This window comes from Tumebacillus permanentifrigoris (assembly GCF_003148565.1).
Taxonomy (GTDB): Bacteria; Bacillota; Bacilli; order Tumebacillales; family Tumebacillaceae; genus Tumebacillus; species Tumebacillus permanentifrigoris.
In genome coordinates, this window is sequence record NZ_QGGL01000012.1 from 54291 (window position 1) to 111961 (window position 57671).

Below are 57671 nucleotides of genomic sequence, written 5' to 3' on the forward strand. Positions count from 1 at the left end.
CGAGCTGGAGGACATGGTGATCGAACAGGGCGGGCACTTTGAATTGGTCGCGCACAAGCCGTTGCGCTTTTTGATCTACAGCCAGCCCGATCTCGTGGAGCAGCTCGCCACCCGCTTGGTGGAGATGGGCTGCAATCGGTTGCACGCAACGAATTTGGTCGTAAAGCCAGCGCCCAAGGACGGGGTGGTACCAGACGACTTCCACTCGACCTCAAACTATCCAACGTTTGTGTTTCTGGATGGCCGTTGGCAGGCGGTAGAGCGCTTGCGCATGGACGGGTGTGTGATGATCAAGGACGGGCGTCCCCTCTGTACGCTGATGCGCCATGTGCAGGCGGGCGACCTCATCGTCTGTGGCGAATCGGGCGTGCGGATCTCCGTGCTCGCCCTGCCGAACAATGAGGAAAAGGAATTCGCGTTCATGACCAGCGAGGTCTCCTCTGAGCGGCAGGTGCCGGTGTTGATCCGCAAGATCGCCAAGGAGATGAAGGACATCCGCGATGCGGGTGGACGGATCGTGATCGTGGCGGGCCCCGGCATCGTACACACTGGCGGGATGAGCGCCTTTTGCGGATTGATTGAAAAAGGCTACGTGTCAGCACTGCTGTCTGGCAATGCGCTGGCAACGCATGACATTGAAAATGCGTTTTTTGGCACATCGCTTGGCGTCAACACGCGGACGGCGGTCGGAGTGCCCGGCGGGCATCGGCATCATCTGGTCGCGATCAACAAGATCCGCTACCACGGATCGATTGCCAAAGCGGTGGAAGCGGGCGCGTTGACGACAGGGATTATGTACACCATAATTCGGCACAACGTGCCGTTCGTATTGGCCGGATCGATCCGCGACGACGGGCCGTTGCCAGATACAGAGATGGACTTGGTGATCGCACAGAACGCCTACGCCGAGTTGGTGCAAGGAGCGAACATGGTGATCATGATCTCGACGATGTTGCACGCGATCGGCACGGGGAACATGATTCCAGCCACCTGCAAGACGATCTGTGTAGACATTAACCCGGCTGTCGTCTCCAAACTGGTCGATCGCGGCTCCACGCAAGCGACCGGTGTCGTCACCGACGCTGGCCTCTTCGTCGAAGGTCTCAACCGTGAGCTGGACCTGATGGAAGCGACTTGAGCACAGCGGTGTGGCATGAAAAAACCCGGCGCTCTGGCGCACGGGTTTTTACTTCTGATAGGTCTCGAACGTTTTCGTGATGCGCTCCATCGTGTCCTGTTGCTTGGTGATCCCGCCCCCATAGAGGATCACGTTGCCGTGTTGGAACAAGGGCAGCGGTGCGCTCTCCAAGGAACGGCCTTGGAGTTGTGACATCTTGCGGTCGTAGCGAAGTTGTTCGTCAAACTCTTGGCGCACTTTCAGCGCCTCTTGGTACGCCGATTCCGCGTCAGGGTAGAGATAGACCTCCGTCCACCCCTCTGGGACCTCATATTGATCAATGTAGTCGATCTGCAACAGATAATGAGTGCCCGTCGCGTTGCGCAACAATTGCCCAGTGCCTTGATCGATCGGGTAATGTGCCGTGACCCCGTACCCCTTCAAGGTCTCGATCAAAGACTCTTGGGTATACTGTGGGCCTTCCACGCTCAAGGTGCAACCGCTCAGCACCAACGGCAACAACCCCAGTAAGCAAGATAGGAACATCTGTTTGAATTTCCCTTTATTCAATCTCAAATGCCCCCTTTCCCCCTCTGATATCATATGTGATTAGCTTACACAAAAGACAGACAATTCACAAGACACAATTTATTAGTACAAGTTTAAATCAGATTCAATACACAACTCGACAGGTCCGATTGCCGTCCCTATCTGTTCCTTCCATTTTACGCTATACTGTAGGGGAAGACAGAAAAAGGAGGAACTTACCGCGTGTTATCCTTACTTCGGGCCTTGCTGTTCCGCCCTCATGCCATCCTCGAACACCTCTTGAAGAACCCGAGTCCGGAGGCCTCCTCACGTCTTGGCTTCCTCATCATCGTGCTCACGATGATCGATACCGCGATCATGGTCGGCATGTCTCCCAAACTCGACACATATGTCAGTCCGATGATCAAGTGGCTGCTCGTTTTGATCCTGCCGCCGATTGAATACTTGATTCAACGCTTCTTCTTCGTGCTGACCTCCCGCCTCGGGTTGCTGATGTTCGCTTCCGACAAGATGCCGCGCACCCCCGAGGAACGCCAGGAGAAGACTCGCCAACTGAAGCTGGTCTTCCCGTACATCATCTACCCGATGGCGTTCTTCTCGTTGCTAGCAGCTCCGTTTTACGGGATTGTGTTCGTACAGGACTGGTTTTTTATTCTAGGTATGGTATATTATTTCCTCCTTTCGGTGTTTGCCTTGCGCACGATGTACGGAGTTTCCTCCAATGTGGCGTTCTGGAGTCCAATACTCGTCCAATTCATCGTGTTCATCGTCATCGCCGTGCTCCTGACGATCCTCGTGATGATCGGCCTGCTCGCAGGGGTGATCCCCGAACTGCCCAACCCGATGTAACAAACCTGATCGATAGCAAAAAGGTAGTCGACCCGCAGGTGCGGCCGACTACCTTTTTTGTTGCGGTTTTACATGTTGCGGCGGTATTGGCCACCGACTTGGTAAAGCGAATGGGTGATCTGACCCAGCGAGCAGTAGCGAACGGTTTCCATCAGTTCGTTAAAGATGTTGCCGCCGCTGATCGCGACTTGCTTCAGTTGTTCCAGCTTGCTTGCCGCCAGCTCCGCATGGCGAGACTGGAAGTCGCGCAAGTTGTGGATCTGCAGTTCCTTTTCCTCTCGGGTTGCGCGCGCCAGTTCGATTTTCGGTGCTTCGTAATCGTCTGCGAGCGTCGCCGGGTTGAGGTAGGTGTTCACCCCGATGATCGGGAGCGTACCGTTGTGTTTGAGGGTCTCGTAGTACATCGACTCCTCTTGGATACGGCCGCGTTGGTACTGTGTCTCCATCGCGCCCAACACGCCACCACGATCGTTGATGCGGGAGAACTCATTGAGCACCGCTTCTTCGACGAGGTCGGTCAGTTCTTCGATGATGAACGCGCCTTGGTAGGCGTTCTCGTTTTTCATCAAGCCAAATTCCTTGGTGATGATCATCTGAATCGCCATCGCGCGGCGCACCGATTCCTCGGTCGGCGTGGTGATCGCTTCGTCGTAAGCGTTGGTGTGCAGCGAGTTGCAGTTGTCATGCAGCGCGATCAACGCTTGCAAGGTCGTGCGGATGTCGTTGAAGTCGATCTCCTGCGCATGCAGGGAACGGCCTGACGTTTGCACATGGTACTTGAGTTTCTGCGAACGGTCGTTGCCGCCGTACTTGTTGCGGATCGCCGTCGCCCAGATCCGGCGGGCAACACGACCGATGACGGTGTACTCCGGGTCCATGCCGTTGGAGAAGAAGAACGACAGGTTCGGAGCGAAATCGTTGATGTCCATACCCCGGCTCAGGTAGTACTCCACATAGGTGAACGCATTCGCCAGCGTGAACGCCAACTGCGAGATCGGGTTCGCCCCTGCTTCCGCGATGTGGTAGCCGGAGATCGAGACCGAGTAGTAGTTGCGGACTTTGTAGTCGATGAAGTACTGCTGGATGTCGCCCATCATACGCAGCGCGAATTCAGTGGAGAAGATGCAGGTGTTTTGACCTTGGTCTTCCTTGAGGATATCCGCTTGTACGGTGCCGCGCACGGTCGAGAGCGTGTACTGTTGGATCTGCTTGTACTCGTCTTCATTGGGCTGACGGCCGTTTTTCGCAACGAACGCTTCCAACTGCTGGTCGATCGCGGTGTTCATGTACATCGCGAGGATGATCGGGGCTGGGCCGTTGATCGTCATCGAGACCGATGTGGACGGCGCGCAGAGATCGAACCCGGAGTAGAGTTTTTTCATGTCGTCGAGCGTACAGATCGAGACGCCAGATTCACCGATTTTCCCATAGATGTCCGGGCGGTAATCCGGGTCTTCGCCGTACAGGGTGACGGAGTCGAACGCGGTGGAGAGACGTTTCGCGTCGTCGTTTTTGGACAGGTAGTGGAAGCGACGGTTGGTACGTTCCGGCGTCCCTTCGCCTGCGAACTGACGCTTCGGATCTTCGCCTTCGCGCTTGAACGGGAACACGCCTGCGGTGTACGGGAACTCACCGGGCACGTTCTCGGTCATCAGCCAGCGGAGCAGGTCGCCCCAGTCTTCGTACTTCGGCAGCGAGATCTTCGGGATGCGCGTGCCGGACAGCGATTCGGTGAACAGCGCGGTGCGGATTTCCTTGTCGCGGACTTTGGTGATGAACTCGTCGGCGGTGTACTGTTCCTTGAGCTTCGGCCAGTTGTCCAGCAATTGCTTGGATTGCGGGTGCAGGTTGAGTTCCTGTGCCGCGATCTGTGCGTCGATCGCCGCTTGGGTTTCCGGTTGGCCCTCGAACAGCGGGCGGACACCCTTGAGCTGGAACAATTTGCGCGAGACGTCGACTTGCTGGTTGACGAAGCGCTTGTAGTCGCGAACGGTCGAAGCGATTTCGCCAAGGTACTGGATGCGCTCCGTCGGGATGATGTAGTTTTTCTTGGACACCGAGTCGGTCACGACGAGTGAGGACTGCCAGGACAGGTCTTTTTTGTCGTTGATGATGTCGATCAAGGCGCGGTACAGCACATTGGTACCTGGATCGTTAAACTGGCTGGCGATCGTGCCGTAGATCGGCATCTCGTTGGTATCTTGCTCCCACAGGTTGTGGTTGCGTTGGAATTGCTTTTTGACATCGCGCAGTGCATCTGCGGAGCCTTTGCGTTCGAACTTGTTGATCGCGACGAGGTCGGCGAAGTCGAGCATGTCGATTTTTTCCAACTGCGACGGTGCGCCGAACTCGGAGGTCATCACGTACAGCGAGAGGTCGACGACTTTGGTGATCTCCGCGTCGCCTTGGCCGATCCCGGAGGTCTCGACGATGACGAGGTCGTAGCCCGCCGTTTTCACAACGTCGATCGCTTCCTTGATCGCCGCCGAGAGTTCGGAGCGGGAGTCACGCGTTGCCAGCGAGCGCATGTAGACGCGCGGGTTGTGGATGGCGTTCATGCGGATGCGGTCGCCAAGCAGTGCTCCGCCTGTTTTTTGCTTCGACGGGTCGACGGAGAGGATCGCAATCGTCTTGTCGCTGAAGTCGTTCAGGAAACGGCGCACCAGTTCGTCGGTCAGCGACGATTTGCCTGCGCCGCCGGTTCCGGTGATGCCGAGCACGGGCACGTTCTGTGCTTTCTCGCTCAATTCAGCGAGCAGTTGCTTTTGACGCTCGTCGGTGGAGGTGACCGATTCCTCTGCGAGGGTGATCAACTTGGAGATCGCGAGGATGTTTTTCTCCTGTACTTGTCCGACCAGCGCTTCGAGTTGCTTCGGCGTTGCAAAGTCAGCATTTTCCAGCATGTGGTTGATCTGTCCTTGCAGACCCATGCGACGCCCGTCGTCCGGGGAGTAGATCTTCGTGATGCCGTAGGCTTCCAGTTCGCGGATCTCATCAGGGACGATGACACCGCCGCCGCCGCCGAACAGCTTGATGTGGCCGGCACCGCGTTCCTTGAGCATGTCGTACATGTATTTGAAGTACTCGACGTGACCGCCTTGGTAGGACGAGACAGCGATTGCTTGTGCGTCCTCTTGAATCGCGGCGTTGATGACTTCCTCCGCCGAACGGTTATGTCCGAGGTGAATGACTTCCGCTCCTGATGCTTGCAGGATGCGGCGCATGATGTTGATCGAAGCGTCATGGCCATCGAACAGCGCGGAGGCGGTGACGAAGCGAATTTTATGTTTGGGTTTATACGCGGTGGTTTCCATAAGACAGATCCCCTTTCCTTAGTGGGAATGAATTTCGCGCAGCAACAGAGCGACTTGACGCTCCGTGTAGTCTTCGAGCGTGTAGTGGCGGTGCAAGGCCCAGCGGCGGAATGTCCACATCTGGCCGAGCACGATGATGTTATGTGCTGTTAGTTTGACGTGCTGTGGCTCCAATTGCAGAGAACCGTCACGACGTCCAATCTCCAAGATATCGGTGAACAAATGCGTGATTTCTTCTTCCTTCTGCAACACGAGCTTCAAGGTCTCCGGTGGGAGCGACTTGGTCTCTTGGTAGATCAGAAGCACGTAGTCTTGCAGTTCATCGACACAGGCGAAAAACCGCTTGATCGATTTCACGAGCAGGTCGCGCCCATTCTCCGCTTCCAGCCGGGCTTCGGTCAAGCGCTTCTCCACTTCTTGGTGGATGTAGGCGCAGACCAAGTAGAGCACATCTTCCTTGGACTGTAGGTATTCGTAGAGCGTCCCGATGCCAATTCCGCTCGCCTTGGCGATTTCGCGCGTGGTGGTTTTGTGAAAGCCTTTTTCCACAAAAAGATCCACCGCCGCCTGCACGATCTGCAGTCGCCGTGCCTCGACCAACTGCGGGTCTAACACGCGTGAGGGAATTGGTTTGGCTTCCTTCGACATCGTCGTCACCTCCCGACCGAGCGCTCGTTCGGTTTTCCGAACAATTTCAGTGTATTCGGTAGGATAGGGGTTCGTCAAGAACAAGAAGAGCGCAGACCGATTGGGTCTGCGCTCCGTAAGTGGGTAATCGTATGATTACGTGTTATTTCGTGAGAGTGCCTTCCTTGGAAACCACTTTGTAGGTGTTGCCGGACTTCTCAAGGGTGTAGGTCAGGCCTTTGTAGGTGACCGTGTATTTGCTGTCTTTGGATTCAACTTTCACATCCGCGTATTGAGCTTTCGCGCCTGCGATGTTGTTTTTGCCGAGTTTCGCCGGGTCAGCAACAGCGGTGAGCGGGGTGAATTTGGTTTTCTTGGATTCATCCTTCGCAGCCGCGTTGTTTTTGTTGACCAGAGCTTCAGCTTCCTTGTTCACTTTTGCCAGCAGAGTTGCATCGCCGAGGGCAGCCGTGTACTCCTTGGTTGCTGCATCCTTGCCCCAGTACGGATCGAGGAAAGTCAACGACTCCTCTTGCTTTTTCGACGGAGCGGTGTAGGCGGTGTCCTTGCCAGCATCGTCGATCCCTTTTACTGCTTTGCTGAATTGGGAAGTCATTTTCTCATCCGCGATCAGCGCTGCAGCGAAGACTGCACGGTTGATTTTTTCCGGATCTTCCTTCTTCGTTTCGGTAGCGGTGTTCGTTTTGGTGTCATCGGTTTTGGAGCAGCCGACGCCAACTACAGCAGTCATAACGAGCATCGCTGCGAGTGCGAGTTTCGTGAATTTTTTCATTTTAATAATTCCCCCTATTCACGCTAGAGTGTATCATAGCCCGCTAAGAAAAGGAATTAGGGAGGGAATTTTCATAATAGTTAGAATTATTATCACTATACATCAATTGCATAAAAATTCATAGTTTATGCAATCGAAAAAAGCTGGTTTTCCTCTTTACCGCGTTGTTCAGGTAAAACCAGCCTTGATGTATTCAATGTTCGGCGTGATAGGGTGATGAAGAGATCGGAGAATCGGGAATTTCAATCTTGAATATTTCTTGATTGTGAGATGAACAAATATTTTTTCAATTCTCGTCCGTATCAAGTTCGCGGTATGCGCGGCGAAGGGCTATTTTCAAATCGCGGAACTCCTCGTCGTCAACCGTCTTGTTTTCATACAGATCGTCCAGTTCGAGGTCCATCAGCACGATGTCGTCGAGGGGGTCGCCGGTATAGACCAAGGTGTTGAAGCGTTTCAACACCTCGCGCACGCGCATGACGCCACGGTGCGCCTCCAAACTAAGCAGTTTCACAGTCTCCGTCCTCCTTGGATCAAAATTTCCAATTCCTTATAGAAGTCAGCGCCGTAGCGCGAGGTCAGCAACTCCTGCCCTTCCACGTAGGCGGGTCGGTAGCGTTCGAGGGCAAACACATCGGCCGGCAGGTTGCGACGGATGTTCGGACTCTGGTCAGTCTCATCGTCTGTGGCGCGCAAGTCTTGGTTGGCGCAGATGAAGTCGAGGCGATAGTCAGCCCCCCAACGAGAGAACGCGGCGGTCTGTTCGGTGAGGGCGGTGAGCAACGTCCGTCCATCCGCCTCCGACTCGATCAGTTCAAGCGGGTAGAGCAAGCAGGACAACGGCTTGACCGATTCGGGCGCGAGGCCCGCTTGCACCGCATAGCGATGTGCCATGCAGGCGGGACCCTGCTCCTCGACGTGGCAAAACGTACAATCCCCGGCAAACGTCCCGATCGTCTGGTGGCCGGCCGTCTCCAAGTGGCGTTCGTACAGACCCTTTTGCAGCAAGTGGCGGACCCGCTCTGGTGTGAGGTAGGCGGCGATGCCATCGAGGTGCTCGTCCAGCATCGGCAACAACTCCTTGGCGGGTGGAAACGGAAAGCCTCCTTCGCAACAGGACGCGACGTGTGCCAGATGACAGTGCGCGCAGTCGAGTTGCACCAGCGTTTGGAGCGCTGCGACGTCCACATCTACCTCAAACGCGGCAAGCGGCAGGATCGCTCGCGCCTGCCGCCCCTTTTTCCAGTATTTGCGCAGATGGTACGCTTCCCCTTCGGTCAGATCCAGCGGCGTGCCGATGAAGCGGTAGCCGTGCGGATTCATTCCGGTTGTGGAACCGGGAACAGGGTTTGGCCAAGTTCGCGGATCGCGAGCATCTCTTCGACCGACTTGTTGGTATCCATGATGATCGTGCGGAACACGATACAATTGCTGCCTTGCAGTTCAATCGCATACAGATCCATGCAACGTCCGATCAGCATCGTGGATTCGTCGCCGATGTAGACCGAATTGATCAGTTCAAGGATCGTCTCGATGATCTGCTCAGGTCCTGCGTCGCGCAGTTCCGGGGTCAATTCGTCGAGACGACACAGCAGGTCCACGATGCCGAGACGCTGGCCTTTGTAGGCAAATTCGTACAAGTCTTGGACCGGATACGGCACCAAGCGCGTCTGCTCCCACATCGCCACCATCAGCGATTGGCCAAACTGCACCTGTCCATTTTCCATTGTGACTTCCACCGTCACTTGTTTCTGTTGGTTGTCGCTCATGCAGGTTCACTCCGTTTTCGGCAAGGTGTTCCTATTATAGCATATCGAAAAGCCCCGAACCGCAAGCGGCCGGGGCGTTTTTTGCAAGACTTAGTCCTTGTGTTTCGCGAAGTTGCCTGCCATCTTGGCGACTAACTTGCGCGGCAGGAGGCGCGGCAGTTGGGTGGTGAAAGCGTTCTGCGCGCCATCGACCACGAAGCTGCGGTTCTGTTCCAAGCCTTTCAATGCGGAGGACACCACTTGCTGTGGCGTGCGCAGCTTGCCAAATGCCGGGGCCCCGGAAGCGTCGAAGAAGTTCGTCGCCGTCGCACCTGGACACAGGCCGAGCACTTTCACACCGTACTTTTGGTTCTCCTCCCACAGCGCTTCGGACAGCGAGAGCACGAACGCTTTGGTCGCCCCGTAAACGGCCATGTTCGGCACTGGTTGGAACGCGACCAAGGACGCGACGTTGACGATCGCGCCGCTTTGCTTGGCGACCATCGCCGGCAAGTACGCATGGATCATGTCGACCACCGTCGTCACGTTGACCATCACTTGCTCATGCTCTTGGTCCGCGTCGTTGTGTACGAACTCCCCGCTCGACCCGAAGCCTGCGTTGTTGATCAGATAGTCGATGTGCAAGCCCAACGCCTGCGTCTGACGGTACACTTCCTTCGCCGCATGTTCCGCACTCAAATCGGCGAGCACGACATGTGCCTTGACCCCGTGCTTTTGGCTTAGTGTCGCCGCCATCTCCTCCAACTTCGCCTGCGAGCGTGCCACCAAAACCAAATCCATGCCCATCCCAGCCAAACGGCGGGCGAACTCTTCCCCGATCCCAGATGAGGCTCCGGTGATCAATGCAGTCTGTTTTGCCATTGCTCCTACACTCCCTTACATGCACTTCATTAAATTCAATGTAATGTTTGTTCAATTTTCTGTCAATCCTTGCTCATCAAAAAAAACACCCCACTCCGCGCACGGGAGGGGTGTTTTTGACTCAAACCACGAGGTCGAGCAGCAGAATCAGCACCAACGCCACGAGGGAGAGGATCGTCTCCATCTCCGTCCACGTGAGCAACGTCTCCTTCACGGTCATGCCGAAGTATTCCTTGATCATCCAGAATCCCGAGTCGTTGACGTGCGAGAGGATCAGCGAGCCTGCACCTGTCGCCAACACGAGCAGTTCGATGTTCACGCCCGTCATCGTGGCCGCTATCGGGGCGACGATCCCGGCAGCGGTCAGCATCGCGACGGTTGCCGAGCCGGTGGCGACGCGGATCAACGCGGCGATCATCCACGCCAACAACAGCGGCGAGAGGCTGGAGTTCGACGCGAGTTCCGCGATGTACTTGCCGACCCCAGAGTTTTGCAAAACTTTGTTGAACGCCCCGCCCGCCGTAGAGCGGCCCTGAGATGATCGCCGTCGGGATGCCGACGATCAGCGAGTAGATGATCGTTCGCCCCACGTTCGCTTGGTACAAGCCGATCGCCGTCATCGGCGCAGGGTGCGGCGGAACCAGACCGTGTACGGTGGAGAGCCCCGCCACCAACGGGATGCCGATTTTGACCAGCGAGATGCCTGTCTCCTTCGCAATCGTAAACACCAACGGCACCAACAGAACGAACCCGACTTGGAAAAACACTGGAATCCCGACCAGAAACGCGACAACCATCATCGCCCAATGCACGTTTTTCTGACCGAAGCGCTGGATTAACGTATTGGCGATGCGTTCCGCTCCGCCAGACTCTGCCATCATCTTGCCCAGCATCGTCCCCAGCGGCAAGACGAGCGCCAGCAAACTGAGCGTTCCGCCCATCCCGTCCTTGATCGAGAGCACGATGTCGGTCGGTCGCATCCCGCTGGCGATCCCAACTCCGACGGCGGCGATGATCAACGCCACGAAAGGATTGAGTTTCCACCACGTGATCATCAAGAGCAACAAGATAACAGCAACTACGACGATGACTAACGGCATGATCAGTTCCTCCTATCCATATCGAAGCGGCCGTGCCGTTGGAATTCGGCGATGATGTCGAACTCCTCCGCCACTTTTTCATAGAGGCGTTCGTAGAGGTAGTACAGTTGCAGGTACGTCTCCGTGTTCTGTGGGTTCGGCTCGTGGCGGTGGCGGATGTGAATCCAGTCCTTCACGGCGCTGAGGTCATCCATCTCCCCAAGCCCAACCAACGCCAGCATCGCCGCACCGAGCGCTGACGCTTCGTGGCTCTCCGGCACCAGCACTTCCCGCCCCAGCACATCACAGAGGATCTGCCGCCACTGTGGCGAGCGGGCGAATCCACCCGAGGCGCGGATGTCTGTCGCCGGACCTGCCAGGTCGCGCAGAGCAACGCCGACGGAGAACACGCTGAGGATCACGCCTTCGAGCACTGCCCGGATGAAGTGCTCGCGCTTGTGGTGCAACGACAGCCCAAAAAACATACCGCGTGCGTTGGCGTTCCAATACGGCGCACGCTCTCCAGACAGGAACGGGAGAAAAAGCAATCCCTCCGCGCCTGCTGGAACTCCCTCCGCGTACTTGATCATCAAGTCATACGTGTCCATACCCAACCGCTTGGACACCTCGATCTCAGGGGCGGCAAACTCATCGCGCAACCAGCGCAGCATGATCCCCCCGTTGTTGGTCGGCCCGCCGATCACCCAATGCTTGTCCGTCAGCGCATAACAGAACGTTCGCCCGCGTTCGTCGGTCAGCGGGCGCTCCACCACCGTGCGGATCGCCCCGCTGGTGCCGATCGTCACCGCGACTTCACCCGCTTCAATCGCCCCGACGCCGAGGTTGGCGAGCACACCGTCACTAGCGCCGATGATCAAGGGCAGATCAGCCCGCACCCCCATCTGTGTGGCGAGCTCCGGTTTGATCCCTGTCAACACGTGCGTCGTCGGCACCGGCGTGGAGAGCTGTTCGGGCGAGATGCCCAACAGCCGCAGTGCTTCCTCATCCCATTGCAGCCGTTCGAGGTTGAACAGCCCGGTTGCCGAGGCGATCGAGTAATCGACGACAAATTGCCCGAACAGACGATACAGCACATACTCCTTGATCGAGAGGTACTTGGCGGCCCGTCGGTACAAGTCCGGGGCTTCCTCGCGCATCCACATGATCTTCGCCAGCGGCGACATCGGGTACATCGGGTGCATCGGGTGCATCGGGGTGCCGGTGCGCTGGTAGATCGCATGACCGCCAAGGTCTTTTTTCAAACGATCCACTTGATCGACGCTGCGGTTGTCCGCCCAGATGATGCTGCGGGTGAGGAGATTGCCCGCGGCGTCGAGCACGATCAACGAGTGCATGGCACTGCTGAACCCGATGCCCAGCACATCTTGGCTGCTTGCGTTGGCTTGCAACAGCGCATGTTTCACGCTGTCGAGCACGGCGTGCAGAATCTGATCGGGTTCCTGTTCTGCCCATGACGGTTGCGGTTGCAACAACGGGTAGTCCACTGCATGTGTTGCGACGATGCGTCCGCGTGGGCCAAATACGACCGCTTTGGTTGAGGTGGTGCCGATATCCAAACCGATCACCACTTGATTGTCCAACATGTCATTCCCACCTTTTTGTTCCACTTCTGATCTAGTGTTGCGCCCCCACCCATGATTTATGAAAAAAAAGCTCCCCCGCATGCGGAGAGAGCTTTTTTCAAAAAACTGAGCACGGCTTAGCCGCCCAAGTATGCTTTTTTGATTTCTTCGGAGCTTGCCAATTCCTCTGCCGCACCGGTGAGCACGATCTTGCCGGTCTCGATGACATACGCACGGTGTGCAATCGAGAGCGCCATGTTCGCATTTTGCTCAACCAACAACACGGTGGTGCCCGTCTGGTTGATCTCTTGGATGATGTTGAAGATCTCGCGGACGAGTAGCGGTGCGAGACCCATCGACGGTTCATCGAGCAGGAGCAGCTTCGGGCGCGCCATCAGCGCACGGCCCATCGCCAGCATCTGTTGCTCACCGCCGGAGAGTGTCCCTGCAAGCTGCTTGGAACGCTCCAGCATCCGCGGGAAGCGTTTGTAGACGCTTGCCATGTCGTCAGCGATGCCCTTTTTGTCCTTGCGCAGGAAGGCACCCAGTTCGAGGTTTTCCTCGACCGACATGTTCGCGAACACGCGGCGGCCTTCCGGACAATGCACCAAGCCGCGCTTGACGATGTCCTGTGCCACTTTGCCATGAATCGGTTTGTCCAAGAATTCGATGGAACCGGACTGCGGCTTCAAGAGGCCGGAGAGGGTTTTCAGGATCGTCGACTTGCCCGCGCCGTTGGCGCCGATCATCGTGACGATCTCGCCCTCCTTGACGTCGAGGGAGACCCCTTTGAGCGCATGGATCGCGCCGTAAAACACATTGATATCCTTGACTGCTAACATCGGGCTACACCTCCTGGCCCAGATAGGCTTCGATGACTTTCTGGTTGGCACGAATCTGTTCCGGGGTTCCGGAGGCGATCATCTGACCGCGGTCGAGCACGTAGATGCGCTCACACACACCCATGACCAAGCCCATGTCGTGTTCGATCAGGAGGATCGTGATCTTGAATTCATCGCGAATCCAGCGGATCAAGTTCATCAGATCGGTCGTCTCCTGCGGGTTCATCCCCGCCGCTGGCTCGTCGAGCAGGAGCAACTTCGGCTTGGCAGCCAGTGCGCGAGCGATCTCCAGACGGCGCTGCTCGCCATACGGGAGGTTTTTTGCCACCTCGTCGGCTTTGCCTTCCAGTTTGAAGATCTTCAGGAATTCCAACGCCTTCACCTTCATATCCGCTTCGCCTTTGAAATGGGTCGGCAAGCGCAGGATCGAGGAGAACAGGCCGTGCGTAGCGTGCATGTGGTAGGCGACCATGACGTTTTCGAGGACGGTCATGTCGCTGAACAGCCGGATGTTCTGGAAGGTACGCGCCGCACCGCGCTTGGTGATCTGGTACGGCTTCAAACCGTTGACACGCGTTCCGTTGAAGGCGATATTGCCTTCCGACGGTTCGTACACACCGGTCAGGAGGTTGAACAGCGTCGTCTTGCCGGCACCGTTTGGCCCGATCAGTCCGACCAGTTCTCCATCTGCGATCTCCAAGTTCACATCGGAGACCGCCTTCAAGCCCCCAAACACGCGGGACACGTTCTCGACTTTAAGGAGTTGTTGTTGTGCCGCCATCTTTGGACGCTCCCCCTTTCTTCGTGAAGAACTTCGATACGTCGACGCTGCCGAGCAGACCTTTCGGGCGGAAGATCATCGTCAAGATCAAGATCAAGGAGTAGATGATCATCCGGACTTCCGGGAAGTCTTGCAGGTACGTGAACAGCAAGGTCAGCAGGATCGTACCGACGATGACGCCGGTGGTGCTGCCGAGACCGCCGAGCACGACGAAGACGAGGATCTCAAAGGACTTCATGAAGTTGAAGCTGTTCGGCGCGATCCCGTAGAAGTAATGCGCGGAGATCGCACCCGCCATGCCCGCGAAGAACGCACCGACGACGAAGGCGATGACTTTGTAACGGGTCACGTTGACGCCCATCGATTCCGCTGCGATCTCGTTTTCACGAATCGCGATCAGAGCGCGGCCATGCGAGGACTTGACGATGTTTTGAATCACGACGACTGTGATCAGGACGAGGAAGAACGTCCACGTCCAGTCGGTGACGCGCTCGATGCCATTGAGGCCAGATGCGCCGCCGACGTAGTCGTTGTTCAGCCACACGATGCGGATGATCTCACCGAAGCCGAGCGTCGCAATCGCGAGGTAGTCACCTTTGAGGCGCAGGGTCGGGAGGCCGATGATCAGACCGGCGACCGCTGCAGCCAGACAGCCACAGAGCAAAGCGAGCGGGAACGAATAGCCTTCGTTGGTAGTCAGAATCGCCGAGACATACGCCCCGATCGACATGAAACCAGCATGTCCAATCGAAAACTGACCGGTAAAACCGTTGATCAGGTTCAACGAAACCGCCAAGATGATGTTAACCCCCATGATCACGAGGGTGTCGACATACGAGTCATTGAGGACTTCGCCCGTGATCAGTGCTTGGATCACCCCATAGAACACAAGGCTGATTGCAACTCCGAGGAAAAACCGCTTGTTCATGAGTCTCCACCTACACTTTCTCGCGGACGTTTTTGCCGAACAGACCGGTCGGCTTGAAGATGAGGATCAGGATCAGGATGCCGAATGCCACGCCATCACGCCACAGGGACATGCCCGGGATCGATTGTACGCCCGTTTCGACGACGCCGAGCAACAGACCGCCGACCAGTGCGCCTGGGATGATCCCGATGCCGCCGAGCACGGCTGCGATAAATGCTTTCAGGCCCGGAATGATGCCCATCAAGGGGTCAACCGACGGATACATGACCGCGAACACAACGCCTGCTGCCCCCGCCAATGCGGAGCCGATCGCAAACGTAGCCGAGATCGTGCTGTCGACGTTGATGCCCATCAGACGAGCGGCTTCCATATCGTAAGAGACTGCGCGCATCGCTTTGCCGATTTTCGTGCGATGGACGATATACTGCAGAACGGCCATCAGGATGACGGTGACGACGAGGACGATGATCTGGATTGAATCGATGACCACGCCGCCAAACAGCGTGAAGTCGGTTTTTTTCACAATCTCCGGGAAGCCTTGCGCTTGCGGGCCGAGGAAGGTGATGCCGAGGTTTTCCAGCAGGAACGACACGCCGATCGCCGTGATCAGGATGACGATGCGCGCTGCGTTGCGCAAGGGCTTGTACGCCAGACGTTCGATAATCACGCCGAGCACCCCGCAAACCACCATCGCGAGCACGAGCGAGAGGATCAGACCGAGTCCAGCCTTGGCTGCAAAATACCCCGTGTACGCACCGACGAAGAACACATCCCCGTGTGCGAAATTGATCAGCTTGATGATCCCGTAGACCATCGTATACCCGAGTGCGATCAATGCGTAGATCGAGCCAATCGAAATCCCGTTGATGAGCTGTTGGACGATATAATCGAATGTCAAGAGAACGACACCTCATTTCGTTTCAATTCATGTAAAAAAGGGAGAGCGATGGTTGAACACCGGCTCCCCCCAAAATGCTCAACCTACGGCTGGACTTTGGTATTGAAAGTTTGCTTGCCGTCCTTGTATTCGAGGACAACTGCTGCTTTTACCGGGTCGTGGTTTTTATCGAGTGCGATTTTGCCGGTTACACCTTCGAAATCTTTGGTGTTAGCGAGTGCGTCTTTGATTTTTTCCTTATCGGTGGAGCCTGCGCGTTTGATCGCGTCTGCCATCATGTACATCCCGTCGTAGCCGAGGACTGCCATCGCATCCGGCACGGAGTTGTACTTGGACTTGAAGTTATCGATGAACTTCACAACTTTCGGATCTTTGTCTTCCGAAGAGTAGTGGTTGGAGATGAAGGTGTTGTTGAGGTTTTCAGCGCCTGCGATCTGTGCGAGTTCCGGTGCATCCCAGCCGTCGCCACCCATCATCGGAACTTTGATGCCCATCTCACGAGCTTGCTTGATGATTTTGCCAACTTCTTCGTAGTAGCCTGGAACGAAGATAACTTCCGGGTTCAAGGTTTTGATGCGGGTCAGGACCGCTTTGAAGTCGGTGTCCTTGGTTTGGTAGGATTCTTCTGCAACAACTTTGCCGCCGCCAGCCGTGAAGGTCGAGGTGAAGGATTTCGCCAGACCTTTGGAGTAGTCGGAAGAGTTGTCGATATAAACAACCGCGTTCTTCGCCTTCAGGTTTTTCGCGGAGAAGTCCGCCATGACTTTCCCTTGGAAGGAGTCGATGAAGCAAGCGCGGAATACGTATTCGTTGAGTTTGCTTTTCTTCGCATCGAAGGTGATGCTGTCGTTCGTCGCCGACGGGGTCAGCATCGGAACTTTTTTGTTGTTCGCAACTTCAACCGCTGCGAAGGTGTCGCCCGAGATCGCCGCGCCGAGCAGCACGTCGACTTTGTCTTGGGTGATCAATTTGGTTGCGGTGCGGGTGGATTCTTCCTTTTTAGAAGCGTTGTCCGCCGAGATCACTTCGAGCTTCTTGCCGTTGATGCCGCCAGCTTTGTTGATCTCCTCGACAGCGAGGTTGATGCCGTTGAGCTGAGATTGACCAAATGCTGCGACCGCGCCGGTCAGCTCCAAGTTGGTACCGACCTTAATCGTGTCGCCGCTACCGCCCTCACTGCTGGTCGATTTCGAACAACCTGCCAGACCAACCGTCGTCAAGGTCAGCGCCGCCGTTACGGCGATAAATTTCTTGCCCATCATCATCGAATAAATCCCCCTTTTTCTTGGTCAATCCTGTTTCTTTTGTTCTGAACATGTACTCCCAGTATCTGTTACACAGGTGTAAAAGTTCAGAATCTTTTATGGATTCATAGTACACGAAATATTTTGAGCCTTCACCTGCCGTATCGGTTGATTTTAGTGAATATCTGCATGATACCCGTGAATAGGTGCGATTTGCGCCGGATATCGAGGTCTCACATCTCGATTCTATGCGTGGCAGGAACGCGAGATGCGAGGAAAACGTTGGAACAACGCGGTGTGATATTGTGAATCGTTGGAATCTCATAGTATAGTAGGACTTGAGAGATCTGAATGAACGTATGGGGTGAATGAACATGTGGATCGTCTATGACACGCCGTGGTTGGACGACGGATATTGGCTGTTGTTGGTTGGGCTGCCGCTTTTGATGTTCATCGGGTTTTTCCTCGCCAAGATCCTGTTCCGGGACAGAGAGTACGAACCTCCTTCGAACGTGGTGGTCATGCCACACGACTTGCGTTGGCGCAACTACACCTCCGATCAACGCGTAATCCTGGAGATCTCGCGCGCAGTCGTGCAGTTGCAATCGAAGCCGCCCGTCACCTACCACCAGATCTACCTGCACCTGACCACCGAAGAAGCGCATCGCATAGCTGAGCAGATCGACACCTTCCATGTCTACCGCGAGCAAGACATTCGCGCGTACTTAGAAGAGGTGGACACCATCCGCCAGAACCAGCAGTTGCACGCGTAGGAATGCCCACGAAAGGAACAACATCGATGCCTGCATCCCAGACAACCAAATACCCATCTCTGTTTCAAAAATGGGTGCGGGCCGTGCGCGCACCCTCGCTGATCGCGGCGATCCTTCCCGTTCTGCTCGGCGGTGGACTGGCGCTGCTCGACCGTGGCTTTGACGGCTGGACATTTCTGCTGACGATGATCGCGGTGATGCTGATCCAAGCGGGCAGCAACTTGCTCAACGAATACTACGACGATCTCAAAGGCGCCGACGCGCACGGCGTCTCCGTCGGCGTTTTGCATAAAGGGTGGCTGCTCCCACATCAACTGTACGCGGGTGCGTGGGTTTGCTACATCCTCGCGCTGTTGCTCGGCGGCTATCTGGTCTCGGTCGGGGGTTGGGTGGTCCTCGTATTGGGGATCGTTGGCGTACTCGGCAGCATCCTCTACTCCGCCACGCGGTTGGCGCTGTCCTATCACGCGCTCGGTGAAGTGACGATGTTCCTGCTCAGTGGGCCGTTGGTGACGTTGGGCACCTATTACGCGATGGTCAAGATCGCCTATGCCTATGTGTTGCTCTCCGGGGTTCCGTATGGGTTGTTGGCGATGGCAGTCACACACGTACATAACCTGCGCGACATCCGCCATGACCGGATGATCGGCAAACGCACCCTCGCCTCGACCCTGCCCCAGCGCCCCGCCAATCGGCTGTTTTACCTGCTGTTGCTGTTCGCCTATGTGATCCCGCTGCTGCTCTGGGTGATGGACGTGATGCCAGCGCTTTCCCTGCTCCCGTTGCTGACGATCCCGTTGGCGATTCGCATCATCCGCACGGTGCGTCCGACGACCGAACCTGTCGAGTTGAACATGGCATTCGGACTGACCGCACTGCTGGAATTGCTGTTCGGGATTCTGCAAGTGTTCGGCCTGTTCCTGTACTACTTCACACACTTATAAAAAAGCCAACGTCCCCGTTGTTGAGGACGTTGGTTTTTTTAGATGAGCAGGTGAAGCAGCCAGGCGACAAGTGAACCGATCAGTGCTCCAGCGAGCACGTCGAGTGGGTAGTGAACACCGACGTAGAGCCGGGCGTAGGCCATCCAACCCGCGATGAGCAACATCAGCACCCCATACGCGGGTGCCCCACAGAACACGGCGACAGCGAGCGCGAATCCACAGGCGCTGTGGTTGCTTGGAAAGGAGAAGCTCGGGCGGTGTTGGATCAACGGCACGAAGTTCTCTCGCACAAAGGGACGATCCCGGTGACGGACGCGACCGATCAATTCGTTGAGTCCGCGCGTCAACACCGCCGCTGCAATCGCTTGCACCACAGTGAGTTTACCGCCTGCTCCGCCGATCCAGAACACCCATCCCATCACGACAAACATCCAGAGCGGACCTCGGAGCGCAACATGCGCCATCAAACGATCGAGCAGCCACCAACGACCGACACGGCTGCGAATTTTGAACAGCAGAATTTTTTCAAGTTCCATGTGCTCTATGATACCACACCGACCACACACATGAAAAAAGGAGCCAATCCATTCGGCTCCTTGCTACTTATAATAGGAAGTTACTGTCTCCTATCAACGATGCGAACCGCCTTGCCCTCGCTGCGAGCAATCGTCTGAGGAGGATGTACTTTCAGCCCGATGGAAACCCCGAGCGCTTCCTTGAGCAGATGTCCTACGCGGTTCGTCAACTCCGCTTCCGAGCAGGAAGCAGGCTCGCTCTGCATTTCGACTTGCAGTTCCACTGAATCGAGCGCCCCATCACGGGAGAGCACAACTTGGTAGTGGGGAGCCAGTTCCGGCACGGTGAGCAACACGGCTTCCATCTCGCTGGGGAACACGTTCACCCCACGGATGATCAACATGTCGTCGATACGCCCCTTGATCCGCGTCATCCGGCGCATCGTGCGCCCACAGGAGCACGGCTTGGACGTCAGCGCGGAGATGTCGCCGGTGCGGTAGCGGATCACGGGAAGCGCTTGCTTGGTCAACGATGTGAACACCAATTCACCAAACTCCCCCTCTGGGAGGGGCTCCAGCGTCTCTGGGTCGATGATTTCTGCATAGAAGTGATCCTCGGCTATGTGCAGACCGTTCTGCTCCTCACAGCACTCACAGGCGACCCCAGGGCCCATCACTTCGCTGAGTCCATAGATGTCGATCGCCTTCAATCCCCAGACGCGCTCCAACGTTTGTCGCATCTCTTCCGTCCACGGTTCTGCACCGAAGATTCCGTACTGAAGTGTGGTCGCGCTCGGGTCGAGACCTTGGCGCACCATCTCCTCGGCGATGTTCAGTGCATAAGAGGGTGTGCAGGAGATCCCACGCGGCTCGAAGTCTTGAATCAGCGTAATCTGACGCGCCGTCTGACCGCCGGAAACCGGCACGACGGTCGCCCCCATCACCTCGGCTCCTGCGTGCAGTCCGAGACCGCCTGTGAACAGACCATAGCCATAGGCGTTGTGGAATAGATCACCCGGTCGTCCCCCCGCGAGGCAGATCGCTCGAGCGACGATCTCCGCCCAGTTCGCCAAGTCCTGCTTGGTGTATCCGACCACCGTCGGCTTGCCTTTGGTGCCTGAGGAGCCGTGGATGCGCGCCACTTCAGCGCGGTCACAGGCGAACAGACCGAACGGGTACTGATCCCGGAGGTCTTTTTTGACGGTAAAAGGCAGCTTGGCCACATCGTCCAAGCTGCGGATATCATTCGGAGCCACGCCCGCCGCAGCGAACGCCGCCTCGTAAAAAGGCACTCGTTCCACCACACGCTTGACCGTCGCCTGCAACCGTTCCAGCTGCAGTTCCTGTAAGCGCTTATGTTCCATCGTTTCCATGCGCTCGTTGAAGATCATCGCTGTCCTCCTCCTGCAAATCGCTATGAAACTCTGAATCTTCTATTTCTTGATGCAACGGGAAGATTCCTGTCTGCCAGACAAAAAGCCCCTCGGGTCGCAAGCGACAGAGGGGCTTTTCCGGGACTTCCTCAGCGACTGGCCTCAATGCGGCCGGAGTTGCTGGCGAGGTCGATATTGAACACGATGTTGTAGGCACCTGCATAGATGTTCGTCCACGTGCTGGTCAGGCCGTTGCGCGAACTCGGCGAGGCTTCGCTCATGCCCGCCATGCCCATCATGTAGGTCTCGTAGTAGTTGCGGTCTTGACCCGACGGGTTGAAACGATCGAAGCGCATCGTAACTTTCGTCGCGGTGTCGCCGCTGAGCGTCACGTCAACCGCCATCGATCCGCGCAGGTAAGACAGCGTATTGCCATCTGTGCCGAGGCTTTGGTTGTAGCGGAAGAAGTTTTGCACTTGCGCTTTGCTCGCACCGAGCACCGACTTGAGCAGCCCTCCATCGATCAGCGTGCCCTTGGCAGGCGGTTGTTGTGCCGGCGGAGTTTGCTGAACGGGTGGTGTCTGCTGGACCGGTGGGGTCTGTGGAACCGGCGTCGGGGTCTGTTGCACAGGCGACGACGGTTGTGTTGTCGTGCTGTTGCTACCTCCGCCGTTCGATGGGCTAGGCTTGGTTTCGCTCCCCGCACTGGTCTGCGACTGCGGGACATAGTTGGAAGAAGTGGCGCGCGGCGAGGTCTTGCCTTGGTCGCGGGCGATGGTGACGAGTTGGGTGGTCAGCGGCTTGGACACACCCTGCGATTGACCGGATGCAGCCTGTTGCATGGCGATCTGCTGACCGCCGTCTGGCAACTTCGCGAGGTATTCGCTCGGGATCGGCTTGCCGTCCTTCAATGCTTCGAGAACGTTCGCGAGGAAGGTCAGATCTTGGTCGGCTTGTACACCGTTTTTGAACTCCCCGATGCCCGCCGTCTTGACAGCGGTGGTTGGCGTCGGGGTTGTGGTTTCACCCGGCGTAACCGCCGTGTCGGTCGAGGTCGGTTTGGATTTCGCGCTCTCCGCCTCGGCGGTTGCCGTTGGCATGAACGCAGACAGGACGAGCATCGCGCCCGCCAGCAGCACACAGGCTCCGCCAAAAGCGGCCCACGCCCCGCCGTACTTGCCCTTGCTCAACACGTTCCCGATCATCATGACCATCGAGAGCACTGCGAGAGCCCCGAGGCCAATCAATCCGATCGTAGTTAGACTCATGGGACGAACACCCCCCAGAAAATCAGTTCTTGGTCGAATAGGTTCGACACGGGACACGAAATTCCTGTTTTTTTGACAGGCCCGAAGCGCACAGTTTTTTCCTGCCTAAAAAAGCCGCTTCCCTCGCGTGAGGGGAGCGGCTTGGTTTGGTGCGATTAGCAGACGTAAGACTCTTGGTCCACGATGTGGGATGCGAGTTCACGCTTGATTTTCACTGCGTTGATCGGGGTGGAGCGAACGAGCTTTTTGAGGACGGAGAGTTGGGTTTTCAGAACGTCGCCCTCTTCCATCGCTGCCAAGGTTTCCTTGGCAATCGCTTCGATGCGACCAAAGGATTCGTTGACGAAGACTTGGGTCATCGCGATCTTGTGCTTCGCTTTTTCCACGCCGTCTTTCTCGATTTGCTTTTGTGCGCGCAGGAGGCAGGACTCCGCCACGAAGATTTCGATGATCAGGTCTGCAACGTTTGCGAGCACTTCTTGCTCTTGCTCAAGTTTCAGTTGGTACTTCTGTACGCCATAGCCAGCGACCATCAGGAAGACTTTTTTCGCGCGTTCGAGCAGGTCTTCCTCGACAGCCAACGGGGTGTCTTCGTCTACTTGCGACGGCATCATCATCATCAGCTCGGATTGCAGCGCTTGTGCCGCTTGCAGCAGGCCGATTTCGCCCTTCATCGCTTTCTTGACGAGGGTGCCCGGGATCAACAGACGGTTGACTTCGTTGGTGCCTTCGAAGATGCGGTTGATGCGGGAGTCACGGTACATCTGCTCGATCGGATACTCGTTGATGAAGCCGTAGCCGCCGTGAACTTGCACGCCTTCGTCAACAACATAGTCGAACGCTTCGGAAGCGAAGACTTTGGAGATCGAGCACTCGATTGCGTATTCTGCAATCGCTGCGGTCACGTCGGTACCTTTGGAGGTGTCGACGTCAGCCAGACCTGCTTCGATCATGCCGCCGATGCGGTAGATCATCGACTCGGTTGCATACGCTGCGATGTTCATGTCAGCGAACTTTTCGCGCAGCAACGGGAAGGAGGAGATCACTTTGTTGAACTGCTTGCGTTGGTTTGCGTACTTGACGGAGTACTCAATCGCCAGCTTGTTGGAGCCGACACAACCTGCTGCCAGCTTGTAACGGCCGATGTTCAGGATGTTGAAGGCGATGTGGTGGCCTTTGCCTACTTCGTAGAGCAGGTTCTCAACCGGAACCGCAACATCTTCGAGGATCAGCGGACGGGTCGAGGAGCCTTTGATCCCCATCTTCTTCTCTTCCGGGCCGGTGGAAACGCCAGCGAACTCTTTTTCCACGATGAACGCGGTGAACTTGTCGCCATCGACTTTTGCGTATACGACGAACACGTCAGCGAAGCCCGCGTTGGTGATGAACTGCTTGGTGCCGTTCAGCACGTAGTGGGTGCCTTCCGCGTTCAGAACTGCGGTGGTTTTCGCGCCGAGTGCGTCGGAGCCGGAGCCCGGCTCGGTCAGGCAGTACGCTGCGAATTTCGCACCGGATGCGAGGTCCGGCAGGTAGCGGCTTTTTTGGTCTTCGTTGCCGAAGTAGACGATCGGCAGGGTGCCGATCCCGACGTGCGCACCGTGGGACAGGCCGAAGGAGCCCGCACGGGTGAAGTTTTCGGTGATCAGGGTCGAAGAGATCTTGTCGAGGCCCAGACCTTCGTAGTCTTCCGGAACGTCAGCTGCCAGCAGACCGAGGTCCCCCGCTTGCTTCAACAGTTCCATCGTCAGTTCGAGGTCGAGCTTTTCGATCTCTTCACGACGCGGTTCAACTTCGCCTTTGACAAAGTCAGCCGTGGTTTTTGCGATCATCAGTTGTTCCTTGTTGAAGTCTTCCGGGGTGAAGACTTCGGACGGAGAGGTCTTTTCGATCAGGAAAGCTCCGCCGCGTTTTTTGGTTTGCAATTCGCTCATGGGTAGTTGCCTCCTCAAGTTGGGTTTAGTTCAAGAGTTCGAACACGCCAGCCGCACCCATGCCGCCGCCGATGCACATCGACACGACACCGTACTTGCCATTGCGACGACGCAGTTCGTTGATGATCTGGACAGTGAGCTTGGAACCAGTGCAGCCGAGCGGGTGACCCAGCGCGATCGCACCACCGTTGACATTGACTTTCTCTTCATCGAGGCCAAGTTCACGCACGACGTGGAACGCTTGCGAAGCGAACGCTTCGTTGACTTCGAACAGATCGATATCGTCGACCGTCAGGCCGGCTTTTTGCAACGCTTTCGGAATCGCAACGACCGGGCCGACGCCCATGATGTCCGGATCGACGCCACCGATAGCGAACGACAGGAACTTGGCGAGCGGTTTGATGCCGAGTTCAGCCGCTTTTTCAGCAGACATGATCACGACAGCTGCTGCGCCGTCAGACGTTTGCGAGGAATTCCCCGCCGTGACAGAGCCTTTGACATGGAACGCCGGGCGCAATTTGCCAAGCCCAGCCATGTCAGTACCCACGCGCACACCTTCATCGGTGTCGAACAGGTACTCGGTGACTTTCACTTTGCCAGTCGGGTCTACGGTTTGGAACTTCACCGGAACCGGAACGATCTCGTCCTTGAACTTGCCCGATGCGATCGCAGCGGCTGCACGCTCATGCGAGCGAACCGCAAATGCGTCTTGCATCTCACGGGTGACGCCAAAACGCTGTGCAACTTGCTCAGCGGTGTGGCCCATGCCCATGTAGATTTCCGGCAGGTTGTCGACCAACCACGGGTTCGGAGCGAGTTTGTTGCCGACCATCGGCACCATCGACATCGATTCAACGCCGCCGGCGATCATGACATCTGCTTGGCCGGTGATGATCGCTTGGGCCGCGAGTGCGACCGTTTGCAGACCGGAGGAGCAGAAACGGTTAACGGTCATCCCCGACACGTTGGTCGGGAGCCCAGCTCGCATCGCCACGATGCGGCCGAGGTTCATGCCTTGTTCACCTTCTGGGATTGCGCACCCGATGATGACGTCCTCGACTTCACGCGGGTCGAGTTCCGGTACGCGGTTGAGTGCTTCGCGCACCACCAGGCCGCCCAGATCTTCTGGACGGGAGTGGCGCAGGGAGCCTTTATGGGAACGACCTACAGCTGTGCGGACAGCTGATACGATCACTGCTTCACGCATGGTTCAGTACCTCCTTCATTCGCACCCGACAACTAGTTGCGGAGCGGTTTGCCTTTCGTCAGCATGAATTGCATCCGTTGCTGGGACAGCGGTTCGCCGCACAGCGAGAGGAATGCTTCGCGTTCGAGGTCGAGCAGGTATTGTTCGCTGACCACCGAGCCGCCGATCACTTGACCGCCACAGAGGACGTTTGCGACTTTCGATGCGATTTTGACATCATGGTCGGACGCATAGCCGGAGAGCTTCATGGTTTGCGCGCCGAGTTTGAGCAGCGCGTATCCGTTTTCGCCAACGACTTTGATGCGCTTCGGAGTCGGAGCGACGTAGTTCTCCGCCATCGCCAACACCGATTGCTTGGCATCGTGGAGCAGGAAGTCTTGGTTGACCGTCATCTCATCAGACTGACGGAAGTAACCCAGTTTCTGACCGTCGCGGAACGAGGTGGAAACTTTCGCCGTTGCGATCGTTTCGAACGCACGGGTGACATACGGTTGGAGATCGATACCCTCCGGCACGTTCTCGATGTTGCGCAGCAGAATTTCCTTGTTCCCGCCGCCGCCAGGGAGCAAACCGACGCCAACTTCGACGAGGCCAAAGTAGGATTCAGCTGCGCCGACGATCTTGTCAGCCGGGAAGCAAACTTCCGCGCCGCCGCCAAGCGTCATCGCAAACGGAGCTGCGACCACCGGTCGATCCATGTATTTGAGTGCCATCGTTGCATTTTGGAACTGACGGATGGTGAGGTCGAGTTCATCCCAATCATCGTCTTGTGCTGCCATCAGGATCATCATCAAGTTCGCGCCCACGCAGAAGTTGTTCGCTTGGTTCCCGATGACGAGACCCTTGTAGTTCTGCGAAACTTCCTGTGCTGCGTAGTGCATCATCGCGACGATGTCGCCACCGATCGCTTGGTTCGGGGAGTGGAATTCGAGAGCTGCCACACCGTCACCGAGGTCGATCAGCGAAGCGCCCGAGTTTTTCTTGATCACACGGCCTTGTTCCTTCAATGCTGCCAGCGAGATGTTTTCCTTTTTCTCCTCCAGGCCTTTGAACTCGCCGGAGAGGGTGTAGAAGGATTTGGCACCCAACTCAGATTCATAGAAGGACGACTTGCCAGAAGCCAGCAGGTCTTTGACCCATGCCGGGATGGTTTCGCCCTCTGCTTCCATGCGTGCGACCGATTTCTCGACGCCGATCAGGTCCCAGGTTTCGAACGGGCCGGTCTGCCAGTTGAAGCCCCACTTCATCGCGCGGTCGATGTTGACGATGTCGTCCGCGATCTCAGACGCGTGCTCTGCGCTATAGAGCAAGGTGCGCTTCATGACGTTCCAGAGGAATTGCGAAGCTTTGTCTTGGCCGTAGACCAGGACGCGCAGTTTTTCCTTCAGCGACTTTTGTTGCTTCGCCATCTCAAGCGATGCCGACTTGATCTTGGTACGCGGACGGTATTCCATCGTGGCATAATCCAGCGCGTGGATGTCCTTGCCGATTTTTTGGAAGAAGCCTTTTTTGACTTTTTCCCCGATCCAGCCGTTTTCGACCATTTTTTGCAGGAACTCCGGGATGACGAAGGTCGCCTTCTCATGTTCATCGCTCACGGAGTCGTGAACGTTGTTCGCAACGTGCACGAAGGTGTCGAGACCGACGATGTCGAGCGTGCGGAACGTCGCGGACTTCGGACGGCCGATCACCGGGCCGGTCAGTGCGTCGACTTCATCAACGCCCAGACCTTGCTTGACCATCTCTTGAGCGCTGATCATCAAGCCGTAGGTGCCGATGCGGTTGGCGATAAAGTTGACGGTGTCCTTGGCGAACACGACGCCTTTGCCGAGTCGCTTCTCTGCAAAGTTTGCCATGAACTCGACCACAGCCGGGTCCGTTTCCGGGCCTGGGATGATCTCGAGCAATTTCATATAGCGCGGCGGGTTGAAGAAGTGCGTGCCGAGGAAGTGCTTGCGGAACGAGTCGCCGCGGCCTTCTTGCATCGCAGCGATCGACATACCCGATGTATTAGAAGAAACGATTGTGCCTGGGCGAACCGCAGCTTCGATTTTTTCATAGACTTGACGTTTGACGGCGAGGTTCTCAACCACAACCTCGATGACCCAGTCGCACTCTTGCAGACGATGCAGATCGTCTTCGAAGTTTCCGACTTCGATCAGGTTGATTCCTTCGGCCGTGTAAAGTGCAGCCGGTTTTTGCTTCAACAGACCGTCGCGACCGCGCTTGGCAAACAAGTTGCGGTCTTGCTCCGGATCTTTGGGCACGATGTCGAGCAGCAGGGATTTCACCCCTACGTTGGCGAGGTGTGCGGCAATACCAGCACCCATGACGCCGGCGCCGAGCACCGCGACTTTGCGAATCTTGCGTTCCATGTGTCCGTGACCTCCTTCAATGGTCCTCTCTCTGCTTCCCCAACCGAACGTTCGGTCGAGTCACGATATACATAAAGTATGAGCGGAACTCCAACATTGACTGTTCAGTCTAAAGTCTTGATACATCATATTCTTCGTCGCTTTAAAATATCCTCCTGCGATATTCGAAAAATTCTCTTTCGATGCACTTTTTTTTTGACTTCAGACAATTTCGCCGCTGATAGGTTTAGAGTCTTCCAAAACTGGCCAGTCTAGTGTCAGGAAAACGTATCCATCAGGAGGTTGAAACCGATGAAGAAAACCGTACTGGCACTCGTTTTTTCGCTGCTCTTGCTCTGCTCCCTGTTCGCCGCTCCAAGCTATGCACTCTATGAAACATCCGCACCGCTCGGTGCTCCGCATACCTTTGCTAGCACCGGTCTGGTCTACGGACCCCCGATCCCGAACAACGCACCGCCGATCATCGCCCGCTCCGGCACCGACTTATTGAAAAAAGTCGAACAGGCCATCCCGGAAACCCTGACCTACAAAGTGAAAAAAGGCGACACGCTCTCGACGATCGCGGCCGCCTTCCATACAAAGACCGATACGCTCGCCCAACTTAACGAACTGCCAAATTCGAACCTGTTGAAAATCGACCAAGAGATTCAGATCCCGAACCTCGAAGGCAAACTGCTCGAACCAGGGCTCACCGTGAAACATGTGCTCAGTGCCGACCTCACCGCCTACACCGCAGGTTTTGAATCGACCGGCAAGCGTCCAGGCGACCCCGCCTACGGAGTGACCGCGTCTGGCAAGTACGTCAAAGACCACCAAACCATCGCCGTCGATCCAGCTGTCATTCCGCTGGGCACCAAAGTCTATATTGAAGGAATTGGTGTGCGCATCGCAGAGGATACCGGTGGGGCCATCATCGGCAATCGCATCGATGTCTACATGAACGACCTGTCCGCCGCCGTCCAGTTCGGGTACAAGAAAAGCATCAAAGTCTATGTCCTCGACAGCAACCAGTCGGCGTGACAGCAGATCGAAAAACAGGCGATGGGATCTCCGATCCACTCGCCTGTTTGACTATTCGCCCAGCAACAACCGGATCAAAGCGAGAGTGCCCATCCCGGTCACGACCGTTACAAACAGACTGCGCGTCTTCCACGCCACAGCAATGGTCGGCAAGCTGACCCAGAAGTACAGGTTCGACCACGAAAAATCCAAGTGCTCCACCCGCACCACCAACGACGGTGCGAGCATCGCAGCCAACACGGCGACCGGCACGTAGCGCAACCACGTCACGACGAGCGGAGGCAACGTGCGCCCAGCCAGCAACCAGACGGGCAACAGTCGCGGAATCAGCGTCACGAGCGCCATGCCGACGATCGTCATCAAGATTGTTTGTTTGTCCATGTCTCCAACACCACCCCGAGCGTCGCTCCGAGCACCGTGGCGAGCATCACCGACCACGTCTCGAAACCTAATAAGTTGAACAAGACCGCCAAGGCGCCGCTCAAGACGGCGATCACGACCATCTTGACGTGCTGGATCTGCAACAGCAACAGCGCGACAAACATCGCCGGCAGCGCATAGTCCAATCCAAACGGCCGCACATCAGTCAGTAATGTATTGGCCACAAAGCCGAGCCATGAGCCGAAAATCCACGACAGATGTGAAGTGATGTTCACAGCAAACACCTGCCGCGCCCCCGGCACCCGCTGTGCAAATTGCAAACTATGCAACGCGAACGTCTCATCGGTCAACTCCAAAGCGAACAGCAGACGTTGCAAAGTCGGCCAGCGCGAGAGGTGTGGAGAGATCGCCGCCGACATCAACAGATGGCGCAGATTCACGATAAACGTCGTCAGGAGAATTGACAGCATCGGCTGTCCGCTGGCAAACAGTCCCGCCGCGATCAACTGCGACGAACCTGCGTACACGATCAAGGACATCAACAACGTCGAAAAAAGCGACAAGTGCGCTTGCCCTGCGAGCACGCCGTACGCAAACCCAACAGGGATGTAGCCCATCACGACGGGCAGGGCTTGCAACATTCCGCGGATGACCGGGGAGGAATTCTGTCGTGACTCTGTATTCGCAACGCTTTCAGCCAAAGAAAGTCCTCCTCGATATAGTGATTGTACAAAAGTTTATACAAAAACAAACTTGAGCACAACACGCACAAGTCCGTTTTCCCCAAGTATTCAGCAGGCAGGTGTCTCCACGCGCTCGACGCGAATCGCGAACAGATCATGTGTGCGCAGTCGGATGCTCTCCTCCACACAGACCCCGGCGTTCCTCCTATGATACAACGCCACGCGTTTGCTAGGGGCTGAAAAATCATGCCAATCGACCTTGACCATCGTTATCGTTCAGGACTATCATGGAGAAGAATTGATTTTGAACTAGTGAGTCTAGTTCTCCAATCAGGAGGTCTTCGCCATGAGCCAAGAATCACCGTCCCACTTCCGCTTCTATTCACCGATCAAAGTTCGCTTTGCTGAAACCGACATGAACGGTCACATGAGCCACGTCTCACCGATCATCTACATGGAACAGGCGCGTGCGGAGTTTATGGAATCGCTGGACGTCTTCACGCCAGAAATCATGCTGCGCGAGCGCAAAACGTTCGTGCTGGCCCGCCAGTCGATCGACTACAAGGCACAGGCCTACTACAACGACCGCCTGCGCATCTACTTGCGCGTCACGCGGATCGGTTCCTCCAGCGTCGACATGGAGTATGCCATCGTCAACGAGCAAAACAACTTGCTGTGCTGCACCGCGACGACGACCGTCGTCTATTTTGATGCCCATCAACAAAAAAGCACTCCCTTGCCAGACAATCTGGCGGAGCGCATCGAACAGTTGGAAAGTACATTCGCGACCGTGTAACCGGGTCGCGTTTTTTCTGCTGATTTTGGGCAAAAGAAAAAGCCCCTTTCGTCACTTCTCTTGGCGAAAGGGACCACCTCCCAGTGTGAGAATCCGCGATATGGTCGCGTAAGATCCTCAAAAGAATATTTACTTGAAAACACGGTTCGTGACCGAACGCGCATTGGGTATTGACAGCTTATCGAATGATCTCGATCGGACCTTCACCGCGCTTGAGCAGTTTCGGATACGCTGTCTCCGGTTTGAGAATACCAAGCAAGTAGTTAATTGCCACTTCCGGATCAACAGTATCGCCGCAGGTGTAGCAGTCGAGCGCAGCAAAGCCTTTCTCCGGATATGTGTGGATCGAAAGATGCGATTCCGACAACAAAACGAGAACAGTAGCGCCTTGTGGTTCAAATTGCTTGTACTGTACAGACAACACATGTGCACCACTTTTTTCAGCCGCTTCGACCATGCGGGACTTCAAGAACTCCGCATTGTTGATCAGTTCAAAATCGATACCCCACGCGTCTACAGCACAATGTCTCCCGAAAGTAGAATATTCCTCCATCATCTACATCGGCCCCCTTCCTATCAAACAATTTTTCGTCATTGTTCGCTAGGACCTACGTCATCCACTAGGGGGGAAGGTTAGTCCAAAGAGGTCCCAACCCTTTTCAGTGAATCCTGGTTCCTATTGTTCTTGACTCAACAGCAAAGAGAATATCATGTTTCCAGCTATACATCAATAGGTTTCGGAAAAGTTTTTCTGGAGAAATTTCTTCTTGTTATATCGACTGCATGAAAAGGCTTTCTTGTCACCATTTGACGAGTAATTATGCATTTTGTCGTATTTTCAGTGAATTTCCCAAATCCACGCTTCCACGCGTATCTTATGTACGACTTGGAAGATTTGTCCCCCGGATTGTCAAGTTTTTGTGAAAATCTCTCGCCTATTTTTGAACATACTACACGTGAAGGGAGGAGGATGAGCAGATGGATATGAACCAACCGAACCACGAGATTGGACAGAGTGTTGATTCGTTCTGCCAGACGATTTGGGATCACTACGAGGCCCATCCGGACACGATGCCGGTCGAAGTGACGATCAACAACCTCGGCACGGGGATTTTTGCCAAGGTCGATGAGGACGGGTTGTTTTTTGAGGCCAATGGGGACGAGTTTGACATGGATGAGTTCTTCATGGAGAACAATTTGGCGTCCGATACGTTAAGCTTTGAGAGCAGAGCCTAGCGACATGCAAAAACCCCAGAGGCCTGTGGCCCTGGGGTTTTTAACAATTCCGATCCGGCATCTGCTTAGGTCAGGCGGTTCAGCTTCATAAACAACGTGGGGCCGACAGCCTTCACGCGCTCAATCAACTCTTCCGTAACGACAGTGCCACGGGTGGCGATGACATCACCGTTGTCAGCGGTCAGGTCGGCGGTCAAAACTTTGCCGATCAGATACGCGTAAGGGCCTGTAGGAGCTTTGAGGTTGGTTACGTTGTCAGAGCTGTCTGCAGCGTTCAACTGGGTCACGTTCTCAGAGCTTGCAGATGCGTTCGAGTCTAGAACGTTGTCAGCGCTGTCTGTAGTGTCGCTAGTGGTCTCTGTAGCATCGGATGTAGTGTCTGCTGTGTCTGCACCCGTCGAGGTCGCTTGCGGGCTGGTAGAGTCCGTCACAGTGGTCACAGCGATTTCTTGCTCTGCGCGGGTCGCCTCTTGGGTGGCCGGGTGCGGAATCACATTCTCCGAAGTTGACGTCCCTTCGTCGAGCGTGGCGTAGATGGAAGTCTCGTCCTTGATGACGAGGACGTCGCGACCGAATGTCATGATGTTATCGCGATGGAAGACGCGGATCGAGTCGGACTGACCATGCTCAGCAAAGGAGCAGGCGGTGACGGAGCCGGTTTCTTCGTCAACATAATACTCGTGGACGGTGCCCATCAGTTGACCCTTGCGCGAAAGCACACGGGTGCCGATGATCTTGTAACTGAGGAGGACGAGGTCACGTGCGCCCAAGACATTGTTGAGGTCGCGGATCGACTCGCCCGATTCGACCGTAACGGCAAAATCACCGACGCCGATGACCGATGCGTACGGGAGGACATGCACGCCGATCGCGTGTTGATCGTTCTCGACTTGGAACAGGCGGACGGAGCCACTAGAGGGCTCGATGACCAGTTGTTTGACTTGGCCAATCTCGGCGCCGTCGACCAGACTGAAGATCGGGAGACCTTGAATTTGTGCACTGCTCTTCATATACCCACTACGCCCCTTGCTTCCATTCAGGTAAATTTCGATAACAATCTGAAAGTTCTTCGTTAAGCATATCAGAAAGCCCTGTATCCGTACAAGAACGCACTGCACGTTCAAAAGCATCCACAGCCCCGGCAAAATCCCCCATGCCTTTTGCGACATACCCCTCGGCGATCACTTCATTCAACCACTCCGCGGATACCACAACAGCTTCGACAGGCTCGTCCACCACCGGCACATCTGCCTCCAAAACAGGTTCTTCTATTCTCACTGCCAAAACTTCTGCTACTTCTATTTCGACAGGTTCCGCAGCAGGCTCTTCCTCGATTTCGATTTCTTCGAAAGCGAGTTCTTCTGTATGAGGAGTTTCCTCTATAACGGATACGAGTTTCTCTACCGTTGCTTCATATGTATCCTCCACATCAACGGGGTGCTGTCCGTGGATGCTGAGCGCGAGGATCGCGCAGGAACAGGTGGCAATCAAGGCGACAGGAGACACTTGGTCGGCGATCAACGTCACGCCTGCGAATGTGGCAAGCCCGAGCATCACACTCCCCCACCACTTGCTCGGCCTCGACCAGCGACGATGTGTCGCCAGCTCTTGATACAATCCGATACACGCCAAAGACATGCCAATAGCCAACGCATTCGTCACAAACATCGCGGTCGCAAGCCTCCCTTCTCAACATAAAACTCCGATAAGTTATCCTACTATGTTTATCTTAGTCTGCTCTCAAGCTTTTTCGCGTGAGACAAAAGGCATATTTTAATCAACACCCTCCAAAACTTTAGTCCTAAACGAGTAGACAAAAACAAAAAAAACACCCCAGAGTCTAGGACTCGGGGTGTTTTGTGCAAAAGAGGCTCGCGTGGCTTAGACCATGCCCGCTTTTTTTGCCCATTCTTTCAACTGATCTTCCATGGTGTTGAACGGTTCGTTAGAACCTTCGGTCTTGTAAGAGGTCGGGCCGGAAGATTGTTTCTTGCCGCCGCCACCGCTTTTCGGACCTTTGGAATTGGTGTTGCCCCCACGACGCGGACGATCAGAACCTTCCGGCTTCGGTTGGGTTTCCTTGACGGACAGAGAGATCTTGCCGCCTTCCACGTTCAAAACCTTGACTTGCACAACATCTCCGACTTTCATAACGTCGTTGATATCATTGACAAAGGTATGGGAAACTTGGGAGATGTGGACGAGGCCGGTTTGACCTTCCGCAATTTCCACAAACGCGCCAAAAGATTTAATACCTGTGACTTTACCTTCAACGACAGAACCGACTTGAATAGACAAATTGCAACGCTCCTTTTTTGACAAACAAAAGATGTTTCCTATTATACAATTTCTTTCGCACAAACACCACAAAAAAATGATTTGATCTCTACAGGGGTTTTTTGCTACAATTTAGAGTATCAACCCGTCCAAGGGCGGGTTTCTTAGGAGGTTGTTTTAGATGCAAGGTACTGTTAAATGGTTTAACGCAGAAAAAGGTTATGGCTTCATCGAACAAGAAGGCGGCGAAGACGTGTTCGTTCACTTCTCCGCGATCCAAACCGAAGGTTTCAAAACCCTCGATGAAGGCGCTCGCGTTGAATTCGAGATCGTCGAAGGCGCACGCGGCAAGCAAGCTGCAAACGTCCACAAACTCTAATTTCTGCGCACGATTCGAGAACGTTTCGTTTACATAGGTAAAAGCAACGTTCCAACTGCGTAAGAAGTACGAAAAAAGTCTCCGGCGACTCAACATCGCCGGAGACTTTTTTATTGAAACTTCTGTTGAAGGTTGTATCTATTGTTGCTTCGCCCACCAGACATACGCATCACGCAACGTCGGCGACACATGGCTAACTTCGCCAGCCGGGACCTGTGCGGCGATCTCACGCACGCAGACATGCGTTTCGTCCTGCTTGAGTTGCAGCACGAGACGATCTCCTTCGGCAGGCAGTGCCTCCGCGAGATATTCGAAGACTTTGCCCTCTACCCACTCATAGGCGGTGTCGGTCGTCACCATCACGCTAGGTTTCTCCGGGTGTAGCAGGCAGACTTTGTCGAGCAATCCTTCGATCGCGTTGTCGGGAGCATCGGCAACCACGACGACGCGGTCAGCCGCGACCTCCAGCAAGCTATGGCCGAGCACCAGACGCTCCGAATCGCTCAACCCATCGAGCACTTCGTCGAGCACCAGCAATTTCGGATCGTGCAGGAGCGCGCGCGCGATCAACGTCTGTACTTTCGCCAACTTCGGCAGTCTGTGGATGTGGGACTGGGCGTAGGCGGACAAACGCATCTGGCGCATCGCCCCCAACGCGAGGTCCGGCGTAACACCTGTCTCCAAGAGAGTATCCAGTACTGTATATGTCTCAAATGCCTCCAACTCCTGTGTGACGTAGCACACTTCGCCCGACGCATGTGCTGCGTCCGACTCGATGAGTTGCTTCAACAACCTCGTCTTCCCCGCGCCACGCGGACCCAACACTGCGTTGAAACCCGTCTCGAATTGCAGACCATTGACTTCGATCATCATTGCAATAACACCCCCGTTTACTTGCTCGAACCTTCCATTATGTAGCTACCTCTCTGTTACATTGACTATTTAGACGTAGTTGGACTGGATTCGGTTTCACTTTTTCGCAAATTATTTTCGAAACGTGCTGTTCTATTACTCTCCCTATATTATAAACTATATTCACATTACACTACAATCAACATTTGTATACATTTCTGACTTCGATGGACAGTTTCCCGAGCACTCTCTCGAACACTCTATCGAGAGGAGGTCTCTGCGATGACCCAATTGAGCAGTGCGTATCTCAGCAAACGCAATGTAGACCAACTGAAACATGAAGAGCTCGAGGATCTCGATTTCCATCTGCAATCCCGCCGCCAAAGCCTTTTGCAGAAAATGGACCAGATCAACCGCGACCTGCGCGACCTTGAAAACGACCAACAAAAAGTGGTAGCCGAACTCAGCAAACGCCGCCAGCACACATAATTCCCTACTCAGGCGCGACCTATGTCGCGTCTTTCTCTTGACTACGCTTAAAACATTGTAAATAATAATACATATAAAAATAAGAATGAGACCAAAAAAATGTGGTTCCGATACCGACAGATTTTGGGAGGGGATATCTTGTATTCTACCAGTGGCTGGTTGCGGGTCTGCTGGTTATTGCTGCTCGTGACCGGTACGATTTCCCTGGTGCTGGACACCAAGGAGTTTCTCCACCTCATGCGTGGGGAGTCTGCCTTCCAGTGGGAAACGCTCACAGATTGGGGATTCACCGCACTTTTTGTGCTGAGCACGCTCTCGCTATCCTCGATCATGTTGCGACGCAAGACGCAATCGTTAGACCCGGATGCGCTGGTGCAATTGATCACACCGCTGATGAACGAGGGTGCCAACGGCGAACCGAGTCGCCTCCCTTCCTCCGTGTATCACTTGTTGCAGTCGCTTGATGTCCAACGCAACACGATGCGCAGGTGTTTTCAACACGCTCCGTTCGGCGTGTTGTTTCTCGGGCGCAATCATTCAATCGTCTACGCGAATCCAGTCGTCGTGCAGATGGCCGGTCGGGAAGCGCAGGAGTTGTACAGCAAGCAAAGCGATGCGTTTCGCTCGCTTTTTCTCCAAGACGAAGGGCAAGACGATTGGCTGCACATGATCTCTCAGGGCCAAGGGGCGCTGGAGCGTTGCTTCGGCTACTTGCGTCAAGCGGACGGAGCGCGGTTGCCCGTGCTCGTGACCGGGTTTCCGCTGACGGGCACACCTCAAGTAGACCCTGCTGGCTTCATCCTGTTTATTGAAGACATCTCGCCATCCCACCAACTGCGCACTTTGCAACACCAACATTCGTTCGTGCTGAACTCGCTGCATCACGGGGTCGTCGTCACCGATCTCGACTTTGAGATCACGTACGCCAACGACGCGCTCAACGAGATGTTTGGGCTGGAGCCCGCCCAGTGGGTCGGGCAATCGATCCGACAGATCGTCCCCGCCGATGATGGACTCTCCTACCGCCTCGCCCAGATGGCGCTGGAGAACGGGGAGACGCAATTCGCGCAGTATGACGTTTCGCTTCCCAACGGCGGTGGCAGACGGCACGTGCAAGTCACCGCAACCCCGCTGCGAGATGTCACCTCGACACTGATGGGCATGCTCTTGCTGTACGAAGACCGCTCGCCCGAAGTCGAGTTGCAAGAGACCATGCGGCGCAACGATCAACTGGAGACCGTCTCCCAGATGGCGGCCTCGATCGCGCATGAAGTGCGCAACCCGATGACCAGCGTGCAGGGTTTCCTGCAACTGATGGCCCGCGAGATCGACCCCGCGCACACGCATTCGATGTACTTGAACGTCATGGAGGAAGATCTGAAGCGCATCAACGACATCATCACCGAATACTTGAACTTTTCCCGGATGGGCAACGACGCGATGGAGGAAGTGCGGATTGCAACGCTTCTACATAATACCTACACCTTGTTGCAGAGCGAGGCCAATCTCAAAGGCATCGAGATCGAACTGCGCTTGCCCGGTTTCGATCCCTTGTTGACCGCCAACGCGAACCGCTTGAAGCAAGTCTTGATCAATCTCGCCCGCAACGCGATGGAAGCGATGTGCGAGGGTGGTGGCTTGTTGACGCTGATCTTGGAAGAGACGGCGGAGGGTGTCTGCCTACACGTGCAAGACACAGGCCCAGGGATCACACCCGACCATCTCGCCCGCATCTTCAACCCGTTTTACACAACCAAAAACACCGGCACAGGTCTCGGTCTGTCCATCAGCAAAAAAATCATCGAGGAGCACAACGGCACCCTGCAAGTCGCAACTGAACCGGGCAAGGGCACGACCTTTTACATCCACTTGCCTCGTTAAGGTCAGAGAAGGTCAGAAAAAGGAACCGATCCGCAAGCGCGGACGGTTCCTTTTTTACGGCAAGCTGGCTTTGATTGAATTGATGTGGATCTTCAGCCAGATGTTGTCAGGATCGCTGGCTTCGACGCGCAACAAACACTCCAGCGCTTGCCGAGCCCGCCCGTCGAGGCGGTACAGTTCGGAGAGCACCACCCAGGAACTCTGGTGCTCAGGAAGCATTTCCACGAGGCTTTCCAACAAGCCGACCAACCAACTGAGGCCTTTGGCTTGCACCTCTGGTGGCGGCGAATCATCGCCCGTCCACTTGTGCACGCCGTCGACGAGCCGTGTGGCGAGGTCGATGCGCTCCTCTGGCTGCTCGTCGAGGGCGCGAATTCCTTCGAACAGCACCTGCACCCATTCCAGATATCTGGCTTGCTCCTCCAACAGCTCGGCATAGTTCACGTAGACGTTCCAATGCGGATCAAGCGCTCGCATGCCGTTGACAAACGCTTCCTCCGCCTCACCATGCCGTCCTACCCGTTGCAAAGTGATGCCGAGGTTCGCGTGAAACGCTCCTGAGATCGGTGACAGTTCGACCAAGCGACGGAAGCAAGCGGCCGACTCCTCATGGCGTTCACACTCCCCGAGCACGACACCGAGTTCGTTCAGCAGCGGAATGTTGTCCGCTTCCAGCGTCAACCCGACGCGCAGCAACGCCTCCGCTTCAGCGAAGCGCTGCGACTGACGATAGGCAGCACTCAGGCGATGGTGCGAGTTGAAGGCCTGCGGGGCGAGCGTGAAGGCCTGCTCCATCACGCGGATCACATCTGCTGGCCGCCCATCGGCGTGGTAGAGATAGCCGAGCGCTTCCCACGCCTTGTGCATCTGCGGACGCTCCTGCACCAGCCGCTCCAACACATGGATGCCAACAGCCGCTACAGGTGGCGCTTGCAACCCGTAGTCGAGCGCGGTGCCAATCAACTGCTCCGCCCCTTCCTCCCATGTCGGATCTCGGACGATCGCGGCAAAAAAACCTTCGAACACTTCCTCCGGTGTGACCGCTTCCCCAATCTCAGCGGCGAGCTGTCGGTCTAGCGCCGCGAGAAATGGTGCCGTCGCTTCCCAGCGTGGCGAGAGATCGTCACAGGTCAGATGCACCCCTTGCGCCGTCGGCAGGACCTCCTCCAACACGTTGGACAGCAGTTGTGTGAACAGCTCCCGACAGTGTTGCAGCGATCCGATGATCGTGCGTGCCGTTTCCTGACCGCTGACCACCTCCACAAATTGCAACCCGATCTCCGCGTCCGTCTCCATGACGACCAGATGCCCGCCGATCACATAGTCCGCTTCATACTGCGCCCCGATCTCGCACAATTCCTCTGCCGTTTGCGTCTGCCCAGAGACGATCAACTGCGGGCCGTCCTCCCCTTCCAAACAGAAGGGGGCAAAAACGGCTTCCACCGCCTCCAGCGCTTCCAGCCGCAAACTCAAGTAGCGCGGAATCTGCCGCGCATAGGCGCCCATCGGTGGCTCCCCCTCCTGCGGAAGACTCCACGGTACCAACAGCACTCGTTTCCTCATCAAGATCCCTCCTTTCCAGAAAAACCCGACCAAAAATCCCAACAAACGACAGGATTCAACCTCGCTCCCGCCGAATTACATAGAAGGTATTTAGAAAATTAATTTCACAAAGGAGGGAATCGTGTTGGCTCAGCACCGTCGCACATCGCGTCTCGCGATCGCCCTGCTGACCGTCTTCACCCTGCTCATCGCTTTGTTCCCCGCACTTCCGGAACGCGCCGCAGCGGCCGATTACGTCAGCTTGTCAAAAAGCGATTTCGTGATCGGGTATCCACCAGCCGCCGTCACGCTAACTGGAGGCGATGCGTTTAAGTTCAAAACCGATGCGCGCCTCTACCTGTTCGATTCGAACAATCGTGACACGTATGCGGTGCAAGGCGTGAGGGTGGTCGATAGCACACACCTGACGTTCACCTTGAATCCAGGGCTCGCGGCTGGACGCTACACGCTGCTCGTTGTCTCGTACTCGCAGACGACCGTCAACCTCAACGTCCTGACCAGCTATGACCCGACGAACGTCACCGTCACACCCGGTGCGAATGCCGATATCCGCGTCGATTGGAGCGATCCAAGCGCTCTCGATATCAAAGACATTGTCATTCAGTATAGTCTTGCCGATCAAAATTCTTACTCGAACCCTGTTCATCTACCGCGCGGGGTAGGAACGACAACGTTCAAAAACTTAGCGAACAAAAAAGCCTACAAGTTCATGATCTATGCCACCAAGAACGACGGTACCCGCACGACGGGAGCGGTCTTGAACAACGGGGGCTCCGGCTACCTCGCCGTCGACACCACACCGCCGAGCGACCTCACGAATTTGGTCGTCTCCGCCGTCCCGAACGGATTCCGCCTGACCTGGAGCGATCCGACCAACGCGGATACACCGCCGGTTTCGGACTTGAACTTGATCACCGTTCAATATGCCGAGCACAACACCAGCAACTGGTCGGAAGGGTTCGTGGTCGCCAAAGGCATCCAAACGGCCACACTCGCCCCGATGAACATCGCCAAGCGCTATGACTTCCGCTTCACGAAGCTCGACGTGAACGGCAACTGGAATTACCAGATCGATACCCACAACGGCTACGGCTACACGTGGGATACTGATGTTCCGGCTGATGTGACGTCGCTAAACGTTTCTGTCGCCTCCGATACCAGTGCCTACATCACATGGTATGACCCGCAGACGACAGACTTTCACCACGTCAATTTTTATCTGAAAAGTCCGATGTCCACCGACTGGGTCCCAGCCGGACATGCCGACAAAGGTCTGCAAAGTTTCCAATTGAACGGTCTCGCACCGGGCATCGACTACCAGTTGAAAACCACAACGGTCGACCAACTCGGCAATGAAACGTCGGGTGCGACCTTCGGTCCGTTCCGCACTGCTACCATCAACGACTTGACCGATCTCACCAACCTTGAGGTCAAGCAAGAGGTCAGCGGCGGTCTGCAGATGACGTGGAAGTCTGACGCGGTCAGCAGCATCGATTTCAACCGCTTCAAGATGTACTACGCTCCGATCAACTCGTCCGACCCGAAGGACTTCAAGTTGACCGACCTCTCCAACCGCGGCACCAAGACGGCCAGCCTGCGCGACATGCCGCGCGGTCTCTACAAGCTCGACATGCGCCTGCAAGACACCTTCGGACTGATGCAGTCGTTGCAATCCTTCAACAACAGCGGTGCTGGCTACTACGTCTCCGGCACTGGCAACAACCTGCCGACAGACGTCGGCAACGTGAAAGTGCTCGCCAACGACGGCAGCAACCTCGAGATCACGTGGGATGCGGCGACGACGAACGGCACGCACGTGCAGATCTATGTCGCCGAGCGTTCCCAATATCCGTCCTGGCGACTGCTCGGCAAAGTCGACAAGCGCAACCAGCGCTATCTCGCGACTGGGCTCACCTCCACGAAGGACTATTTCTTCAAACTCGTCGTCGTGGATGCGAACCGCAGCAACCAGGAATCCACAGGTGTCGTGTACGACAACAGCGGGTACGGCTTCAACGTCATCGGCGGCGACCGCTATGCCCCGCATGAGGTCACAGGTGCTTCCGCGACCGTCAACCTGAATACGCTGGTCGTCTCCTACACCGAACCGAGCGATACCGACTTCAATTTCGTCAATCTCTATGTCAAAAAAGTCAACTCCAACGACCCGATCAACCCGGTCGCCGTCACCCGTGGCAACAGCGGTACGACGATCCGCGATCTGGTTCCAGGTGCGTCGTACACGTTGCGCATCACCACGGTTGATAACTACGGCAACGAATCGGCCGGGATCGCCTTGAACAACAACGGCAACGGTTACCTGATCGGCACTGGCACAGGACAATCGACCAGCGAAGTCCGCAACGCCATCGCAATCCCGAACTCCAACCAACTGACCGTTCGCTTCCAAGAACCGACCAATGCCGACTATGCCAGCACGACGATCTCGATCAAGAAAACCAGCGAATCTGCCTACTCGCAGGAGCGCACAGTCGGAAAAGGTCTGAACGAAGCCACCTTCACTGGCTTGGAGCCAAACTCCGCCTACTCGGTGCGTCTGATCACCACGACCACTGCTGGCAAAAAGTCGAGCGGCATCTATCTGGGGACCACTGGCATCTCGATGCAACCGATCTCCAATGTCGTCAACCCGCGTGTCACACCGGGCGCAAATCGACTGACCGTCACATGGTCCGATCCGAGCACGACCATTCCGACCGGGATCGCGGTCGAAGTGATGCCGACCAACAAATCGACGTGGAGCGAGCCGCAGATCGTCCAACCGGGCACTGGCTTCCTCGTGCTCGGCGGCCTCTCCGGCACGCAAGCCTACAAAGTCCGCATCACCACGCTGCGCAACGAGATCGGCAGCCCAAGCTTCATCCTCGACGCCGGCGCGAACGGCGGCGGGCCAGGCTACACCCCGCGCGACGCCTCGGTCGCAGCCTCTCCGTCGCACATGCAACGTGGCACCGCCACCGACACACAATGGATCTCGCTGATCGGGCGCAACACCCGCTTCGGCTCCTACGGCACCGTCGACGTGACGCTCTACGACAGCAACGGCAACGGCATCGGGGACGCGATCAAGCAGACCGCGATGTACAGCAACAACCGTTTCGATGTCCGCCTGTCCCGCAATTTGGCACCGGGCACGTACACGCTGAAGATTCGCTCCAATGAGGATGGCGACCTGACGACGACGGTCACCGTGCAGACGAACGCACCGGCGCCAGAAGTCACCTCGCTGAACACGCAATCGGTCAACCTCGGCTACAGCTCATTCCTGATGACGCTGAACGGCGATGGCTTCACAAACACGTCGAAGATTCAGGTCGACAACGGCACCGCGATCACGCCGTCCTCGTATGACAGCAAGTCGCTGACCTTCCAGATGCCTGCTGGTCTCCAACCGGGCGTACACAAAGTGACAGTGCTGACCAACGGCAGTTCCACCGTTCCGATGCAATTCACCGTCTACCCGTTCAAAAGCCAAGTCGGATTCTTGAATCTGCCAGGCATGCGCAACGGTGCCTACCACGGGGAATGGAACGTCTCGAACATGGACGCCAACCCGCGCAACGCCAAAGTCATCCTGCTGATTCGCCGCAACGGCCAGTTTGTCGAGGAACAGGAGACGACCCTCTCCTTCACCGGCAATGAGACCAAGAAAATCAAAGTCGATTTCGGCGGTGCCAACACCTCCTACGCGATCGGCCCAACACAATCGATCTCTGTGCAAGCGTTCATCGTCGACGCCAACACGTTGACCCCGCTCGCCGACCCGGCGGTCTACAGCACCGACCTCAACCTGTAAGCAAGGAGGACTCGCGATGAACTTGAAACGGATCGCTCTCACCGGATGCCTGACCGCGGGACTCCTGCTCTCCGGCATCCCCTGGAGCACCGCCGCCCACGCGGACACCACCCTCGGCCTCGTCAAAAAAGGCTCGGGGGTGACCGCGACCGGCTACTACACGCAAAACGGTCTGCCGCTTGGCGGCACGCCCGTTTTTCTCACCGTCACAGACAACACGGGGCACATCTACCATGCCGACCAACTCACCACCGACAAGGACGGTCGCTACCAGTTCCTCTGGACGATGCCCACGAACGCCCCAGACGGCACCTACCTCGCCGAAGTCCACATCCAAGGCGACGTGGAAAAAAGACCGTTCACCTATTCCTCTGGCCTCAACCACGGCGGCGCCATCCTGCCCGTCGAGGATGGCCCGTACCGCTTCACTGGCGAATTGAACAACGGTGCCAAGCAAGCGGTTGTCTATGACAGCACCACCGGCCTCTCCTACAGCACCGCGTCCAGCTACCTCGAAGGTGCATCTGTCAATGCCAGCGTCGATCAATGGAAGGCGAGCAACCAGATCACTTCCGCGACGGCGGGCACTACCTATTTGACGATCTCCGTCCCGACCGACACGCTGGTCAACACCGTCACCGTGCCGGGGAGCGTGATCCGCCAGATGGCGACGAGCTTCGGGAACAGCGCCCACCTGCTCGTGGCGACCAAGGTCGGTGCGTTTGACCTCCCGCTCGATGCTGTACACAGTTCCCTGCTCGACAACGTGAAGTCGAAAAGCGACGGTGCGCTGATCATCTCGATCAAGCGCGTCGCCTCCGACATCTCCAACGCGCTCTCCAAGGAGTATCAAGCACTAGGAACCGGGCCGCTACCCTCGCTCTTGCCGGTCGAATTCGGCTTGAGCGCTTTCTACAACGGTCAAAAAGTGCCAGTCACCGATTTCAACGACCGTTTCGTGCGTTGCTCGATCGATCTGACGGGCACGACGTTGACCGATGGTGCTGTGCAGAGCGCACAGTTCAAACAGCCGCAGACCGGTCGCCTCGTCCCGACGCCGTCGATGCTGTTCCGCGATGCGGTTGGTCACGGCAAGATCGTCGTCACCCGCACCGGCACCGGGCTCTACGTGCCGGTGGAAAACCGCAAGCAATTTGACGACACCGGGTGGACCTCGATGGAGGACAAGATCCACTTCCTCGCCGCCAAAGCGGTTGTCAGCGGCAAGACTCCGAGCAAGTTTGACCCGTTCGGGCCGATTACCCGCGCGGAGTTCTCGACGCTGATGGTTCGAGCGCTCGGCCTCTCTGACAAGCAAGGCAGCTCGCGATTCTACGATGTCCCGAACGGCTCGTGGTTCACCGACTACGTCAACATCGGATCGAGCCTCGGCTTGATCGCAGGGTATTCGCCGAGCCAGTTCGCTCCCGATGATTCGATCACTCGCGAACAGATGGCCGCCTTGCTCGCTCGCAGCCTGACCTACGTGCAAACACGCCCATACGTCGACACCACCCGCGTGCTCGGACAGATCTCCGATGCCAGCGAGATATCCGGCTGGGCGCGTGAGGACGTCGCTCTGGCGATCCAGACGGGCATCCTGCCAAACTCGGGTCGCCTCGAAGCCCAACGTCCAGCGTCGCGCGCGGAGAGCGTGGACATGCTGTACAACCTGCTCAGCTACCTGAAATTCCTCTAAAGCAACACACAACGCAAAAAAGGTACCCTTCGCTCAGCGATTGGGTACCTTTTTCACTCTCGTAATCGTATCATAGACCTGTAGCCACAGATCCGTCCGACCCAGCAGGTTTCGACTCGTCTCTCACGCTCCCTCTGTTTGCAGGCTAGAAGGTGATGCGATTGATCTCTGCTCTGCGCTCCTCTCTCTCGGTGATCAACTGACAGTCACTAAGAACGCTACAATCGGACATATTCGGTGGTTTCTGCCTCCCCTCTCCCCACCATTCGGTTTGAACCGGGGGGATTTCTTGTGTTTATTATAGCGCAAACATTCAGACTATTTAAACGACGAAAAAATGGCTGGATTCGCCATTCGTTGCCCTCTACACCATTTATCTCCCGCTGACGACAATTCGCATAGAAAATCTTCACAATACGATAAAAGCCAGGCTGCGCGGGTACGCGCAACCTGGCCTTTTTCCACTTACTTGCCGTCGATGTAGGTGTGCTTGAGCTCGTAATCAACGCCGAACGGGAAGGAGATGAGGTCCTTGACGTAGGGCTTGGTCGCGAACGCTTTGCCACGGAAGAACACCGGGCCTACCGCCATGTCCTTCATGAGCAGTTTCTCTGCTTCGACGAGCAGTTGTGCGCGCTGCTTGGTGTCGGAAGAGATCTTCGCCGCGGAGATCAACTTGTCGTATTCGAGGTTGCTGTAGTTGACTTTGTTGAACTCGTTTTTGCTGACGAACATGTCGAGGAAGGTCATCGGGTCGTTGTAGTCCGCACCCCACAGCGTTATCGAGATCGCGTAGTCCATCTTGCGTTCCTTTTCAAGACGCAGTTTGAAGGGGACGTTTTCGATCGCAACATCGACGCCGAGCTTGGTACGCCATTGTTCCTTGAGGAACTCCGCCGCTTTTTTCGCGAGATCGGTGTCGTCGACGAGCAGTTTCAGCTTTAAGTCAGCAGCTTGCATGCCCACTTCCTGGAGACCTTCGTCGAGCTGTGACTTGGCTTCTGCGTCGGTGTGCTTGGTCAGGGTATCGCCTGCCAGCTTGCGGAATTGGCCGCCGTTGGAGTCGGAGGTTCCGTCCGGTACGAAGCCGGTCGCCGCCTTGGTGCCATTGTGGTAGATGATGTCCGCGTACATGTCTTTGTCAACCGCATAGGTGAGCGCTGTGCGGATCTTGCTGTTTTCTAATCCTTTGACTTCTGGGTTGAAGATCAGGTAGCCGTTGGTCAGTTCAGACTCGACGGAGTATTCATCCGTTTTGTCCTTGTATTGGTCGACGAGGTCGCGCACGAGGCCGAAGCGGTCGATCTCCCCTGCTTCGTACATGTTCGCCATCGCGCTGGAATCCTTGACGACGTTGAACGTGACTTTCTGGAGCTTGACGGTTGCAGCATCCCAATAGTCCGCGTTTTTCTCGATGTTGACAGAGGTATCATGCTGCCAGTCGGTCAGCTTGAACGGGCCGTTGGACAGCGATGTTTCCACAGAGGTTCCGAAGTCTTTGCCCTTGGACTCGACAAATTTCTGGTCGAGCGGGAAGAACGTCGGGAACGCCATCTGGTTCAGGAAGTACGGGGTCGGGTTGTTCAGGGTGACTTCAATGGTCTTGTCGTTCAACGCCTTGATGCCGACTTCGGAGTCCGCGCCTTGGCCCGCACTGAATTCCTTGGCGCCTTTGACCGTTTGCAGCAGGAACGCATATTGCGAAGCTGTTTTCGGGTCCAGCGTGCGCTTCCAGGAGTACACGAAGTCTTGGGCGGTGACCGCATCACCGTTGCTCCACTTCGCGTCGCGCAGGTGGAAGGTGTAGGTCTTGCCGTCTTGGGAAATCTCCCAGTCGGTCGCGATGCCCGGCACTGCTTTGCCGTCCTTGTCGAGGCGCACGAGGCCTTCCATCGTGTTGGACAGGATATTAAAGGAATACTGGTCGGTCGCTTTTGCCACGTCTGCGGACGGCAGGTCATCCCCCATCGTCAGGTGCAGTTCTTGTGCGCTGTTGTCAGCGCTGCCAGCTGCGGAATCGCTGCCACAACCGGTCAGGATCGTGCCCATCATCACAGCGGCCATCGCTGTGCCAAACCACTTTTTGTTCATCCAGCAACTCTCCTCCTACGAATCTCTTGTGCATCAAATGATAGAGGAGTGCCTTTCGTTAGTCAACATATATACTAATTATCCAAACCTTGTGAACAATAGCAAAAGACCCGCTTGCGGATCTCTTCAAACAACTTCCCGAACTCTGCCACCACACGTTCGACGGGTCATACGGCCATAAAAAAGAGCCAGCGCGGAGGCTGGCTCTTTTTCCAATCGGGATTAGCCGCGGGTTTTGCGGAATTCCGGGTTGTGCTCGGCTCTGACTTTGGTGTAGATGCCGCCGCGCACGTTGAAGTCGCCTTCGACTTCCATCCAGCGCGGATCCAGTGCTTCGATGAGATCATTGAGGATCATGTTGGTGACATCCTCGTGGAAGTGGCCTTCCTCACGGAACGTCCAGAGGTACAGTTTCAGGGACTTCAGCTCGATGAGTTTCGGCCCTGGGACGTAACGCACGATGATGGTGGCGAAATCCGGTTGGCCGGTTACCGGGCAGAGCGCGGTGAATTCCGGGCAACGAATTTCGACTTCGTAGTCACGGTCCGGGTGCGGATTCGGGACAGGATGAAGTTCTTTGGATGGTTTCGTCGTCATATGTAGGGACCTCCAAACGCGGTGTAAAAGTCTAAATTCCAATATATATCAGAGCGTCGAGCTGGTCAAGTAAAAACAGCCTGCACGATGGCAGGCTAGTACTGGTGTTGCATCGGATCGTTGTTCATCGGGTTCATTCCGGTGCCTTTTTGCGGGTGGTGTTGGTTGGGTTGGTAGGACGGTACGGCTTGACCAAGTTGTTGGTACATCGTGTTGGCCAGACTTTGGATCTGGCGGAGTTGGGCCTGCTCTTGGTTGTGGTCGAAGTACATCTGTTGCGGGAATGCGTTGGAGCCCTGGTTCAATTGATGGGACATCAGGCGGGTGGTCTCCTGCTCGTGGCGGATCAGCGAGCCGATCATCTGGCGTACTTGGCGTAGTTCCACCTGCAGACGGGAGAGTTCGGATTCAAGTTGTTGCATCTGTTGTTGCATAGCTGATTCCTCCTCAGGTACGGGACAGTGTACGTTCCTTTTCTTACGATGCCCGAATCTGGGAGGTTTTATGAAAACTGGATGCATATTTGTTCCAAGTTGCGGGACAGGATAGGGTAGGAAGATTTTTACGAGATCCGTGAGGAGGCAGAGCCACGATGCAACAGAGCATTACGCGTATGGCGGGTCAGGTACAAGCGATGCAACAAGAAGTGATGGAGTTGCAACAGATCGCACAGCACTTGACGCAATCGAATATGGGACGTTTTCAACAGTTACAAGGGATGAGCCAACAGAACCCCGCATTCTACCAACTGGCGGGCAGTGAGCAGGCGTCCGTGCAGATGTTGTATAATTTGACGCGCGTTTGTGAGGAGATGAACCAACATCTGCGCAACATCTCCACGCAGGTGAGTTCAAACGGACAGCCGTCACAGGGCGCTCAGAGTGTACAAGGCGGGCAACAGCAGCAGCAACAGCAACAGAGACAACAACAGTCGCAACGTCAACAGCAAGCTCCAGAAGGCCCGATTGCCACGGATACGACACACCTCCGCCGGATGACGTCGTCGACCGATGCGAGCAACCAACTGGATTCGACGATGACCGCTGCGACCGATACGAACCAAGGTGGGTCGATGCAGGCGTCGAGCAGTCAAGGTGGGTCGATGTCCAGCGGGTCACAAGGTGGCGGGTCACAGAGCAGCAGCAGTTCGCAGGGCGGCTCGCAGAGCAGCAACTACCAAGGTGCTGGTGGGCAGAGTGGCACCACTGGGGTCTCACAATCAGCGATGATGCAACCGGTGTTGAGCGGTTCCACGATGCAACAACAAGCGCAACAAATCTTCTCGCAATCCGGTCAACAACAAAAGCAAAGTCAAGGTTCCGGCGGAAGTTCCTCCACCTCCATGGGCCAAAGCAACCAAGGAAATCAAGGCTCACAGGGCTCTCAAGGTAGCCCCAGCATGCAAGCCAGTCTCAACCAAACCTCCATGTTCCCCAGCGCCTCGATGAAGCAAGGCTCCTCCAGCCAAGGCGGCATGGGTCAAGGTTCCATGAACCAAGGTCGCATGGGTCAATCCTCAATGGGCCAAGGCTCGATGAACCAAGGCGGCATGGGTCAATCCACAATGGGCCAAGGCTCCATGAACCAAGGCGGAATGGGTCAATCCTCAATGGGTCAAGGCTCCATGAACCAAGGTTCCCAAGGTCAGATGAGCGCAGATGAGATCGGCCAGCAGATCGAGAACGATCTGAAAAACAACCGCAACGAATACCGCGAAGAACCGCACGCTCAGGTGTACCCGTACAACCGCTATACCACCTGATTTCTACCTACAAGTCTACAAGTCCCCTCCCCAAAAGAGAAACAGCACCCACGTAGGGTGCTGTTTCTCTTTTTCATCGATCTCTTAATGAACTTGTCCTTGGCGCTTTTTCAACGCCTCTTGGTAGTGCTCGTACATCATGCGTTGACGCTCCCCGTCCTTGATCGTCGACAGGTACGCCTCGCGCAGATCCAACCGTTCGTCCGGGGTCATGATCGCTTCGAAGTCGGCCGCGATCAGCGTGTTCACCTGCTGGCGCTCCGTCGCTGACCAAGTCAGATATTGCTCATACGGCAACACCATCATATCAGCGCGAAATTGCGCCAACATCTCCTTTGGAAATTCCTCATACTTGATGCCCATGACGTGTTCCCCCTTTGCTTCTACCCGATATCGTATCACAAACGCCTGCGCCAACTCCAGAAAAACGCCTCTCGCCGTTTGACTTAGCTACAAGCCCAACGTATCATATTCATATCTTCAAATAATCAAACATACAACTAAAAATTGGAGGTTCCTCCTTGCACACAACCCGAGCAGACGTGATCAAATGGGGGCTTGAGTATCTAGACGATGCAGGAACCGGTGCCATTTGTACGGTTTGTATCTCAACCGGGGGTTCATGCTGTGCTGGGTGCCGACATTTAACACCCGGTGTTGGTTGTCAACGTCGAAACACCAGTTGCACGTCTTGGTTATGTGGCTACTTGCTGTTTATCTTCCATGAACTGGGGATTCTTGCAGACTGGTATTCGTTCTGGAAACAGGTCCCTGGCATTGATTTCCGCCAAGATTTTACTCCCTCTGAATTTCCTATTGAGAAGTGGATCGACAAACGCAATTTGAAGATCCTAACCGCCGCCTTCAGCCAGGATCTTCAAGAGGTATCCAAGAAAAACGAGCAGTACAGCTCGACGATCAAACGAAACGACCTCCTGTTTCGGATGATCACGCTCGAATACGACTTCAAAATGAATGGTGACGACCATTTTGATGCCCTCAACAAACGGCTTGCTCGCCTCATGAAGGATTTCAAACGATACAATGCCATCAAAAGCCTCTATCAATCGAAAAAATAGCCGCCTCGCAGGATAGAAGCCCGTGCGATCGGCAAGGTCTTCGCAGCGACCGATCGGAAGCTCTGATCAGATCGAGCCGCTTCCAAAGTAGTTCCCGTTGAAAGGGGAAACGTATGGACTTAGAAATTCAACAATTCAAAGCCGACTTCTTCAAAGCATTAGCACATCCAGTACGAATTCGCATCCTCGAATTGCTCGCCGGAGGGGACAAAAATGTCAATGAACTGCAGTCCCTCATCGGAAGTGAGGGGTCAGCCATGTCGCAACAGTTAAGCATCTTGCGCGCCAAAAATATCGTGGTGGGGACGAAGGATGGCAATCGCGTCATTTACTCGTTGCGAGATCCGATGCTCATCGACTTGTTGCTCGTAGCGAAACAGATTTTTAACAACCATTTTATCAACGAAATCAACAAACTAGATCGGTTCAACGACAATTGATATGGCGATTCCAACTTCCTCGAAGCGCATCTGGTATTCGATACGGTATTGGATCGACCTGATCTACACCCAACTGCTCGACCGTCCCTATCGAGCGGGGAAAGTGCTAGGCAAACGCTATGTGGTGGAGCGGTGTCTGGGCATGGGGAGCTACGGCATCTCCTACCTCTGTCGTGACCAGCAAACGGGACAGCCCTGTGTGGTCAAGCAAGTCCGACCGAGCAAGCGGCGCGGACAGAAAGGCTTCCCGATTTTTGAATACGAGACGTCGATTCTCCAGCAACTCCAGCATCCGGCGATCCCCCGTCTGTATCAGAAGTTCAGCCAGCGCGGGCATTGGTTTTTCGCGATGGAATACATGCAAGGCACGAATCTGGAGGATGCGCTGTTCGAAACCGATCTGCGCTATTCGGAGCGTCAGGCGTTGCAGTTGATCCGCGACTTGCTGGAGATCGTCGCGTATGTGCATGACCAGCGCGTCGTGCATCGCGATGTGCGCATCCCGAACGTGATCCTGCAGGATGGGCAGCTCAAACTGATCGACTTCGGCCTCGCCCGCCGCCTTGGCGACCGCCCCACACAGGTGGCAGAAGACTTGCGCGACTATGTGGTAGAAAAGCAGATCAAGCGCGAGGTCGAGTTCCGCAGTGATTTTTATTCGATGGGTCACTTCTTGTTGTTCCTGCTGTACACAACGTTTGAATCCTCCGGCGAGGAGGAGCGCAGTTGGGAGGAGGAATTGAACCTCCACCCCGCCACCAAGACCTTGCTCAAGCGGATGCTCCAGCTACAGTCCCCACACTTCGCCAACGCCGCCGAACTGGCGACTGCCTTGGATGAAGCCATCCGCGCGGCGGAGTGAGTCGATCCTATCGTTCGCCCAGCAAAAAAAGGGAACCCGCGTTGGCGGATTCCCTTTTTTCCGATCGATTGCGATCAACTGGAGAAGAACGAGAAGCTGGAGTGCTTTTTCTTGTAGTGACCGTGGCCGTAGTTCGAATGGCCGTGGTGACCGTGGTTGTTCGGGTGTTGCGGGGCATGGTGTTTGTAATCGCTGGAGCTGTACTTTTTGTATTTGTGATGCTTGTGATGACTGGAACTGTATTTGTGAGCGGTCATCTCATGCAGGACTTTTTTGATAAATTTACCGAACATCTTGGAGATCCCCCCTGTAGGTTTGTTATCTCTTACTACGCAGGAGGCATGAAAAGGTTTCAGGTTCTTTTATTCGGGCCACTGGAAGTGCGGAGTGACGATCTTGCCATCCTCTGAAGTTTTCTTCTCCAGACTGCCAGCCTTCGCTTGGACGACGATGTAGTACAGGTCTTCTGTGGAGTTGTTGCGCCAAGCGCGTTCGCCTTGCGGTGCGACGCGAACCGAGCTGCCTTCGCTGACGTCGATCACTTGTCCATCCACGTAGAACTGGCCTGTGCCCTTGACGAACAGGTACAGCTCCTCGTTCTCGCCATGAGCGTGTGTGTACGGCGTTCCAGAACCTGGCTTCAACACACCCAGCGACACTTCCATGCCGTTGAGACCCATCGCTTCGTTGAGAAACAGCTTGCCTGGGAACGTAAACTGCGGGAGTGGCGAGAACACATAATCCATCATGCCCTCCCACGGACCTGCATGTGCTGCTGTGAAGTGTTCACCTTTGATAATTCCGCCCTTCATTTCCATCCAACAATCCCTCACTTTAACTAGTTTATGGATTCAGAATATCGCATTGAGTCTGAATTGTAAAACTTACCAGACCCATTCTCAACTATTTTAAATGAGGTGGCAGGATTCCTACGGGGATTCAGAGTATGTATAGGTATTGATCTTGCGCTAGGTAGGAGGCCATCCGCAGGTATGTGGCTTGATAAATTTTTTGTGAATCTATGCATCCTCGTCGCTTGTCTGTTTTTCTTGCACCAATTGTTGAAGGATCGAAAGGTCACGCCACACTCCCCGCTCCCCCTGCGCTTCGTGATCGGCGGGGTGCTCGGGTTGCTCGGCTGGTTGCTGATGATGCACAGCCTGCATGTCGGTGATGGCACCGTGTTCGATCTGCGGATCTTGCCGGTGTTCATCGCCGCTGCGGCTGGCGGCTGGGTTTCTGCTTTGACAACTGCCGTGATTGTCGGGGCGGGGCGAGCCCTGCTGTTTGACTGGACCCCGGCGACGGTGGCCGCGCTGTCCAACCTGTTCGTCACGGCTGTCATCTGCGGCGTGATCGTGCGCTATACGGAGAATCACATCTGCCGTTGGGCCGCTATGTCGCTCGTGAACATCGTGGCGGTCGGAATCTCGATCCTGTTCATTCCTGGTGATCTGCATGTACACATGAAGTTTTTGTTGCAGTATGCGCTGGTCGTGTCGGTGGCGATGTGGTTCACGTTTCTGTTGATCGGGTATCTGTATCGTTCACACGAAGCCTTCTTGCAAGTTCGCGAATCGGCGCGCAAGGACTTTCTGACCGGGCTCAACAACGTGCGTTCCTTCGATTCGGCGATCAACACGTTGTTGCAGAAAAACCAAGAGCATGGCGAGGAACTCGCCTTTCTGTTGATCGACATCGACTATTTCAAAAAAGTCAACGACACCTACGGACATTCGGCGGGTGACGAGGTGCTCCGGCAGTTGAGCGATGTGCTGAGCCTGACCGCGCGCAGCATGGATGTCGTCTCCCGCAACGGCGGCGAGGAGTTTTCCCTCATCCTCCCCGCCTGTTCCAAGCACAACGCCCTGCGCGTGGCGAACCGCATCCGCACCACGATTGAGCACCATCGCTTCAAACTGCCTTCCGGGCAGGACATCCAAGTCACCGTCTCCCTCGGACTTTCACAGTCCACGCCAGAGGTTCCGCTGACCGCCTATGAACTCGTCGATCTCGCAGACGAGGGTCTCTACCTCGCCAAGCGCTCTGGACGCAACCGCGTCTGTTGCTTCCAACCGACGGATATGTAAAAAAGACCCTGCCGACTCAGTCGGCAGGGTCTTTTTTTGGCTAGACTTTATGTTGCTCTTACTTGCCGGCGAGGATTTGATCCCAGAGGGCGCCGTCTTGGTAGAGGTCTTTGCGGACTTGGGTCCAGCCACCGAGGTACTTGATGTCGTAGAGGCCCGCCGGGGTCTTGTATTGCTTTTCGAACTCTTTGGCGACCGCCGGGTCGACCGCACGGAAGCCTTTTTCGGAGAAGGCGCGTTGGGCATCTGCTGTCCAGAGGTAGTCGACGAAAGCGTCGGCGACTTGGCGCACGCCGTGTTTGTCGGCGTTTTTGTCGACGACCGCTGCTGGATTCTCGATCAGAATCGTGTAGTTAGGCACGATGATGTTGTACTTCTGGCCTTCCAGATTCCGCCCGATCAATTCGTTCTCGTAGGTGACGACGACGTCGCCTGTGCCGTTTTCAAACGTGGTCATCGACGCACGGCCCGACTTGTCGAGGGCTTTGACGTTTTTCTGGATGCGTTTGAGCAGGTCAGCCGCATACGCCGGGTCTTTTTTTCCTTTTTCTTCCGAAATTTTCAACCCTGCGCCGTAGATGCCGTTGACGTCCCACTGTGCGCCGCCCGAGGTCTTCGGGTTCGGGTAGAGCACGCCGATGCCCGGCTTGGCGAGGTCTTCCCAATCTTGGATGCCCTTCGGATTGCCTTCCCGTGTACCGAAGGCTACGACCGAATTGGTGATCATCCCGTTGTGTGGCTTGGTTCTCCAGTCGTTCGTGATCAGCCCAGCCTTTTGGATCGTGTCGATGTCAGCCTCCAGCGACAACACCGCCACGTCCGCTTCAAAACCGCCTGCGATCGCACGCGCTTGCGTCCCGGATGCTTCGTAGGATTCTTGGAAGTTGACCGTCTGGCCCGTTTTGTCCTTCCATTGCTTTTGGAAGGCGGGGAGGATTTTTTTGAACGCTTCCTGCGGGACGGAGTACGCGCCGAGGACGAGCGTGACTTCCTTGGGCTCCTCCTTCGTCCCTGTCGTGGTCGTCGAGGCGGTTTCTGTGTTGCTGCCGCAAGCGGGCAACACCGTGATCGAAGCAATCAGAACTCCAGCAAGCCATTTTTTCATCGTTGTCTGTCTCCTTTTAGATCGCGGCCGAGCTGGCGCGTTTGATTTCGTTTTCGAGGAACAAGCTCTCGTCTTCATGGAACAGGTGCAAGGAGTGGATCAGCACCGCCACTTCATCGCCGGGCTTGAGCGTCTCTTTTTCCAAAGTGCGGTGTGCGAGCAAGCGATGATGCCCGACTTCGACTTCCACTTGCCAGAGCGTGCCCCGGAACTGGACGCTTTTGACCAGTCCAATGCTTGCAGCCGCCGGGTTGGAGATCTCGTGCTCGCGACCGACTTCGATCGATTCCGGCCGGATCAAGATGTTCGCTGTTTTGGCGCGCGATTTGTCCCGCAGGCGGAAGGTCGCCGCTTCGAATCCCGTGATCGAGGCCGTGTCGGGCAGGATGTTCGACTCGCCGAGGAAGCTCGCCACGAAGGGCGTTTGCGGTTCCTTGTAGACCTGCCACGGCGTGCCTTTCTGTTCCAAGCGACCGCTGTTGATGATCATGATCTCATCGGCGACTTCCACGGCTTCCTCTTGGTCATGCGTGACAAAAATCGAGGTGACCCCGACGCGGGAGATCATCTCGCGCAACCACGTGCGCAGCTCCTTGCGCACTTTGGCATCGATCGCGGCAAACGGCTCGTCGAGCAGCAACAGTTCGGGCGACGGTGCGAGGGCGCGGGCAAATGCGACGCGTTGGCGTTGGCCGCCTGAGAGCTGGTGCGGGTAGCGTTCTGCCAGACCCTTCAAGCCGATCAACTCGATCATCTCGTAGACGCGCTCTTGGATCTCGCGCTTGGTTTTCTTTTGCACCGTCAAGCCAAAGGCGATGTTGTCGAACACGTTCATGTGTTTGAACAGCGCGTAATTTTGAAAGACAAACCCGATCCCGCGCTCTTGCGGAGGGAGGTGGTTGACGTTTTTTCCATGAAAGAGGATCTCACCAGACGTCGGTTTTTCCAGCCCGGCCAGCATTCGCAGGATCGTGGTCTTGCCACCGCCAGAAGGGCCGAGCAGACCGATCAGTTTGCCTGGCTCGATGTCGAAGCTCACGTTTTGCACCGCGGCGAACTGCCCGAAGTCTTTTTTGAGATTCCGTACTTCGATCTGCATCTCAGAACACTTCCTTCCGTTTTTTCGCCCATTCGAGGAGCAAGAGGATCACGATGGAGAGCGCCGCCAGCACGAGGGCGATCGAATTCGCAGCGACATAGTTGAAGTTCTCGACCTGCTGGTAGACCAGCGTGGTTGCCGTCTGTGTTTTGTTGATGATGTTGCCGGAGACGACGAGCACCGCACCGAACTCCCCGATGGAGCGGGCGATTGTCAACACGACCCCGTAGAGCACGCCCCAGCGGATCGACGGCCACGTGACGCGCCAGAACGTCCGCCACCCGTTCGCTCCCAGCGTATAGGCGGCTTCCTCCTGTTGCGTGCCGACCTCTTGGAGCACCGGCATCACTTCGCGCACCATCAGCGGGAACGTGACGAACAGGGTCGCGAGCACCATGCCGGGCAGGGCGAAGACGATTTTCACACCTTGCGCTTCAAAAAACGTACCGAGTGCCGTGTGCGGCCCGAGCAACAGCAGGATCATCAATCCACCGATGATCGGCGAGACGGCAAACGGCAAGTCGACGATGCTGTTCAGCAAGTGACGCAAGCGGCGGGAGATCGCCGTCTCGCGCACCAGCAACAGCGCGAGCAAGACGCCGAACAAGGTGTTGAGCACCGTGACGATCGCGACGATGATCGCCGAGACGAGGAAGGCATGGAGCGCTTCCGGTCGGGTCAGCGCGTTCCAGAAACCAGCAGTGCCCAGCGACACCGCGCTGGTGAAGACTTTTCCGAGCGGGATGATCAGGAACACTAGGAAAACCAGATAGGTGATCGTGATTCCAACGCGTCTGATCATCGCTCATCCCTCCTCGCCGTCAGCAGGTTGACGCTCCACAGCACGAGGAACGAAAGCGTCAGCAAGACCACCGAGACCGCAGCGGCGCCCGTCGGGTTGTAGCTCTCGACGTTGCCGTAGATTTGCACCGAAGCGACGAGCGTTTTGCCAGGGATGTTGCCCGCGACGAGCACGACAGCGCCGAACTCGGCAAGCGCTCGCGAGAATGCCAGCATCGCGCCACCGATCACACCGGGACGCATCGCCGGGAAGATCACTTTCCAGAACGTTCCAGAACGGGAGGCACCGAGCGTGTAGGACGCTTCCTCCTCCGCCGGGTCGAGTTCTTCGAGCAGCGGTTGGATCGTGCGGATGACGAAAGGGAACGTGACGAAGATCATCGCGATGACGATGGCGGGTTGCTGGTAGACGATCTCGATGTTGTGCGACTTGGCGAAACTGCCGAGCCAACTCTGCGGGCCGAGCAGGAGCAGGATCATCAGCCCTCCGACAGCAGTTGGCAAGGCAAACGGCAGATCGACCAGCGAATTGAGGATGCGCCGACCGGGAAAGCGGTAGCGAACGAGCACCCATGCGATCAAGGTCCCGAAAACTGTGTTGATCAACGTGGCGATCACCGCCAACTGGAGCGTTCGCAGGACGGCATCCCACGCGATCGGCTGGATGACGCTGTCGGCAAACTTGGTCCAGCCCTCAGACAGCCCTTGGACGTACACGCCGAGGATCGGCACGACGATCAACAGCAGGAAGTAGACCAACACCGTGCTCTGGACGGTGCGCTTCAGCCAAACATGTTTGACGATCATGATCGGTAGCAAGCCTCCTTATTCATTAGATTTTCTTATGAGCGGAATTAGGATTTCTTATCCTGATGTTGTACAGAATATTGTGGACACCTGTCCCATGTGCCACCATTCGACCGATTTTTTTCCGAAAAAAAGACTCCCAATCACCCACTGCTCACAACGAGTGTGCAAACAGGGGTGGATTGGGAGCCTTCGGTGGTCCGATCGGCTCGGTGATTTAGTTTTTGGCGGCCAGTTTGACCGCA

General features: G+C 55.9%; 56 protein-coding genes and 2 pseudogenes (2 of these 58 cut by a window edge). 17 read left to right on the forward strand and 41 right to left on the reverse strand.

What is annotated here, in order from left to right:
- Positions 1–1138 carry the 3' portion of an ornithine cyclodeaminase, nickel-pincer nucleotide-dependent gene (locus C7459_RS14305; protein WP_170119475.1) on the forward strand. 50 nt of this gene lie to the left of the window's left edge, so only the last 1138 of its 1188 coding nucleotides appear in the window; the start codon falls outside the window, past its left edge; the stop codon is at positions 1136–1138.
- Between the two features lie 48 nt (positions 1139–1186).
- On the opposite strand, the gene C7459_RS14310 is transcribed toward C7459_RS14305, so the two are convergent.
- The gene (locus tag C7459_RS14310; RefSeq protein WP_109689987.1) at positions 1187–1687 is read right to left on the reverse strand and encodes a hypothetical protein; all 501 of its coding nucleotides are present in this window, start codon (positions 1685–1687) and stop codon (positions 1187–1189) included.
- A gap of 201 nt (positions 1688–1888) precedes the next feature.
- On the opposite strand from C7459_RS14310, the gene C7459_RS14315 reads away from it, so the two are divergent.
- The gene (locus C7459_RS14315) at positions 1889–2515 is read left to right on the forward strand and encodes a hypothetical protein (protein ID WP_146201008.1); all 627 of its coding nucleotides are present in this window, start codon (positions 1889–1891) and stop codon (positions 2513–2515) included.
- Between the two features lie 68 nt (positions 2516–2583).
- Here C7459_RS14315 and icmF read toward each other — a convergent pair whose 3' ends face one another.
- From icmF to C7459_RS14385, 14 genes and pseudogenes are all read right to left on the reverse strand, one after another.
- Positions 2584–5829, reverse strand: a complete 3246-nt coding sequence (gene icmF / locus C7459_RS14320) for a fused isobutyryl-CoA mutase/GTPase IcmF (protein WP_109689989.1) — start codon at positions 5827–5829, stop codon at positions 2584–2586.
- Between the two features lie 18 nt (positions 5830–5847).
- Complete coding sequence (locus tag C7459_RS14325; RefSeq protein ID WP_109689990.1) at positions 5848–6477, reverse strand: TetR/AcrR family transcriptional regulator; 630 nt, start codon at positions 6475–6477, stop codon at positions 5848–5850.
- A gap of 142 nt (positions 6478–6619) precedes the next feature.
- Positions 6620–7249, reverse strand: a complete 630-nt coding sequence (locus C7459_RS14330; RefSeq protein WP_109689991.1) for a hypothetical protein — start codon at positions 7247–7249, stop codon at positions 6620–6622.
- A 286-nt stretch (positions 7250–7535) separates the two neighbouring features.
- Positions 7536–7763 (reverse strand): YqgQ family protein, encoded by a 228-nt coding sequence (locus C7459_RS14335; RefSeq protein ID WP_109689992.1) that lies wholly within the window; start codon positions 7761–7763, stop codon positions 7536–7538.
- The gene (locus tag C7459_RS14340; protein ID WP_109689993.1) at positions 7760–8572 is read right to left on the reverse strand and encodes a DUF3109 family protein; all 813 of its coding nucleotides are present in this window, start codon (positions 8570–8572) and stop codon (positions 7760–7762) included. The genes C7459_RS14335 and C7459_RS14340 overlap by 4 nt, the downstream gene beginning before the upstream one ends.
- Positions 8569–9018, reverse strand: coding sequence for a hypothetical protein (locus C7459_RS14345; RefSeq protein WP_109689994.1), 450 nt, complete (start codon positions 9016–9018; stop codon positions 8569–8571). Before C7459_RS14345 ends, C7459_RS14340 begins: the two co-directional genes overlap by 4 nt.
- Positions 9019–9108: 90 nt before the next feature.
- A complete protein-coding gene (locus C7459_RS14350; RefSeq protein ID WP_109689995.1) occupies positions 9109–9879 on the reverse strand; it encodes an SDR family NAD(P)-dependent oxidoreductase in 771 nt (256 codons plus the stop codon).
- 121 nt (positions 9880–10000) lie between these two features.
- Positions 10001–10979 (reverse strand): annotated as a pseudogene (locus C7459_RS14355) (GntT/GntP/DsdX family permease).
- Between the two features lie 2 nt (positions 10980–10981).
- Positions 10982–12562, reverse strand: coding sequence for a gluconokinase (gene gntK / locus C7459_RS14360; protein ID WP_109689996.1), 1581 nt, complete (start codon positions 12560–12562; stop codon positions 10982–10984).
- A gap of 116 nt (positions 12563–12678) precedes the next feature.
- A complete protein-coding gene (locus tag C7459_RS14365; protein ID WP_109689997.1) occupies positions 12679–13383 on the reverse strand; it encodes an ABC transporter ATP-binding protein in 705 nt (234 codons plus the stop codon).
- A 4-nt stretch (positions 13384–13387) separates the two neighbouring features.
- Positions 13388–14164, reverse strand: a complete 777-nt coding sequence (locus tag C7459_RS14370) for an ABC transporter ATP-binding protein (protein ID WP_109689998.1) — start codon at positions 14162–14164, stop codon at positions 13388–13390.
- The gene (locus C7459_RS14375; RefSeq protein ID WP_109689999.1) at positions 14139–15092 is read right to left on the reverse strand and encodes a branched-chain amino acid ABC transporter permease; all 954 of its coding nucleotides are present in this window, start codon (positions 15090–15092) and stop codon (positions 14139–14141) included. Before C7459_RS14375 ends, C7459_RS14370 begins: the two co-directional genes overlap by 26 nt.
- 10 nt (positions 15093–15102) lie before the next feature.
- The gene (locus C7459_RS14380; protein ID WP_109690000.1) at positions 15103–15990 is read right to left on the reverse strand and encodes a branched-chain amino acid ABC transporter permease; all 888 of its coding nucleotides are present in this window, start codon (positions 15988–15990) and stop codon (positions 15103–15105) included.
- Positions 15991–16073: 83 nt separating this feature from the next.
- On the reverse strand, positions 16074–17252 hold the full coding sequence (locus C7459_RS14385; RefSeq protein WP_109690077.1) for an ABC transporter substrate-binding protein: 1179 nt from the start codon (positions 17250–17252) through the stop codon (positions 16074–16076).
- 356 nt (positions 17253–17608) lie between these two features.
- Between C7459_RS14385 and C7459_RS14390 the strand changes: the two genes are divergently transcribed.
- Together C7459_RS14390 and menA are read left to right on the forward strand one after the other, a co-directional pair.
- A complete protein-coding gene (locus C7459_RS14390) occupies positions 17609–18007 on the forward strand; it encodes a hypothetical protein (RefSeq protein WP_109690001.1) in 399 nt (132 codons plus the stop codon).
- Positions 18008–18033: 26 nt separating this feature from the next.
- Positions 18034–18951, forward strand: coding sequence for a 1,4-dihydroxy-2-naphthoate octaprenyltransferase (gene menA, locus C7459_RS14395; RefSeq protein ID WP_170119476.1), 918 nt, complete (start codon positions 18034–18036; stop codon positions 18949–18951).
- Between the two features lie 38 nt (positions 18952–18989).
- On the opposite strand, the gene C7459_RS14400 is transcribed toward menA, so the two are convergent.
- The 6 genes from C7459_RS14400 to C7459_RS14425 all read right to left on the reverse strand — a co-directional run bounded on the left by C7459_RS14400 (position 18990) and on the right by C7459_RS14425 (position 27620).
- A complete protein-coding gene (locus C7459_RS14400; protein ID WP_109690003.1) occupies positions 18990–19487 on the reverse strand; it encodes a phosphatase PAP2 family protein in 498 nt (165 codons plus the stop codon).
- 80 nt (positions 19488–19567) lie between these two features.
- Positions 19568–20857, reverse strand: coding sequence for a phenylacetate--CoA ligase family protein (locus C7459_RS14405; protein ID WP_109690004.1), 1290 nt, complete (start codon positions 20855–20857; stop codon positions 19568–19570).
- Positions 20858–20988: 131 nt separating this feature from the next.
- Positions 20989–22107, reverse strand: a complete 1119-nt coding sequence (locus C7459_RS14410) for a hypothetical protein (RefSeq protein WP_109690005.1) — start codon at positions 22105–22107, stop codon at positions 20989–20991.
- A 155-nt stretch (positions 22108–22262) separates the two neighbouring features.
- Complete coding sequence (locus tag C7459_RS14415; RefSeq protein WP_109690006.1) at positions 22263–24038, reverse strand: acyl-CoA dehydrogenase family protein; 1776 nt, start codon at positions 24036–24038, stop codon at positions 22263–22265.
- Between the two features lie 25 nt (positions 24039–24063).
- Positions 24064–25245 (reverse strand): acetyl-CoA C-acyltransferase, encoded by a 1182-nt coding sequence (locus C7459_RS14420; protein WP_109690007.1) that lies wholly within the window; start codon positions 25243–25245, stop codon positions 24064–24066.
- 32 nt (positions 25246–25277) lie between these two features.
- Positions 25278–27620, reverse strand: a complete 2343-nt coding sequence (locus C7459_RS14425) for a 3-hydroxyacyl-CoA dehydrogenase/enoyl-CoA hydratase family protein (RefSeq protein ID WP_109690008.1) — start codon at positions 27618–27620, stop codon at positions 25278–25280.
- Between the two features lie 291 nt (positions 27621–27911).
- Here C7459_RS14425 and C7459_RS23885 point away from each other — a divergent pair, with 291 nt between their 5' ends.
- Positions 27912–28640, forward strand: coding sequence for a 3D domain-containing protein (locus C7459_RS23885; RefSeq protein ID WP_109690009.1), 729 nt, complete (start codon positions 27912–27914; stop codon positions 28638–28640).
- Positions 28641–28691: 51 nt separating this feature from the next.
- Here the strand turns inward: C7459_RS23885 and C7459_RS14435 are convergent, their stop codons facing one another.
- From C7459_RS14435 to C7459_RS23390, 3 genes are all read right to left on the reverse strand, one after another.
- Positions 28692–29021, reverse strand: coding sequence for an AzlD domain-containing protein (locus C7459_RS14435; protein WP_109690010.1), 330 nt, complete (start codon positions 29019–29021; stop codon positions 28692–28694).
- Positions 29000–29722, reverse strand: coding sequence for an AzlC family ABC transporter permease (locus C7459_RS14440; protein WP_109690011.1), 723 nt, complete (start codon positions 29720–29722; stop codon positions 29000–29002). Before C7459_RS14440 ends, C7459_RS14435 begins: the two co-directional genes overlap by 22 nt.
- Before the next feature lie 90 nt (positions 29723–29812).
- Positions 29813–29971, reverse strand: coding sequence for a hypothetical protein (locus C7459_RS23390; protein WP_170119477.1), 159 nt, complete (start codon positions 29969–29971; stop codon positions 29813–29815).
- A 79-nt stretch (positions 29972–30050) separates the two neighbouring features.
- On the opposite strand from C7459_RS23390, the gene C7459_RS14445 reads away from it, so the two are divergent.
- Complete coding sequence (locus tag C7459_RS14445; RefSeq protein WP_109690012.1) at positions 30051–30500, forward strand: acyl-CoA thioesterase; 450 nt, start codon at positions 30051–30053, stop codon at positions 30498–30500.
- Between the two features lie 178 nt (positions 30501–30678).
- Here C7459_RS14445 and speD read toward each other — a convergent pair whose 3' ends face one another.
- Entirely contained in the window at positions 30679–31056 is a 378-nt protein-coding gene (gene speD / locus C7459_RS14450) for an adenosylmethionine decarboxylase (RefSeq protein ID WP_109690013.1), read from the reverse strand.
- Positions 31057–31478: 422 nt separating this feature from the next.
- Between speD and C7459_RS14455 the strand changes: the two genes are divergently transcribed.
- The gene (locus tag C7459_RS14455; RefSeq protein ID WP_109690014.1) at positions 31479–31736 is read left to right on the forward strand and encodes a hypothetical protein; all 258 of its coding nucleotides are present in this window, start codon (positions 31479–31481) and stop codon (positions 31734–31736) included.
- A gap of 65 nt (positions 31737–31801) precedes the next feature.
- Here C7459_RS14455 and C7459_RS14460 read toward each other — a convergent pair whose 3' ends face one another.
- The 3 genes from C7459_RS14460 to C7459_RS14470 all read right to left on the reverse strand — a co-directional run bounded on the left by C7459_RS14460 (position 31802) and on the right by C7459_RS14470 (position 34034).
- Positions 31802–32746, reverse strand: coding sequence for a PRC-barrel domain-containing protein (locus tag C7459_RS14460; RefSeq protein ID WP_109690015.1), 945 nt, complete (start codon positions 32744–32746; stop codon positions 31802–31804).
- Positions 32747–32753: 7 nt separating this feature from the next.
- A complete protein-coding gene (locus C7459_RS14465; RefSeq protein WP_109690016.1) occupies positions 32754–33404 on the reverse strand; it encodes a hypothetical protein in 651 nt (216 codons plus the stop codon).
- A 213-nt stretch (positions 33405–33617) separates the two neighbouring features.
- The gene (locus C7459_RS14470; protein WP_109690017.1) at positions 33618–34034 is read right to left on the reverse strand and encodes a S1 RNA-binding domain-containing protein; all 417 of its coding nucleotides are present in this window, start codon (positions 34032–34034) and stop codon (positions 33618–33620) included.
- A gap of 160 nt (positions 34035–34194) precedes the next feature.
- Here C7459_RS14470 and C7459_RS14475 point away from each other — a divergent pair, with 160 nt between their 5' ends.
- Positions 34195–34392, forward strand: a complete 198-nt coding sequence (locus tag C7459_RS14475; protein ID WP_109690018.1) for a cold-shock protein — start codon at positions 34195–34197, stop codon at positions 34390–34392.
- A 138-nt stretch (positions 34393–34530) separates the two neighbouring features.
- Here the strand turns inward: C7459_RS14475 and C7459_RS14480 are convergent, their stop codons facing one another.
- A complete protein-coding gene (locus C7459_RS14480; protein WP_109690019.1) occupies positions 34531–35265 on the reverse strand; it encodes an ATP-binding cassette domain-containing protein in 735 nt (244 codons plus the stop codon).
- Between the two features lie 261 nt (positions 35266–35526).
- On the opposite strand from C7459_RS14480, the gene C7459_RS14485 reads away from it, so the two are divergent.
- Positions 35527–35733, forward strand: a complete 207-nt coding sequence (locus C7459_RS14485) for a hypothetical protein (protein WP_109690020.1) — start codon at positions 35527–35529, stop codon at positions 35731–35733.
- Positions 35734–35871: 138 nt separating this feature from the next.
- The gene (locus tag C7459_RS14490; RefSeq protein ID WP_170119478.1) at positions 35872–37614 is read left to right on the forward strand and encodes a PAS domain-containing sensor histidine kinase; all 1743 of its coding nucleotides are present in this window, start codon (positions 35872–35874) and stop codon (positions 37612–37614) included.
- Positions 37615–37668: 54 nt separating this feature from the next.
- On the opposite strand, the gene C7459_RS14495 is transcribed toward C7459_RS14490, so the two are convergent.
- A complete protein-coding gene (locus tag C7459_RS14495) occupies positions 37669–39177 on the reverse strand; it encodes a tetratricopeptide repeat protein (protein ID WP_109690022.1) in 1509 nt (502 codons plus the stop codon).
- A 124-nt stretch (positions 39178–39301) separates the two neighbouring features.
- Here C7459_RS14495 and C7459_RS14500 point away from each other — a divergent pair, with 124 nt between their 5' ends.
- Positions 39302–42994: a fibronectin type III domain-containing protein gene (locus tag C7459_RS14500; RefSeq protein WP_146201009.1), complete on the forward strand. Its 3693-nt coding sequence runs from the start codon at positions 39302–39304 to the stop codon at positions 42992–42994.
- Positions 42995–43010: 16 nt separating this feature from the next.
- Complete coding sequence (locus C7459_RS14505; RefSeq protein ID WP_109690024.1) at positions 43011–44693, forward strand: S-layer homology domain-containing protein; 1683 nt, start codon at positions 43011–43013, stop codon at positions 44691–44693.
- Positions 44694–45158: 465 nt separating this feature from the next.
- On the opposite strand, the gene C7459_RS14510 is transcribed toward C7459_RS14505, so the two are convergent.
- From C7459_RS14510 to C7459_RS14520, 3 genes and pseudogenes are all read right to left on the reverse strand, one after another.
- Complete coding sequence (locus C7459_RS14510) at positions 45159–46784, reverse strand: peptide ABC transporter substrate-binding protein (RefSeq protein WP_109690025.1); 1626 nt, start codon at positions 46782–46784, stop codon at positions 45159–45161.
- Positions 46785–47042: 258 nt separating this feature from the next.
- Positions 47043–47381, reverse strand: a pseudogene (gene queF / locus C7459_RS14515) (preQ(1) synthase); the annotation flags it as partial.
- A 95-nt stretch (positions 47382–47476) separates the two neighbouring features.
- A complete protein-coding gene (locus C7459_RS14520) occupies positions 47477–47815 on the reverse strand; it encodes a hypothetical protein (protein ID WP_109690027.1) in 339 nt (112 codons plus the stop codon).
- Between the two features lie 158 nt (positions 47816–47973).
- Between C7459_RS14520 and C7459_RS14525 the strand changes: the two genes are divergently transcribed.
- Positions 47974–49143: a hypothetical protein gene (locus tag C7459_RS14525; RefSeq protein ID WP_109690028.1), complete on the forward strand. Its 1170-nt coding sequence runs from the start codon at positions 47974–47976 to the stop codon at positions 49141–49143.
- An 84-nt stretch (positions 49144–49227) separates the two neighbouring features.
- Here C7459_RS14525 and C7459_RS14530 read toward each other — a convergent pair whose 3' ends face one another.
- Complete coding sequence (locus C7459_RS14530) at positions 49228–49506, reverse strand: hypothetical protein (RefSeq protein WP_109690029.1); 279 nt, start codon at positions 49504–49506, stop codon at positions 49228–49230.
- Between the two features lie 158 nt (positions 49507–49664).
- Between C7459_RS14530 and C7459_RS14535 the strand changes: the two genes are divergently transcribed.
- The 3 genes from C7459_RS14535 to C7459_RS14545 all read left to right on the forward strand — a co-directional run bounded on the left by C7459_RS14535 (position 49665) and on the right by C7459_RS14545 (position 51524).
- Positions 49665–50222, forward strand: a complete 558-nt coding sequence (locus C7459_RS14535; protein WP_146201010.1) for a hypothetical protein — start codon at positions 49665–49667, stop codon at positions 50220–50222.
- Positions 50223–50335: 113 nt separating this feature from the next.
- Complete coding sequence (locus tag C7459_RS14540) at positions 50336–50662, forward strand: ArsR/SmtB family transcription factor (protein WP_109690031.1); 327 nt, start codon at positions 50336–50338, stop codon at positions 50660–50662.
- Between the two features lies 1 nt (position 50663).
- Positions 50664–51524 carry a serine/threonine protein kinase gene (locus C7459_RS14545; protein ID WP_109690032.1) on the forward strand — a complete coding sequence of 287 codons (861 nt, stop codon included), beginning with the start codon at positions 50664–50666 and terminating at the stop codon, positions 51522–51524.
- 74 nt (positions 51525–51598) lie between these two features.
- Here the strand turns inward: C7459_RS14545 and C7459_RS14550 are convergent, their stop codons facing one another.
- Together C7459_RS14550 and C7459_RS14555 are read right to left on the reverse strand one after the other, a co-directional pair.
- On the reverse strand, positions 51599–51817 hold the full coding sequence (locus C7459_RS14550) for a hypothetical protein (RefSeq protein WP_170119479.1): 219 nt from the start codon (positions 51815–51817) through the stop codon (positions 51599–51601).
- A 69-nt stretch (positions 51818–51886) separates the two neighbouring features.
- Positions 51887–52342, reverse strand: a complete 456-nt coding sequence (locus tag C7459_RS14555) for a cupin domain-containing protein (protein ID WP_109690033.1) — start codon at positions 52340–52342, stop codon at positions 51887–51889.
- A gap of 174 nt (positions 52343–52516) precedes the next feature.
- Here C7459_RS14555 and C7459_RS14560 point away from each other — a divergent pair, with 174 nt between their 5' ends.
- Positions 52517–53614: a GGDEF domain-containing protein gene (locus C7459_RS14560; RefSeq protein WP_109690034.1), complete on the forward strand. Its 1098-nt coding sequence runs from the start codon at positions 52517–52519 to the stop codon at positions 53612–53614.
- Between the two features lie 58 nt (positions 53615–53672).
- Here C7459_RS14560 and C7459_RS14565 read toward each other — a convergent pair whose 3' ends face one another.
- From C7459_RS14565 to C7459_RS14585, 5 genes are all read right to left on the reverse strand, one after another.
- Positions 53673–54719, reverse strand: coding sequence for a sulfate ABC transporter substrate-binding protein (locus C7459_RS14565; protein ID WP_109690035.1), 1047 nt, complete (start codon positions 54717–54719; stop codon positions 53673–53675).
- 16 nt (positions 54720–54735) lie between these two features.
- On the reverse strand, positions 54736–55818 hold the full coding sequence (locus C7459_RS14570; RefSeq protein ID WP_109690036.1) for a sulfate/molybdate ABC transporter ATP-binding protein: 1083 nt from the start codon (positions 55816–55818) through the stop codon (positions 54736–54738).
- A 1-nt stretch (position 55819) separates the two neighbouring features.
- A complete protein-coding gene (locus tag C7459_RS14575) occupies positions 55820–56617 on the reverse strand; it encodes a sulfate ABC transporter permease subunit (protein ID WP_109690079.1) in 798 nt (265 codons plus the stop codon).
- Positions 56617–57426: a sulfate ABC transporter permease subunit CysT gene (gene cysT / locus C7459_RS14580; protein WP_109690037.1), complete on the reverse strand. Its 810-nt coding sequence runs from the start codon at positions 57424–57426 to the stop codon at positions 56617–56619. The genes C7459_RS14575 and cysT overlap by 1 nt, the downstream gene beginning before the upstream one ends.
- A gap of 217 nt (positions 57427–57643) precedes the next feature.
- Positions 57644–57671: the final stretch of a YezD family protein gene (locus C7459_RS14585; RefSeq protein ID WP_109690038.1), read on the reverse strand. It continues 170 nt past the right edge of the window; only the last 28 of its 198 coding nucleotides appear in the window; its start codon lies off the right edge, out of view — the gene reads right to left on this strand; the stop codon is at positions 57644–57646.

Coding starts and splice junctions, on each gene's coding strand:
- icmF (WP_109689989.1), bottom strand. CDS start 5,829: ATGGAAACCACCGCGTATAAACCCAAACATAAAATTCGCTTCGTCACC.
- C7459_RS14325 (WP_109689990.1), bottom strand. CDS start 6,477: ATGTCGAAGGAAGCCAAACCAATTCCCTCACGCGTGTTAGACCCGCAG.
- C7459_RS14330 (WP_109689991.1), bottom strand. CDS start 7,249: ATGAAAAAATTCACGAAACTCGCACTCGCAGCGATGCTCGTTATGACT.
- C7459_RS14340 (WP_109689993.1), bottom strand. CDS start 8,572: ATGAATCCGCACGGCTACCGCTTCATCGGCACGCCGCTGGATCTGACC.
- C7459_RS14345 (WP_109689994.1), bottom strand. CDS start 9,018: ATGAGCGACAACCAACAGAAACAAGTGACGGTGGAAGTCACAATGGAA.
- C7459_RS14350 (WP_109689995.1), bottom strand. CDS start 9,879: ATGGCAAAACAGACTGCATTGATCACCGGAGCCTCATCTGGGATCGGG.
- gntK (WP_109689996.1), bottom strand. CDS start 12,562: ATGTTGGACAATCAAGTGGTGATCGGTTTGGATATCGGCACCACCTCA.
- C7459_RS14365 (WP_109689997.1), bottom strand. CDS start 13,383: ATGTTAGCAGTCAAGGATATCAATGTGTTTTACGGCGCGATCCATGCG.
- C7459_RS14370 (WP_109689998.1), bottom strand. CDS start 14,164: ATGGCGGCACAACAACAACTCCTTAAAGTCGAGAACGTGTCCCGCGTG.
- C7459_RS14375 (WP_109689999.1), bottom strand. CDS start 15,092: ATGAACAAGCGGTTTTTCCTCGGAGTTGCAATCAGCCTTGTGTTCTAT.
- C7459_RS14385 (WP_109690077.1), bottom strand. CDS start 17,252: ATGATGGGCAAGAAATTTATCGCCGTAACGGCGGCGCTGACCTTGACG.
- C7459_RS14390 (WP_109690001.1), top strand. CDS start 17,609: ATGTGGATCGTCTATGACACGCCGTGGTTGGACGACGGATATTGGCTG.
- menA (WP_170119476.1), top strand. CDS start 18,034: ATGCCTGCATCCCAGACAACCAAATACCCATCTCTGTTTCAAAAATGG.
- C7459_RS14400 (WP_109690003.1), bottom strand. CDS start 19,487: ATGGAACTTGAAAAAATTCTGCTGTTCAAAATTCGCAGCCGTGTCGGT.
- C7459_RS14405 (WP_109690004.1), bottom strand. CDS start 20,857: ATGATCTTCAACGAGCGCATGGAAACGATGGAACATAAGCGCTTACAG.
- C7459_RS14410 (WP_109690005.1), bottom strand. CDS start 22,107: ATGAGTCTAACTACGATCGGATTGATTGGCCTCGGGGCTCTCGCAGTG.
- C7459_RS14415 (WP_109690006.1), bottom strand. CDS start 24,038: ATGAGCGAATTGCAAACCAAAAAACGCGGCGGAGCTTTCCTGATCGAA.
- C7459_RS14420 (WP_109690007.1), bottom strand. CDS start 25,245: ATGCGTGAAGCAGTGATCGTATCAGCTGTCCGCACAGCTGTAGGTCGT.
- C7459_RS14425 (WP_109690008.1), bottom strand. CDS start 27,620: ATGGAACGCAAGATTCGCAAAGTCGCGGTGCTCGGCGCCGGCGTCATG.
- C7459_RS23885 (WP_109690009.1), top strand. CDS start 27,912: ATGAAGAAAACCGTACTGGCACTCGTTTTTTCGCTGCTCTTGCTCTGC.
- C7459_RS14435 (WP_109690010.1), bottom strand. CDS start 29,021: ATGGACAAACAAACAATCTTGATGACGATCGTCGGCATGGCGCTCGTG.
- C7459_RS23390 (WP_170119477.1), bottom strand. CDS start 29,971: ATGGTCAAGGTCGATTGGCATGATTTTTCAGCCCCTAGCAAACGCGTG.
- C7459_RS14445 (WP_109690012.1), top strand. CDS start 30,051: ATGAGCCAAGAATCACCGTCCCACTTCCGCTTCTATTCACCGATCAAA.
- speD (WP_109690013.1), bottom strand. CDS start 31,056: ATGATGGAGGAATATTCTACTTTCGGGAGACATTGTGCTGTAGACGCG.
- C7459_RS14455 (WP_109690014.1), top strand. CDS start 31,479: ATGGATATGAACCAACCGAACCACGAGATTGGACAGAGTGTTGATTCG.
- C7459_RS14460 (WP_109690015.1), bottom strand. CDS start 32,746: ATGAAGAGCAGTGCACAAATTCAAGGTCTCCCGATCTTCAGTCTGGTC.
- C7459_RS14465 (WP_109690016.1), bottom strand. CDS start 33,404: ATGTTTGTGACGAATGCGTTGGCTATTGGCATGTCTTTGGCGTGTATC.
- C7459_RS14475 (WP_109690018.1), top strand. CDS start 34,195: ATGCAAGGTACTGTTAAATGGTTTAACGCAGAAAAAGGTTATGGCTTC.
- C7459_RS14480 (WP_109690019.1), bottom strand. CDS start 35,265: ATGATGATCGAAGTCAATGGTCTGCAATTCGAGACGGGTTTCAACGCA.
- C7459_RS14485 (WP_109690020.1), top strand. CDS start 35,527: ATGACCCAATTGAGCAGTGCGTATCTCAGCAAACGCAATGTAGACCAA.
- C7459_RS14495 (WP_109690022.1), bottom strand. CDS start 39,177: ATGAGGAAACGAGTGCTGTTGGTACCGTGGAGTCTTCCGCAGGAGGGG.
- C7459_RS14505 (WP_109690024.1), top strand. CDS start 43,011: ATGAACTTGAAACGGATCGCTCTCACCGGATGCCTGACCGCGGGACTC.
- C7459_RS14510 (WP_109690025.1), bottom strand. CDS start 46,784: ATGAACAAAAAGTGGTTTGGCACAGCGATGGCCGCTGTGATGATGGGC.
- C7459_RS14520 (WP_109690027.1), bottom strand. CDS start 47,815: ATGCAACAACAGATGCAACAACTTGAATCCGAACTCTCCCGTCTGCAG.
- C7459_RS14525 (WP_109690028.1), top strand. CDS start 47,974: ATGCAACAGAGCATTACGCGTATGGCGGGTCAGGTACAAGCGATGCAA.
- C7459_RS14530 (WP_109690029.1), bottom strand. CDS start 49,506: ATGGGCATCAAGTATGAGGAATTTCCAAAGGAGATGTTGGCGCAATTT.
- C7459_RS14540 (WP_109690031.1), top strand. CDS start 50,336: ATGGACTTAGAAATTCAACAATTCAAAGCCGACTTCTTCAAAGCATTA.
- C7459_RS14545 (WP_109690032.1), top strand. CDS start 50,664: ATGGCGATTCCAACTTCCTCGAAGCGCATCTGGTATTCGATACGGTAT.
- C7459_RS14550 (WP_170119479.1), bottom strand. CDS start 51,817: ATGTTCGGTAAATTTATCAAAAAAGTCCTGCATGAGATGACCGCTCAC.
- C7459_RS14555 (WP_109690033.1), bottom strand. CDS start 52,342: ATGGAAATGAAGGGCGGAATTATCAAAGGTGAACACTTCACAGCAGCA.
- C7459_RS14560 (WP_109690034.1), top strand. CDS start 52,517: ATGTGGCTTGATAAATTTTTTGTGAATCTATGCATCCTCGTCGCTTGT.
- C7459_RS14565 (WP_109690035.1), bottom strand. CDS start 54,719: ATGAAAAAATGGCTTGCTGGAGTTCTGATTGCTTCGATCACGGTGTTG.
- C7459_RS14570 (WP_109690036.1), bottom strand. CDS start 55,818: ATGCAGATCGAAGTACGGAATCTCAAAAAAGACTTCGGGCAGTTCGCC.
- cysT (WP_109690037.1), bottom strand. CDS start 57,426: ATGATCGTCAAACATGTTTGGCTGAAGCGCACCGTCCAGAGCACGGTG.